Here is a 56159-nt window from a genome sequence, read left to right as displayed (position 1 = left end):
ACCAGCGGGGCATCGACATGGAGTTCAAGCGTGCCGAACAGGCGCGTGGCGATCTCGAATTCGTCGGCCTCGTCGTTCGAAAGGCAGATAAATTCCTCGACCACCGGAGCCTCGGACCCCGCATCGAAACGCAGGATCATCCAACTCCCGCAGGCGATGCGGTGGAACGGCCAGCGGATATCGTAACGAGCGTTCCTGCCTTCGCTGCTGGCATAGCCGGCATAGCTAATTCGATCGTAGCCGAACTCGAAATCGGCGACGACGAGTCGCAGCGACCGGTGCTGCTCACGTCCACTGCCTTTTGCCCGAGAGACAAACATAGCCGCATCACGCTCAAGCGCTGCTGCCAATGCGCCTTCGGCAGCGGTCGAAACCGGATCGGCAACCATGCCGATTACATTGTTGGTATCATTAAACTCGTTCACTTCTATTCTCCTTGAAATGCAGCAGGCCCGCCAATCTGGCGGGCCTGCTGAAGGTGTTGATGATGGGATTGGGGGGCTGGTCAGCGATGCCGCTCACGTGCGGTGACCGGCAATAGCCGCGGCGCCGGCAGCCCTTCTCGCTGGAACCAAGCCTGTTCGGCTTCAACCGCTTCGGGCGGCAGCTCCCGCCACCAGACCTTTCGCAGGAGGTGCGCGTCCCAGGAATAGCCTCGAGCCCTCAGCAGATCCTTCTTTGCAAATGGCGTGTTCGCGGCTTCGACCCTGACTGTTTCTCGGTCGCTGGCGGCAAGAAGCCGTTGGAGATGCGTGCGCTCGGCATCGCCATAATCTTCTTCGTCGCTGTCGGGATCCGGGCGCGACTGCTGCAGCAGGAAGAAAAGGGCCCAAACATCAGCCGGTGCGCGATGCGCCGTGGTGAAGGCACCATGCTGTAGAAGCAGGTGATGCTGGGCGCGGCCTTCAAACCCGAGCGACTGCCACGGAACTTCGCTGCACGAACACGCCCACGGCTTCTCCCAAAGTTCGGGCCAGCGCTGCAATATCCATGCGCGGTCAAACCGGGCATTATGTGCTGCGAGCAAATCCGCGCGATCCAGCAGGCGCCGGACTGCTTCGTCATCTATCGTCTTGCCAGCGAGATCCGCATCGGTGAGGCCTGTCAGCTGCGCGATGTTTGGATCGAGCGGATGGCCGGGATCTTGCAGCCAACTGAAAATCGGAAAATGGCCCAGCAGGTTGCCATACTCGCCAACCCACAGGAGCTTGATCGCTAGCTCGATGATGCTGCCATTTGCTGGATCGAGCCCGGTCGTTTCCACATCGAGCAATGCGATGCATCGCCCTGGTGGCGGCGAACCGTTTGCGGGCATTGATGCGAAGGGCGGCGGCAATGCGCGCAGGATCCGGTAGTCGGGGTATTCGGCGAGCTGGTCAGCGAGTGCTTCGCTGACCGGATCGAGGTGATGACGTACTGATATCATACTATGGTTTCTCCAATGGTGTTGGTGAAACCGGCGAGGCAAAGGCCGAGCCGTTACGCTCAAACCTTCTTTTCCTCTCCACCGCCGGTTTCACCCGGCAATTCCTTTTCAATATGATATCCGCGATTAGCCTGCCGGCAGGCATGGCCCGCTAGACCCTGGCGGGCGCACGGGCGCGCTGCCGTCTTTTCCTAATGTCGCGACAAAAAAGGGCGCTTTGGCGAGTGCATCCGTCTTGTATTGCTCGCTCAGCCTATCGAGCTGCGCACAGGCGCGGCTTTTCCTTCTACGGCGGCAAAAAAAGAGCCGCTGCCGAGCGCCTCGATCTGGCGAGGAATATTGTTCAATCGCCTCCCTTGCCGTCCGCGGCAGATGGTTGCTCCCAATCGTGACCGGGCAAAAGGTTGTCAGCCTGAGGCTTTGACGACGAACCCTTCGGCGGTGAGTTGGGATCCTTCCTTGGTCGACCGCGTCCCCGCTTCGGAGACGCGGTCGGAATGTCCGGCTCGGTTTGCGCGTGTTCGGCACCATTGGACGACGAAGACCCTTGACCAAGGTTGGCCAAAAGCCGGTTGTTGAATTCTCTGGCCTCATCGCGCGCAGCCTCCGCCTTGCCGAGCGCGCCCCGTGTCTGTGCAAGTTCCGCAACGAGCCGGGCGTTCTCTTCGGCCAAAGTCAGGCGGGCGCGTTCTGCATCGTCAAATTTGCCACGAAGTTCGTTGTAGCGTGCCTCAAGATCGTCGTAACGTTCAGACCACTTGCCTGCGTCCCGTTCATGGGCTTCGGCATCCTCGGCGCGGTACTTGCCGACCAGGCCTTTGGCGAGCCGGCGGAAAGTCTCGAATGTTACGTCGAGGACGGCATCCATTTCTGGCGGAGCCTTGGTCACGTAAGGCACACCTTCGGCGGTCCTGCGCTCTTTCCAGTCTGCTACCGCTTCGCCTAAGGCACCGTTGGCCTTGGACATTCCGATGCGGACGGCGACTTGATTGGCTATGACCTTGTCTATGTCATAGCCCTGCTCCTTGAGGAGCTGATCGGCAGTTGCATCAATGTCGGCTTGGGTAGTTTTGTCACGCACGCGATCATCTCCTTCCATCTTGTTGGCGAGAATTGCGACTTTCGCAGTTTTCGCTGAGTTCGCAGTCTTCGCAGGATCTAATGCGGCAGGCACTCACGGTGTGGTGCCTTAGCCCATAAAATCCTACTGGAAATCAGACCCCTACCTTCGGTATCGCCCACCCTGCCGCCCAAAGTTCCATTCATAGGCGCGGGTTCGCTTGCTCCAGTCTCGATCGGGTTCGCCAGGCTTGCGGTAAGCATGGCCTAGATAGGTGTCGGCATAACGCCCCTCGGTGCACCGCAAAGCCTCGGCGTCGTCATATCCCATCGCTTCGAACAGCTCGTGGCGATAGGACCACGCAACCTTGGTTGCTTCTGGCGGCGCGGCGACGTTGCGATCACGGGCGTCTTTCGCGACTTTGTTTCCATGCCGCACGGATGCGGCGAAGAATTCTTCGGCCATTGCACCGATGAGCCGCTTATCGCCGCGAGCCCGCACTGCCCTCCACGCTCGCACGTCTGGACGCTCGTCTAGGTTGAAAGCAAAGCGATCAGGACGAAGCTCGGATACCACCAGCAGGCGCTGAAAGCTGGGATCGTCCTTTTGTGCAGCCCAGAAAGCCTCCGCCCACTTGTCACCCTTCTGGATGGCGGTCAGGTTACCATTGTTCAACGTCACCCGCCCGTTCAGGATTGCGGCGGCGATCCAACGCCGCTGCTCGATCTGCACCGCTTCGATCGCCTCGAGGCGAGATTGAACGTCGGGCAGGATGATCCGGCGCTCGTGCCCTTTGAAGGCGCTTAGCAAAGCTGGATCGTCGAGAAACCGGGCACCGTCGACGTTGAAACGGGACCGGGCAAGTTGGAGCCGATTGCGGTCAATCCGGTCGAGCATTTGCAGCGCTTTAACGGCAATGTTCTTCGGCGGATTGGGGAAGGAGCCAACATCGGAATCCGCGTCATTCCACCTGCGGAAATCACGGATGGCTTCCTGATCGAATGACATGGCGGCTTGCGCCCGGCGCTGGCGGTCCTGGTGGGTTTCAGATCTCCACCACGCCAGTATGTCCCGGTGCTTGGGCCACTTTCGAGCACGCTCCACGATCCCAGAACCCGGCTGACTTGCGACCTTCGCCTTATGTTCGATCACTGCCTCGTTGAGACGCTGCGGCAAGAGTTCGACATCAAGCTCCGCGGCAATCCGCGCTAAAGATTCGCGCAGCTTCTGGCGGGCAACCAGGCGAAGCTTCTTGAAGCGGGCCTGCGCCAATTGGACAGCATGAATTCGTGCCTGTCGTGCAGCGATCAGGAGCTGGATGGTGCGCGCACGTTCGACAATGGCAAGCTGCCCGTCCAGATAGTAACGGATCTCATCTTTAGCTGGCACGACACGATAGTGGTCATCCAGATGTCCGCGCGAACGTTTGCCAACATCGATTGTCTCGCCCGCTTGCCGTGGCTCACCCCACAATAGTGCAGAAATCTCAGGCTTGGGCGGCGCACCGGGCTTCGGACCTCTGACGGCCGTGATCTTGGAGGGCGTGACGACATGGTGCCGCTGCGCTTTGACAGCAGCCAGTTCGGCCTGATGCGCTGCCTTACGCCGCGTGCGGGCCGCGTTGGCACCGGCGCCTTTCTCGGCAGCGAGCTTCTTGTTGTATGTGACCTTGTAGTCCGTCTCGAGCCCTTCGACGAGCGCCTTGTATTCGGAGAGCTCCTCACTCCGGGCAGCTTGGTCAGCCGCATCGGCCTTTTCGGGCGCATTGTAATGCGGCATGACGAAGGCGCGAACCTCAAGGTTGGGCGATGGCGGCACATAGTCCGCGCGAAGTCGGCTCGATAACTTGCCCAGGGCCGCATTGGCGTAGGCAGTGCCCGCTCCGCAGCGCGGGCCGTTGCATTGCGACCATCGGCCCGGACTGCTGACCGCTTCCAAAACGCCGGTATTGCCGACTTTGACGTAGCGCACACCGATGGCCGCGAGGTTGTTGTGTACTTCCGGCCAGGACATTGCTCTCTTGATAGCGGGGCCTGCGAGCTTCTCCATGGCGCGGTCGAGTGGCCAGGGTGATCCGGGTTCAACGCCGGTTGGCGGCTCGTTCTTGAGGACGGCTGCATCATGATCGCGCTGCATGGTGCGCATGGCCGTGCGATCAAGCAGCAGCTTGCCCTCCGCGTCGGCCACCTTCGTCTGGGTCAGGAGGTGATAGACTCCCGTGTCGTCAGCGACGTAGCGGCGGTTCGGCTCTGGCTCGAGGCCCAAGCGATACTCGCAGATCGCGATCGCGATCTGCGCCTTCTCTTTCCACCATCCCTCGCCGAAGGCGACCGGTTCGTTTGTATCCGCGAGAAAGGATACGGTGAGTCCATGGTCATGCAGGTGATCGGTGTCCTGGTGGGTGGCCCAGATCATGGGACACTCTTCGACGCCCAGCACTTTGGCAACAGTCCGCCGGATCGACTCGCTCTCCTCTTCGGTCAGTTCTTCTCCGGGCCTGTGACTCACTACCAGGTGCCAGAACCGATCAAGCCCGGCACTCGCCGCATGGCTGGCCAGCTCGTCGATCTGCGCCTCGGGTTCCTCTGCTGTGAGGTTATAGGCGTAGCGCCCAGCGACGCGATCCGGCGCGCGATTCAGGTCCGCAACATAGTCGCCAACGGGCCTGACCAGATCGCCTACCGGAACGTGTGCTTTGCCATCGTCCAACCCGAAGATGTAGCGACCGGTGGACAGCGAGGTGCCGAAGGCAAGGGTCTGCGCCGTAGCACCGCCACCGACATCCTTAGCCCGGGCCTCATAGCGCCAGATCTTGATCATCATGTCCGGGGTTTCCCCGGCTTTGTGGGCTGGATTACGCGATCGCTCTGCACTCTGGATGAGATCGTCTGCGCCGCTTCTTCGGCGAGCTTAACGATCTTGCCGATGATCCGAAAAGCCTCGTTTACGTCGTCCAGGAACTGTGGATCGACCTCGATATGGCGCACGTCAGGCCCGCCCAGAAGGACGTCCCACTTCTCCTCGTTCCACCGCTTCAGCACCTCCCGCAAGCGCTTCATTTGCGCAGCGCTGGCATTCATTTTCGCACAGACATCGAACAGCGGATCGCGGTAGTTCGCGCTGAACAGGATCCGCTCACGGCACATTTCGGAGAGGCTCCGGCCGCCCGCTTTACGCACAAGCTCCGCGTACTGTTCCTCCGTGAAATAAACGGGGATACGCGGCTTTTTTGTCACCTTTTTGCGGTCAGACAAGGACATACATATCCTCCATCTCCAGCATGCCGAAGGCAGCACTTATAACGCCGTCACGAAGCGCAAGCGACACGACGGCGCCAAGTGTGTGGCACACACACCCATCCTGCAAAATGGTTAGGCCCCTTTTCCGTGACGTGATCATGGGACTTCCCACCCGAGCTGGTTGAATATGCTCTCGACAAACCGCCTGTGAGCAGGCGAACGCTCACAGAATTCCCGGCACTCACCGATATTTGCCGCAAGCGCAGTCGCAGCGGCTCTCAGATCGTCTGCAGCACCCTGACCCTTGATGAACTTTAGCGCAGCTTCGGCGAACCGATTGGCAGTGAACTTCTTCGTCCCGAATGCCGGGTCAGGGAAGGCAGCAATCCTCTGCCGGTCGATCAGTTGGCTTGCGCCGCTACGAGAGAGCAGCGGGCTGTCGGTGACTAGATTTTCGGATAGCGCCGACGAGCCGCCTGCAGGCGCTGCCGGGTTCGAGCGACCTGCAGTTTCATCCCGAGCGAATAAGTCATGCGACATTCGCTCATCCGGGCCGTTGGCCAACTTTGGATCGGGATGCGCCGCACTTTCTTGCGACGGGATAGCGACAGCTGTTGCCGGACGGACTGCCGCGACAGTCGCTCCAGGCTGCTGCGCTGGGCTACTCGGCGCTCTATCGACTGCCTTTGTGGTACTCGGGCTCTCGAGCGCCGCACGCCACCACGTATCTAATTCGGCAGTCCATATTGCTGATTTGCTAAGGGAGGTATTGGCCCACGCAACGACGCTGGAGCGGCCCTCTTCTTGCACAACCCATCGACGCGGCTTGACCCATGTGAGCCACTGCAGGAGATGCTCTTTCTGTTCTCCTGGCAGCCCACAGATGCTGGCAACCTTATCGGCGATGGTCTTAGGATTGTACCCTCCCCGCTTACGGTAAGCCTGCCGTAACAGGGTGAAGGCACACTGGAGGGCAGCGGCGGTCAGCCCATGCAGTAACGGCTCGTCCGGATCGAGGCGGCTGTTGCCGTACTGATCGCGCAGACGCTTCTTCTGCCTCGCTTCCTTTTCGGCACTTGTCAGCGGGCGCCTGCTGCGCTTTACCTCTTTGCCGTTGGCAGGCGATCCTTTTGCATTACCCTCGGCATTATTTGCAGATGACATATCCATTCTCCTTTGCTTGGAGAATAGTTATAGAATAGGCAGCAGCCGCAGAAGAAATGTCAGACGCATTTTCTTGCATTTTTTCTTGCGCGGGGGCTTGATAGGGCGATCAAGGCCAGCGGCAGCTTTGAAGATGGTGCAGGCTGCAGCCCCGCACAAGGGGGTGTGAGAGCTATGGAAGACCTTAACTCATTGATCGGCTTCATGACCCCGAAGTGTGGGCTGGCTTTCAGTAGCAGCGGTCCTTGCGCAATCTCGTCGAGCCGCTCTTGCGCATATCGTGACATCTATGCACCCGACCCTATCCACATCAATGCAAGCGTGTGCCGGCGGGCGCATAGTTGAATGGCCCACCGCCGCCGTCTGCGTTCACGAGATCATTGGCTTGGCCGCACGCGCACAGTCGCTGCTATCGAGCAACCCGCCGTTGGGTGAACGCTGGATCACCACCCACTCGTCAGCAAGGATGGCTCGCAGCAAGGGAATAAGCCTGTGCAGAGAGCGTGGATATTCGAACGATTTCGTGGTCCGGTCTTGCGCATCCGGCGACGTCGAATCATAGTGCCCCAATCAAGGCCACAAAAGGGTACCACGACGGGGTACCACGGGGTTTTGACTCGAAGAGAAACCCGTTTCTTTTCAGTCGCTTGGACTTCAAGAAAAAGTTGGCAGGGGTGACAGGATTCGAACCCGTGGCCCTCGGTTTTGGAGACCGATGCTCTACCAGCTGAGCTACACCCCTGCACTGGCGGAAGCGGCCCCTTATCGGATGGGTCGGCGTTAGGCAATCCTCTTTGCCTCGCGGGCCCGCGCGATGTATTGTGCAGCGCAACGATGCATGCGCCCGTCCACCCTCCGATCCCGGTCGAAACCCTGCTGCTGGCCTATCGCAGCGGGATCTTCCCGATGGCCGACACGCGGGAAGATCATGAGGTGTTCTGGGTCGAACCGCGCGACCGGGCGATCATCCCGCTGGATGGCCTCCACCTGTCGAAATCCCTGCGCAAGGTGCTGAAGGCGGATCGTTTTTCGGTGACGGTCGATCGCGCCTTCGAACAGGTGATCCGCGCCTGCGCCCAGCCGCGCCCCGATCATCCCGAAACCTGGATCAGCGAGCGAATCGTGCAGTCCTATCTCGGCCTCCACCGTGCAGGCCATGCCCATTCGGTCGAATGCTGGCTGGCGGCAGAGGGCGGCGGCGCGCCGCAGCTGGTCGGCGGGCTTTACGGCGTGTCGTTTGACCGGGTGTTCTGCGGCGAGAGCATGTTCAGCCGTGTGCCCGATGCCAGCAAGGTCGCGCTGGCGTGGCTGGTGGCGCTGCTGCGGGCGGCAGGTTACGTGCTGCTCGATTGCCAGTTCATGACCGATCATCTGCGCAGCATGGGCGCGGTGGAGCTGGCGCAGGCCGATTACCGGCGGCTGGTCGAAGCTGCCCACGGCCAGCCGCAGGCGAGCCTCGGCATGGCGTGGCGCGGTTTTACCGGGGACCAGCCCTATGCGGCAGGGGCAGGCGCAGCGGTGGCCGAAGGCGCAGGCGCAGGTGCGGCCGAAGGCGAAGCCGCCGGAGCGGGCTTCTTGTCGGCAGGTGCCTTGTCGCCCGATGCCGGGCCTTCCTCGCCCGGGAAGCGCATCGTGCAATCCTTGACCCAGACATCATAGACCGGGTGTTCGACCACATTGAGGCTGGGCGATTCGCGGAACAGCCAGCCCGAAAACACACGGCGGTGCTGCTGAGCCCCGCGTTCGCGGATATCGACCTGCACGAAGGCACCCGTTTCCTGCGGCAGTTCCCACGGCGCGGTGCGCTCGCAGGCGGACAGGCGGATGATCACCGGTCCGATCTCGCGGCTTTCGCCCGGCTTGAGGCTGATTTCCTCGGAGAGATTGTTGCGCTTGTTGAGCAGGCCGAGCACCGCGACGCGTTCTTCCATCGGGGTCGCGCCGTAATCATTGGCAGGGGCCGCAGCCGTCGAGGCGGTGGCCGCAGGCGCCGCCTCGTCGAGCTTGACCTTCACCGTTTCCGGCTCTGACGCGCTGTCCCCGCAGGCGGCCAGCACCAGCGCGCCGGCCAGCGGTGCAGCAAGAAGCCGGGCGCGCACCTGCAAAGCCTCAGCTATCCGCGCTGCCGGGGGTCCACGCCTCGTAATCGCCCACGGCGCGGGCACGCTTGCCGCCGCGTTCGAGCGCGCCTTGCGGGACATAGGCCTGCACGGTGCCGGTGGCGTTGGGGGTGTAATCGGCTTCCCACACGCGCGGCGGGGGCAGATGGCTTTCGGGCACATCGTCATAGGTGCCGTGCAGCCAGCCGTGCCATTCGGCCGGCACGCGGCTGGCATCATTGGCGCCGTTATAGATCACCCAACGCTTTTCGCGGCTGGTGTAGGAGCCGTCATTCGCCGCCGCCGCTTTCGGGCGGGCGCGGTAATACTTGTTGCCCGCACCATCGGTGCCGACATGTTCGCCGCCGGCGCGGCTGGCCCAAAGGTGCGTGCCGAGCGTTGCGCCGTCCCACCAGGTGAAGATCTTTGCCAGGATTCCCATGAGGCGTGCGCCTAGCGGATTCGCAGCGGTGCGCCAAGAAGGGATGTGGGATTTGCAGAACCGGAACGGTCGCAACGCGACCGCAAGGCCGACTGGCCGCCCGCAGGTGCCCCGCAGCGAAGCGGAGGGAATAGCACCGAGGATGTGCCCGCGGAGGCGGGCACACAAACAAAGGTGCTCACCACACCACCTTGTCCCCCGGCTCGATCCCCAGCGCCGCCGAGCGGCCCGCCCGCAGTTCCAGCACCGCGATCGCCGCCCCCTGCGAGGACACCGAATCGAGCGAATAGGGCACCGTGTTCGCCGCGATATTGGCGATCCTTCCGTCCGGGCCGATGAAGATGATGTCGAGCGACAGCGGCGTGTTCTTCATCCAGAAGCTGCGCGGTTCGGGCACCTCGGAGGGGAACAGCATCCCTTCATTGTCGCCCAGTTCGGTGCGGAACATCAGCCCGCGGGTCTGGGCTTCGGGGCTGGCGGCCAGTTCGACCTTGAACGGCAGACGCTTGCCCCCGCTTTCGACCACCAGATCGATCACCTTGAGGCCCGATACAGGATGGCGCACATCCTGCGCCGCTGCCGCAGGCGCCTGCGCCCGCGCCGTCGCGCTTTCCCCCGGAGAACACGCCGCGAGCGCCCCCAGCACCATCACCCCTGCCGCCAGCATCCGCCTTACCATAAGCCTTCCTGCCCTTCCTGATCGGCTGCCTCGTCCAGCCATTGCTCCACATCCTGCGCGCTGGAGGCGGCGAGGACGAAGCGCACGTGATCATACTGGTGGCCTGCGCGCAGCATTGCTGCAACGGCTTTTTCATGCGCCTTGCGCGCGGCAAGCGGATCGTCCGCGCCCTCGCGCTCCCGCGCCCACGGGCCGAGCCGCTTTTTCTGCGCCATCAGTGCCGCAGCGCGGCGGCTGGCGGCCTCGCCCGGCGCATGGGCGGCGCGCACGCCCTGCCCGACACCGGCATGGCGCAAGCTTTCCTCGACCCGCCGCCCGCCATAGCCGCGTGTGGCAAGATCGCGTGCCCGCATCCGCGCAAAGGCATCATCATCGACATAGCCCAGCTCCACCAGCCGGGCGACCAGCGCGGGGATATCGGGCTGCACCGCCCGCCCGTCACCATCCTCGGCCAGCCCGCGCTCCCGGATCTTGCGCGCCAGATAGGCCTCGACCCGCGCCGCTGTGGTGGCAAAGCGGGCGGCGTAATGCAGCGCCAGATCGCGCAGATTCGCCTCGGTCAGCGGAGGCTTTGCCCGCTTGGCCGCCCGGCGTTCCTGCCCGGAATCCTCTCCGGCCCTGCGACCGGATGATGACGAATTCGCTTTACGTGACACCATTTCGCCTTATTCGTGCCACCTTCTCTATTAAATGCGAACATCGGGACAACGCCAGACTATGACTGGCGCTACGGGGTTACGCCAGAGCGCGAGCGGGGAAATGCCTTGGAACGCGCCGCAACTGACGGGTATCGTTGAAAAATATGACCGACGCCGTTTTGACGCCGACGCCGAATGATTGCGACCTGCCGCGCATCCGTGCGCAGTTCGCGACCTTCAACGAAGCGATCGACTATGCCGCGAAGAGCCGCAAGGGATTGAACTTCCACGACATGCGCGGCGAGCTGGCGCATGTCTATCCCTATTCCGAAATGCGCGATGATGCGCTGGTGATGGCGCGCCGCCTGATCGCGGCGGGGATCGGCAAGGAAGACCGCGTGGCGCTGATCGCCGAAACCGGCGCGGATTTCGCCGCGCTGTTCTGCGCCTGCGTTTATGCCGGGGCGTGGCCGGTGCCGCTGCCGCTGCCGACGACCTTCGGGGGCAAGGACAATTTCATCGACCAGCTGGCGATCCAGCTGATGAGCTCGGATCCCAAGATCCTGCTCTATCCCGAAGAGATCGGCGAAATGGCCGCCGCCGCCGCCGCCCGGCAGGGCTGTGCGGCCGAAAGCTGGCAGGATTTCAGCCAGCGTCCCGCGCCCGATTGCGACCTGCCCACCGCCAGCCCTGACGATATCTGCTATCTGCAATATTCCAGCGGATCGACCCGCTTCCCGACCGGTGTTGCGGTGACGCACCGCGCCCTGCTGCACAATCTCTACGGCCATGCCGCCACCATGAACCTCGGCGCGAATGATCGCTGCGTCAGCTGGCTGCCGTGGTATCACGATATGGGCCTTGTCGGCTGCCTGCTGTCGCTGATCGCCAACCAGGTTTCGGGCGATTACCTCAAGCCCGACGCCTTCGCCCGACGCCCGCTGGCGTGGCTCGACATGATCAGCCGCAACCCCGGCAACACGCTCTCCTATTCGCCGACCTTCGGTTACGACATCTGCGCGCGCCGCATTTCCAGCCAGAGCAATGTCGCCGAACGCTTCGACCTGTCGCGCTGGCGGATTGCAGGCAACGGCGCGGACATGATCCGCCCGGATGTGATGCAGAATTTCGTCAACGCCTTTGCCGAAGCGGGTTTCCGGGCATCGTCCTTCACCCCGTCATACGGCCTTGCCGAAGCGGTGCTGGCGGTGACGGTGATGCCGCCGGGCGAGGGCATCCGCGTCGAACTGGTCGAGGAAGAGCGCCTGTCGGGCGCGGCGCGCGACCTGTCGCGCCCCGCACGGTATCGCGCGATCGTCAATTGCGGCAAGCCGCTGCCGGACATGGAAGTGTCGATCCTCGGCGAGGACGGGAAAGAACGCGGCGATCACCAGATCGGAAAGGTCTGGTGCCGCGGGCCGAGCGTGATGCACTCCTATTTCCGCAACCCCGAAGCCACCAATGACTGTCTGGTCGATGGTTGGCTCGACACCGGCGACATGGGTTACACCGCCAATGGCTATCTGTTCATCGTCGGCCGGGCGAAGGACATGATCATCATCAACGGCAAGAACCACTGGCCGCAGGATATCGAATGGGCGGTGGAACAGCTGCCGGGCTTCAACCACGGCGACATCGCGGCCTTCGCGATCGAGATGGAAAACGGCGAGGAAGCGCCTGCGGTGCTGGTGCATTGCAAGGTGTCCGACCCCGAAGAGCGCGTGCGCCTGCGCGACCAGATCGCCGACAAGGTGCGATCGGTCACCGGCATGAGCTGCATCGTCGAACTCGTCCCCCCGCGCACCCTGCCGCGCACGTCCTCGGGCAAGCTGAGCCGTGCGAAGGCGAAGAAGCTCTATCTGGCGGGCGAGATCGTGCCGATCGATCTGGCGGCCTGAAGCCGCCTTCGTCATCCCGGCGGAAGCTGGGACCTAGGGCGGCAAGCACTGCCTTGTGAGGCCATAGGCCCCAGCTTTCGCTGGGGAGACGACAAAAGCAGGAACAGTCTCGCATCCCGAACGCCATGCCCATCCCGCTGCGACCAGGCGCGCCTGCGGCCCGCCAAGTCTCGCTCCCCTCCCGCTTGCGGGAGGGGCTGGGGGTGGGCCCGCACAGCGCGAAGGGAAGGCCTTCCTACTCCCCCTCGCTCGCCCAGGCCGCCCGCAGCGGGCCTGCGCCGGGGCGCAGGGCAACGGTTACCCCGGCATCGCGCAGGATTTGCGCGGCGACCTCGCCTTCGGCGGCCGTGCCGGTCAGCACGACGCCGCGATCCAGCCGCTGTGCTGCCCAGCCGATCACCGCCAGCGCCTGCGCACCGGCTTCGTCCGGCCCCTCTGCGCCGAACGGCACGACGGCGGGCAGCGGCGCAGGGGGCGGCACCAGCTCGATGCTCCAGTCCTGTTCGGTCGCGGCGATCCGCGCTTCCAGCGTGCGATAGACGCCCAGCCCCGCGCCATCGATCCGCCGTGCCCGCACCATCGCACGGCGGCGGTTGCGGTCGATCAGCACATCGCTTTCGGGCACGCCCGCCGCCAGCGACAGGCGCGTGGCGAGCGCCTGCATCCGCTGCTGGCTGGCGGCCTCCTCGGCAGCGCGGGTGGCGGACAGCTGCGCCCGCTGCGCCGCGCCCGCGCCGGTTTCGGTCTGCGACTGGGTCAGCGTCAGTTCCACCGGCTTGCCCAGCCGCCGCGCCAGAGAGCGGCTGATCTCGGCCTCGGCATCAGGCTTGATCACGGGGGTGAAGACAATCGCGCTTATGCCCACCGGATCGGCGGCGAAATCGATCTCCAGCGCATCGATCTGCGCCGGGCGGTCAAACTTGTCGCGGATTGCATCGCGGGTGATGCGCTGGGCGTTGGTCTCCCACGCGATCTGCTGGAGCGAAAAGCCCAGCGGCACCGCCAGCGCCACGAACACCGCCAGCACCGCGATGTTCTGGAACATGGTGTTGCGCGCGCTCAGCGAATTGCGGAAGCCATAGAGCTTGGCCATGGCAAAGGCGGTCAGCGCGATGGTGATGAAATTGGTCACGAACAGCAGCAGCGCGCCCGAAAACACCGTCCAGTTGACCGTCGCCAGCCCGAAACCGACCACCGCCAGCGGCGGCATCAGCGCGGTGGCGATGGCCACGCCCACAATCGCGCCCTCGCGCCCGCGGATCATCGCGTAAGCGCCCGCCAGCGCCGAAAACAGCGCCACGAACAGATCGAACAGATTGGGCCGCGTGCGCGCCGCGATTTCGCTGGTGATGGTCTGGATCGGGGAAAGGAACACAAGACACGCGCACAGCAGCACCGCCATCGCGCTGCCGATCAGCAGGGTGCGCAAGGACGCCTTCAGCCAGTCCCAGTCCCCGATCGCCAGCGCAAAGCCCAGACCCATGATCGGCCCCATCAGCGGCGACAGCAGCATCGCCCCGATCACCACCGCAGGCGAGGACAGCAACAGGCCGAGGATCGCGATGCCGCCGCTCATCGCGGTCATGAACAGATAATGTTCCGACATCTTGCCTTCCTCACGGCGGCGCTCGGTCACTTCGGCCTGATCGACCTGGCCGATGACATGTACCGTCCACCATTCGCGGATCGTGCCGATCACCGCCGAAAGCCCGGCGGCGCGCCCCTGCTGCGCGGCGGGTGCGGGGGTGGAAGCTGATGTCTCGTTCATTGCAAGGCCTTTGCCGTTGTCAGTCTGGCACCGGCGATAGCCGCCCCGATGCGGTGCTGCCAAGCCATGGCGCCGCAATGACTTATCGCGATGGACGCAAGGCGCCTTTCGGGCGTAGCATGCGCCGACGCTTGAAAGGCGTGTTTTAGATCACTAATACAGTGCATGACGCCCCCGCGCGCGGTGCGGCAGGATTGAGGGAGCACAAGACAGGCATGAGCACCGAGACGCAGACCGCAACCGCCACCGATTTCACTCTCACCCCGCCCGATCCGGTGCCGCAGGTCGCGCCCGAACAGGCGGCGGGGCTGGTGCCTGTCACCACCGAACAGAAGTCGAAGCTCGACACCAAGGTCGATGCCTTCGTCAACGAGCTGGTCAGCGTCGATGCCAATTCGCCCCAGTTCGGCGAGAAGGTCGACCAGATCACCCGCATGGGGCAGGAACAGATCCGCGCCGCCGCCGCGATGTCGAACCGCTTTCTCGACCGGCCGGTGCGGGCGATGGATGCCGATGGCAGCGTGGGCAAGGACCTCGCCGAGCTGCGCCGCACGGTCGAAGACCTCGATCCGGGCCGCAAGGGCAAGCTTTCGGGGCCGCGCAAGATTCTCGGCATCATCCCCTTCGGCAACAAGCTGAAGAACTATTTCGACAGCTACACCTCCGCGCAGGGGCACATCAGCGCGATCCTCCAGCGGCTCGAAAGCGGCAAGAAGGAACTCCACCTCGATAACGCCGCGATCGATACCGAGCGGCAGAAGCTGTGGGCGGCGATGGGCGAGCTGGAGCAGATGATCCACATCGCCAAGACGCTCGATGCGCGGCTGGAGGCCAAGGCGCTCGAACTCGACAGCTCCGATCCGGCCAAGGCCAAGGCGCTGCGGGAAAGCGCGCTGTTCTATGTCCGTCAGCGCACGCAGGATCTGCTCACCCAGATGGCGGTGAGCGTGCAGGGCTATCTCGCGCTCGATCTGGTCAAGAAGAACAACGTCGAACTGGTGAAGGGCGTCGACCGCGCCAGCACCACCACTGTGGGCGCGCTGCGCACTGCGGTGACGGTGGCGCAGGCGATGACCAACCAGCGGCTGGTGCTGGGCCAGATCACCGCGCTGAACAAGACCACCAGCGACATCATCGATTCGACCAGCACGCTGCTGCGCGAACAGACCGCGCAGATCCACGAACAGGCTGCCTCCAGCACGATCCCGCTGGAAACGCTGCAACGCGCCTTCCAGAACATCTACGACACGATGGACGAGGTCGACAATTTCAAGGTGCGCGCGCTCGATTCGATGAAGCAGACCGTCACCGTGCTGACCGCCGAGGTCGAGAAGTCCAAGGGCTACATCGCCCGCGCCGAAGGTCAGGCGCAGGCACAGGCCAAGGTCGCCTCGCAAACCCCGTCGCTGCTGGCGCTGGATAAATAATGCCCGATACGACCCGCGAATCCGACCGCATCCTGCGCGAGGCGAAGCAAAGCCTCGCGGTGCAGCGCGATGGCGGGACGCATCGTCCTGCACCGCGTGGGAGCAGCATCGGCAGGGCATCGGCCGAGGTAAAGACCAAGGCGCTGCTCAAGAAGGTGCGCAACATCGCGCTCGCGGTTTTCGCGATCTGGGTCGGCGCGGGGATTTTCAGCGCGGTCGTCGGCCCGTTGCTGTTCTGGGGCTTCATGGCGACGCTGGTTGCTACGGTGGTCGCAGTCGGTGTGTTCGCGATGACGGGCAAGGTGAAGGTGCCCAAGCGCGCCGAGTTGAAGCTGGGCAATCCGGCGCAGATGGTCGCCCGCACCGAGCTGTGGCTCGAAGCCCAGCGCCCCGCCCTGCCTCCGCCTGCGCAGACGCTGGTCGATCAGCTGGGCGTGCAGCTGGATGCGCTTGGCCTTCAACTGAGGGGCCTTGGCGATAACGAGCCCGCGATGGCCGAAGTGCGCGAGCTGGTGGGCGAATACATCCCCGAAACCATCGACAACTACCGCAAGATCCCCGTGCACCTGCGCGGGGAGGAACACGCAGGCAAGACCGCCGACGAACGCCTGACCGAAAGCCTGACCAAGCTTTCGGGCGAGGTTGACCGCGTCACCCGCAGGCTGGCCGAAGGCGCGCTCGATGATCTGGCGATCAAAAGCCGCTATCTCGAATACCGCTATGGCGGAGCCGAGGCGCTGGAGGATATGCGCGAGACGCCCGACACCGGCGTGCCGCTGCCCGATTTCTCGGCGATCCCGACCGGAAAGGAACGCTAGGCCATGCGCGTCACACTGCCCCATGATCTCACCCGCGAAGAGGTGCGCCGCCGGATGCACAAGCATGCGGACGAGATCGGCGGTTTCTTCCCCGCCGGCCTCGCCAGGGTCTCCACCGCCTGGCCGGGCGAAGACCGCATGACCATCACCGCCGAAGTGATGGGCCAGACCATCCCCGGCGAGGTCGAGGTGCGCGATGCAGAGGTGGTGATCTCCATGGACCTGCCGCTGCTGTTTTCGGTGATGAAAGGCCCGCTCGAAGCGGCGGTGAAGAAGGAAGGCGGGCGGCTGCTCGCACCCTGATTCTTGCATCCCGGCACCGGCTGGCGATTGCCAATCGCTGCTGGTCGTGTCATATTATTTTGACACAATTTATTGCCTCATTTGCCTTACACTCGGGATCGTGCGGTAGATCGGTGCAATTGCCAGTCAGGCAGGCCGATTCGGGCGGGAAGGACGGGTGGCATGGCGCCAGCCAGTGACAATTCAGTGCCCTCCGGCAATCTCCGCGCGACCCTGCGCGCCGCCACCATGGCCGCGCATGACCTGCTCGATCACGCCATGCAGGCCGCCAGCGGGTGGCAGACCCGCAACGATTACGCCCGCTTCCTCGCGCTGCAATACGCCGCGCGCCTGCCGGTGGAACAATGGCTGGCCGCGCACGCCGCACGCGGTTGCGCCCCGCCGCCGCAAACCCCGCTGATCGCCGCCGATCTGGCGCTGCTGGGGCAGCCGCTGCCCGCACCCGCCCGCCTGTTCACGCTTGGCCGCACCGGCCCCGGCCACGTGACCGGCACGGCCTGGGTGCTGGCCGGATCGGCGCTCGGCAACCGGGCGATTGTGCGGCAGGTTGCCCGTGTCGGCGCGGGCGCATGGCCGGTCACCTTCCTTGATGACGGCGCGATGATGGACTTCTGGCAGGGCCTGCGCGCCCGCATCGAAAGCGCCGCCCTGCCCGCCGATGCCACCGGGGCGACCGAAGCCGCCGAAGCCGTGTTCGCGCATTTCCTTGCCGTGGCGCAGCAGGGCGAGAATGCCGCCAGCGCGTTCGAGGGGCTTGGCGCATGAACCTCCACCAGCGCAGCGACACCCTGACCGAATGCGACCGCGAGGCGATCCACCACATTGCCGCCGTGCAGGATTTCGGCGGATTGCTGGCCGCCGACGCTGACGGAACCGTGGTGCAGGCCTCGGCCAATGTCGCGCAGCTGCTCGGCCTTGCCGAGATGCCCGCCCCCGGCACGCCGCTGCACGCGATCATCGCTGCGCCCGCGCTCGGGGTGCTGCAACAGGCGCTGGGACTGCTGACCGGCGCCGATGCGACCGAACGCCGCTTCGGGCTCGATCTGGCGGGCACCGGCGCGCTGTTCGATTGCGCGGTGCATGTCAGCGGCGGCACTTCCGTGATCGAGTTCGAGCGCCACGCCCGCAACGATTTTGCCGACCATGTCAGCATGATCGTGCCGGTGATCGCCCAGCTGGAACAGGCCGCCAGCGTCGATGCCCTGTGCACCGTCGCGGCGCGGCTGGTGCGCCAGATGACGGGGTATGACCGCGTGATGGTCTATCGCTTCCACCCCGACGACAGCGGCGAGGTGATCGCCGAGGACAGGGACGCGGCGCTCGAACCCTTTCTGGGGCTGCGCTATCCCGCAACCGATATCCCGCAGCAGGCGCGCGCGCTGTTCCGCCGCAACCGCTTCCGCATCATCGCCGACATGAACTCCGAAGCCGTGCCGCTGGAGCCTGCGACAGCGGCGGACGGCACCCCGCTCGACCTGTCGATGTCGATGCTGCGGTCCCATTCCAAGATGCACCTCGCCTATATGCGCAACATGGGGGTGGGCGCGTCGCTGGCGATTGCGATTGTCCGGCATGACCGGCTGTGGGGCATGATCTCGTGCCACCACCGCGAGGCGCGCCTGCCGCCCTATTCGCTGCGCACCGTGGCCGAACTGCTGAGCCAGACCTTCTCGCTGATGCTCGACCGGATTCTGGTGGCGCAGGCCGAAGCCTTGCGCGAACGCGCCCGCCAGCTCAACGACCGGCTGCTGCTGCGGCTGGCGGGCGGCGTGACGCTGGCCGACAGCCTGCCGATGATCGAGGAACTGCTGCGCGAAACCATCCCGCATGACGGCATCTCGCTGTTTGCCGATGGCGAATACCGCGCCAGCGGCGAGGCGCCGGACGAGGGGGAATTCCGCGCCATCGCGCCCTTGCTCGCCAGCACGCTGGGCGGGGCGACCCATGCGACCACGCGGCTGGCCGACCAGATCCCCGAAGCCGCCGCCTTTGCCGCCCGCGCATCGGGCGCGCTGGTGCTGCCGCTGTCACGCGGCACGCGGGATTCGCTGGTGTTGTGGCGCCGCCCGCTCGAACGGGTGGTGACCTGGGCGGGCGATCCGGCCAAGGCTTCGGCCGGGCCCGGCGAACTGCTTCAGCCCCGCGCCAGCTTTGCCGCGTGGCAGGAGACCGTGCGCGGCCACTCGGCCGATTGGGGCGCGGAGGAATGCGAGATCGCCGCCCGCCTGCGCCGCACCCTGATCGAGGTGATCCTGCGCATGAGCGAGGATCTCACCCGCGAGCGCGCCCGCGCCGCCGAACAGCAGAACCTGCTGATTGCCGAACTCAACCACCGCGTGCGCAACATCCTCGGGCTGATCCGCGCGCTGGTGTCGCAATCGCAGGCCGAGGCGCTGTCGGTATCGGGCTTTGCCGCGATCCTCGGCGGGCGGATTGCCGCGCTGGCGAGCGCGCATGACAATGTCACCGCGCAGAACTGGGGCCCCGCCTCGCTGGCCGCGCTGCTGCGGGCAGAGCTGGCGCCCTATGCCGGCGACAGTGCGGCGCGCTTCCGGCTGGAGGGCGATGATGTGTTGGTCAGCCCCGAAGCCTACACCATCCTCGCGCTGGTGTTCCACGAGTTGGCGACCAATTCGGCCAAATATGGCGCCCTGTCGGCCCGCGCCGGAATGGTGCAGGTGCGGCTGGCGCGCACCGCTTTCGGCGATCTGGCGATCGGGTGGCGCGAGGCGGGCGGGCCGCCTGTAACCGCGCCGACCCGCCACGGCTTCGGATCGACCATCATCACCCGCTCGATCCCGCATGACCTTCAGGGCGAGGCCGATGTGCGTTACCGCCTCGCGGGGCTGGAGGCGGATTTCCTTGTCCCGGCGCGCTATCTCGCGACCCCGGAGGACAGCGCGGCCGCGCTGCCCCGCCCGCTCGCCCGCCAGACCGCCCTGCCCCGCGAAACCGCGGCTGAGCGCATGGCCGATCACCCCGCCCGCGTGCTGGTGGTCGAGGATTCGATCATCATCGCGCTCGATACCGAGGAAAACCTCAGGCGGCTGGGCGTGCCGGAGGTGCGGCTGGAAAGCAGCGTCACCGGGGCGCTGGAAGCGATTGCCGCCAGCCCGCCCGATTTCGCGATCATCGACTTCAACCTCGGCGGGGAATCCTCCGAACCCATCGCCGCGGCCTTGCGTGATGCCGGTGTGCGCTTCGTGCTGGCGACCGGCTATGCCGAAAGCGCGGGCGGGCTGGAACGGCTGGGCGCGCAGGCGGTGCTGCGCAAGCCCTATGGCATGACCGAGATCGAGCGGTTGCTGGCGGGAAGCTGAAAGTCAGGCAGCGCGGGTCAGCAGCGTCACGCCTGCCGCGCCGAAATCGAGGCTGGCGATGCTGTCTGCCACCAGACATTCGCCTGCCCCCGCACGGGCGGCGCCGTCCTTCGCGATAACCTCTCCCGCCAGCGGCAGCACCAGCAGCGCGCCGGGATAGGCGGCACAGGTGGCGGCATCGGGCGCGCCTTCGATCCGGTCGAGCCGGAAATGCGGACCGTCAACCAGCACGGTCCCGTCGGCAATGCTGCGGCGATGCTGCGCGGCGTAGGGCCCGCCCTCGGCCACGGCGAGCGCGCGGTCCAAATGCAATTCGCGCGGGCGGCCATAGTCATAAAGGCGGAAGGTGGTGTCGCTGGCCTGCTGCACCTCGACCAGCGCGAGGCCGGGGCCAATCGCGTGGACGGTGCCCGCAGGCAGATAGAACAGATCGCCGGGCCGCGCCGGATGCCATTCGAGCAGCTGTTCAATCGTGCCGTCAAGCGCTGCTGCCCGGATTTCATCGGGCGTTACCTCGCGCACGAACCCGATAGCCAGGCGCGCATCGGGTTCGGCATCCAGCACCAGCCAGCATTCCTCCTTGCCCGCCTCGCCCGGCAGGGCATCGGCATCGCAAGGGTGCACCTGCACCGAGAGCTTTTCCGAGGTGAACAGGTATTTGACCAGCACCTGCGGCACTTCGGCAGGGGGTTCGAACCAGATTTCGCCGATCCGCTCCCCCGCAGGCGGGACGAAGGGCGCGGGCAGGTGGTCGCGGCCCCAGACCTTGGCGACCATGCGGGTGGGAAGCTGGCGCACGCCGCTCACTGGTTAGCCGCTCCCGGCAGCTTGCCGACCGCCTGCGCCCCGTCACGGGTGGTGACCAGCACTTCCGTGCCCGATACGATGATGCACACATCCTCAAGCCCGACCGCCGAAATGCGCGGGCCATCGGTGAGCGCGAAGACGCCGCGGCAATCCATCAGGTCAGCCGCGCCGCCGCGCACAACATTGCCGTTCGCGTCCGCACCGTCCGCCAGCGCATCGGCGAGCGCGGCCCAGTTGCCGATGTCCGACCAGCCCATGCTGGCGGGCACCATCGCGGCGCGGGCGGTGTTTTCCATAACCGCGTAATCGATCGAATCCCCCGCAATCGCCGCAAAGGGCGCGGCGGCAGGGTGGAAGGTCGCGCGATCGCTGTGTCCGCCCGCCACGGCTTCGGCCACCAGCCGCGCCATGTGGGGCCGGTGCGCGGCCAGCTCTGCCAGCAGGTGCCCGGCGCGGAAGGCAAAGATGCCGCCGTTCCAGCTGTAGTCCCCGCTGGCGAGATATTCCTGCGCCCGCGCCAGATCGGGCTTTTCGACGAAGCGCCGGATCGCAAAGCCGCCCGCCAGCGGCTCGCCGCGCTGGAGATAGCCATAGCCGGTTTCGGGCCGTTCGGGGGCGATGCCGAAGGAGACGAGGTAATCCTCCCGCGCCAGCGCCGCCGCCGCCAGCGCCGCCGCACGGAAGGCGGCACTATCGGCGATGTGATGATCGCTCGGGCAGACCAGCATCACCGCGTCTTCGGGCAGCAGCGCCGCGGCGAGCGCGATGGCGGGCGCGGTGTTCTTTGCCGCAGGCTCGATCACCAGCCGCGCACCGGGCGCATCGCCCAGTTGCGCCATGATCAGATCGGCATGGGCCGCGCCCGCCACCACCATCGGCGCGGCAAAGCGATCGTCGCCCGCCACCCGGCGCACCGCCTGCTGGAACAGGGTTTCGTCCCCCACCAGCGGCAGGAACGGCTTGGGCACGGCCTTGCGGCTGACAGGCCACAACCGCGTGCCGCTGCCGCCGCACAGGATGACCGGATGGATCGGTGTCACGCGTAAAGTCCTCGTTTGATCGCGGGTATAGCAGCAAGTTCGGCACAGGCGACCCGAAACCCGGGATTATTCCATCCGATCATGAACATCCGCTTGTGTCAGAACCATTTCTGCCGCCAGTAGAACGGCGCAGCCACCGGATTTCCTGCACCATCCATCGCCGGACGGAAGCCGAGCCGGTTTTCGACCAGCTGGCAGGTGATCCGGTCGGCCTCAGGATCGGGGCTGGCGCGGTAGACCGAACAATTGCGCGCCCGCCCATCCGTGCCGACGATCACCCGCACGATCACCTCGGTCCCGCGCCGCGCCTCGCGCCCGCCTGCGGGCACCGGAAAGTCGCGGGCATTGTCGATACTGCCGGAGATGTGGACGGGCTTCGACACCGCCACCCCGCCGCGCCCGCTGCCGCTGTTGCCGCTGCCGGTGCCAAGCCCGCTGCCCGCCGCGCCGGTGCCATCGCCCGCACTGGCCGCGCCCGATTGGCTGGCGGTGCCGGTCGACGAGGCGCGCGGCATCGCCTGATCCTGCTTCACCTTCACTCTGGGCGGCTGGGCCGAGACGGGCTTGGCCACCGCATCGCGCCCCGGATCGCCCTGCGCGCCTTCATCGGGTTCGGGCTGATTCTCAGGCGGCGGCGGAGCAGGCGGCGCGGTGATGGTCACGGTAAAGGCCGACACCACCTCGCGTTCCACCACCGCGGTGAAATCGGGCGCGAAGGCGCGGGCGAGGCCGTAGAGCGCGGCGATATGCAGCAGCACAAGACCCGCCAGCAGCGGCAGGCTGATCCGGCGACGGCGGGCGCGAAAGCCCTTCTCTTGCGGCGCTGACGTCATTCCGTCCCCTTGCGATACCACCATTACGGACCCGATTTTGCCTGATTATGCAGTGGTTACCCTATACCACGGCAAGCGCAATTTGCGATGGAGCGCAGCGATCGAGCGCGCAATGGATCAGGGCAGGGCTGCGGATGGCGCGGTTCCGGACAGCGAGGATGATTCCGGCCTGTGGGGCGCGGAAGGTTCCGGTGCGCCTCCAACCCCGCTTTCTGACGCAAGCAGCCCCCGCGCCCGGCCCGCCTCGCCGCGCGGCTGGATCGCCACCGGCTGGATCGACCGGCCCAGCGTGCTCGCGGCGGTCGGCGGCGGTATCGCCTATCTCGCGCTCGCCTGCCTCAGCCTGCTGGTATCGCGCGCGGGCGATACGGTCAGCCCGGTGTGGCTGCCCAATGCCTGCGCCGTGGCGCTGCTGCTGCGGGCACGGCTTGGCAACGAGGTGCCGTTCCTGATCGCCTGCTGTGCCGCCAGCCTTGCGGCGAACGGCGTTGTGGGCCTGCCCGATCACATCGCGCTGGTCTTCTCGCTCGCCAACATCGTCGAGATTGCGGTTGTGGCCGGACTGGCCCGCACCGCGCTGCGCCCGCAGCCCGATATGAACCGCCTGTCCGATCTGGCGCGCTTTGTGTGGGCGGGCGGGCTGGCGGGGCCGCTGGCATCGGCGGTGCTGACCGCGCCGGTGATGGGCTCCACCCTGCCCGAAGTGCAGGCGGGCATGATGACCTGGTTCCTCACTGACAGCATGGCGATGATCCTGATCGTGCCGGTGGCGCTGCTGCTGGCCGACCGGATAGCGGGCAGGCTTCCCCCCGGCGCGGCGCGTCCGGCAGAGGCGGCGGCGCTGCTGGCGGGCGGGATGGTGATCGCATTCCTGGTGTTCGACCAGACGCTATATCCGCTGGTGTTCCTGATCCAGCCGGTGACCCTGCTGCACGCCTTCCGGCTCGGCAGCCTCGGCAGCGCGCTGCATGTCGGCGGGGTGGCGGTGGTGGCGGGCGCGATGACGATGGCCGGACAGGGGCCGATCGCGGCTGCCAGCGGCGGCGCGCTCACCGAACTGCACCTGCTGCAGGCCTTCATCGCCGCCAATTTCCTCACCGGCCTGCCGGTCGCCGCGATCCTCGCCGGGCGCGACCGGATGCTGGCCGCGCTGGAGGCGGGCAAGCGCCAGCTCGATCTGCTGGCCGACAACATCACCGATGCGGTTCTGCGCTATGATCTGGGCGGGGTGTGCACCTATGCCTCGCCCTCGGTGCGCGAGGTCATGGGGGTGCCACCGGAAACCTATATCGGCAAGCCGCTGGCCGCGCGGCTGCATCCGGAATCGGCGGACCGGACGATGCAGGCGCTCGAACGGTTGCTCGATGGCACCAGCGACAAGGAACGCGTCACCTATCGCCGGTTTCAGGACAATCCCGATGGATCGCCGGTGTTTCTCGAAGCCGATTGCGCCGTGGTCCACAATCCCGAAACGGGCGAGCGCGAGGGCGTGGTGGTCGCCGCGCGCGACGTGACCGAGCGGGTGGAGCTGGAACTGCTGCTGACCCGCGCCCGCCGCAACGCCGAAAACGCGGCGCGGGCCAAGTCCGAATTCCTCGCCAATATGAGCCACGAGATCCGCACGCCCATGAACGGGGTGCTGGGCTTTGCCGAACTGATGCTGCAGGGCAATCTGGCGCTGGACCAGCGCCGCTTTGCCGAGCTGATCGTCGAATCCGGGCGGTCGATGATGATGCTGCTCAACGATGTGCTCGATCTCAGCAAGATCGAAAGCGGGCAGTTCGCGATCGACCGGGCGCCGGTGGATCTGCACGCCAGCCTGGCCGAATGCGCCGCGCTGCACCGCTTTGCAGCCGAGGCGAAGGGGCTCAGCTTCGAATTCCTGCCCGATCACGCAGACAGCGCCGCCGCCCAGCGGCCGTGGCTGCTGACCGACGGGCTGCGCCTGCGCCAGATCGTGCTCAACCTGATGGCCAATGCGGTAAAGTTCACCGAGGCGGGGCATATCCGCGTGTCCTATCAGGTGACGGGGCGCGAGGTGCGGGTGACCATCGCCGATACCGGCATCGGCATCAGCCCCGCCCGGCTGGAGACGATCTTCCAGCCCTTCACGCAGGGCGAGGCGGATACGGCACGGCGGTTCGGCGGCACGGGCCTCGGCCTGTCCATCAGCCGCCAGCTTGCCGCATTGCTGGGCGGGCGGATCGAGGTGGAGAGCACGCCCGGTGAAGGATCGCGCTTCACGCTGGTGCTGCCCGCCACGCTGGTGCCGCCGCCGCCCGCGCTCGCGCCGCTGCCGCCGGTCGCTGCCGACGATCTGCCGCTGGCCTCGCGCATCCTGCTGGTCGAGGATCACGACATCAACCGCCTGCTCGTCACCGAGATGCTCGAACGCTGCGGACAGGATGTCGCGGTCGCGCATGATGGCAACGAAGCGCTGGCGATGGTGATCGACAGCATCATGCGCGGGCGGCCCTATGATCTGGTGCTGATGGATGTGCAGATGCCCGGCTGCGACGGGTACGAGGCCACCCGCGCCATCCGTGCCGAAGGGATCGGGCCGGGGCTGCTGCCGATCGTCGCGCTGACCGCCAATGCCTTCCCCGAAGATATCGCCGCCGCACGCGCTGCGGGGATGCAGGGGCATCTCGCCAAGCCGGTGGTGTTCGCGCAACTGGCGCGGATGCTGCAACGCTGGCTGCCGACCCGCATCGTCGAGGAGGCACGGGCGGGCGGCGGCCCGCAGGAGCGTGCCTCGCAGCTGGCACGCTCGCCGCGGCTGGTGGCGCGCTGGCAGGCCCGCCGCGCCGAGGCGGTGGCGGCATTGCGCCGTGCGCTGGGCGAAGGCGGGGCGCTGGCCGATGAGGACAGGGCCTCGCCCGCTGACGACAGGGCCGCCGCGCGCGAGGAACTGCTGCGGCTGGCGCACAAGCTGGCAGGCACGGCCGCGATGTTCGGCGAGCCCGAACTCGGCACCTGCGCCGCCGCGCTCGAACGGGCGCTGGCGCGGGGCGAGGCTCTCGCTGCCAGCCGGACGCTGGCGCGCGAATTGCTGGCGCTGGCCGATGCCGGGTCCGGCGCCGCCGATCGCAGAGCCGGCACCACCGGGCACTGATGCCAGCGCGCTGAGATGCCGACGCATCACGCGCTGGAAATGCTCAGGCGCCGCACGGCACCAAAGCAAAAGGGCGACCCGTTGCCGGGCCGCCCTTTCGTGTTTCAGACTGTCGCGAGGGCGATCAGAAGGCCACGCGGACCCCGAAGCGCACGCCCCACAGCGAACCGTTGATGTTGGTCCCTTCCACCGGCGGGCGGAAGCTGGAGTAGCTGTACTGGCTGCACGCCGCGTTGGTGCATGCCACGTTCACGACCGGCGCGGAGTAGGGGAAGCCGACCTGACGGATCGTGCCCCAGTCCTTGTCGAGCATGTTCAGCACGTTTTCGACATCCGCCAGCAGTTCGATCTTGCCACCGAACACGAACGGCACTTCCTGACGGACCGACAGGTCGAGCTTGTGCACCCACGGGGTCTTGCCGATGTTCTTCGGCGCGATCTGGCCCTGGTATTCGTTGAGTTCCGAGTTCTGGATGAAGCTCTGGAACGCCGCGAAGTCGAAGCCGGCGGCATAGACCACGTTCGGATCGGCGGTCGCGCTGCTCACGTTCGGCACATACATCAGACCGCGGTTGTTGCGGCCGGTGGTGCCGAACACAGCCGAACGGTTGTTGCCCGACGCCTGGTCCACGAAGCTGAAGCTGTAGCGCTGGCCCGAACGGACGTTGTAGAACAGCTCGACGCGGGTGTTGTTGTCGCCGAACAGTTCGGCGTCATAACCGGCCACCAGACGGAACTGGTGATCGCGCTGGTAGTTCGAGATGCCCTGCGCCGACAGGTTCGGGTTATCGCCGAACACCGTGTTCTGGTAGTTCGAGAACGCCACCGACGACGTGCCCGGGTTCTGATCCTGCACATCCTGATAGGTGTAGGAACCGTTCAGGAAGAAGCCCGACGACCAGCGCTTGTTGAAGCGCGCCACCGCGTTCCAGCTTTCGCCGAAGCTGGTGTTGGTCAGCAGGATATCGGTGTTGGTGCCGGTGAAGCCGGGCAGGATGCCGTAACGGTCACGACCGTCGGGCAGGTTGGTGCCGGTGTCGACCGAGCGCAGATCGGTCCATTCCAGACCGTTCTTCACGTTCGAGTAGATCACGTCGACGCCGAGGTTCCAGCCATCGCCGAGGAAGCCGAGGTTGGCTTCATAATCGACCGAGCCCGAGAAACGCCACTGCGAGGGCGGCTCGAAGTTCGGGTCGAGCGCGTTGGTCGGCGCGGTGGCGGTGCCGGCGGTGCGGATCGCATCCACCAGCGACTGCGGGATGCCGGTGCCGCCCGAGACGTTGTTGAGCGTGGCGGCGCCGATGGCCTGCACCTGGGCCGAAGTCAGGCCCGAGATACCGGCGATCGAGAAGGTGCCGTCGGCATTGCGACGCACCTGCGCACGGCCCAGCGTCGGGCCGGGGTTCGAATAGCTGTTCGAAATCCACACGTTGGGGCTGCCGCCACCGAACAGACCGGCCGAACCGCGCACCTGCAGACGGTCGCTCGCCTGCCAGTTCAGGCCGAAGCGCGGCTGGAACAGGTCACGCCCGTTGAGCGTGGCGGTGTTCGAGAAACCGAAACGCTCGAGGAAGTTGATGTTGGCAAACGGACGATCCGGCGTGTCGAACAGGTCGTAACGCATGCCCGCCACAACCGTCAGGTTGTCGGTCAGGTCGATGGTGTCCATGATGCCGAAGGTCCAGCTGTTGTTCTGGAAATCGGCGGTGACGGTGTCGATGCCGCCACGCAGCGGCACGGCGATGTCGACTTCCGCAGCGCGGCGCTGCTGGAACTGGTCGATCCCGTCGAACAGCCATGCACCCGACACGCGCTGGGCGAACAGGTTGCGGATGTCCTGCTGGCGACGCTCGGCAATCACCTTCACGGTGTGGTTGTTGAGCTTCAGGGTCGCCTGGAATTCGACCGCCAGCGACTGGCTGTCGAGTTCGTTCGCCTGACGGCTGATGTCCGGACCGAAGGTCAGACGACGCACGCCGGTGGGGCACTGCAGCGGGTTGCCGGCAGCGATCGGATCAAGACAGACCTGGAACTGGCCGAAATCGCGGTTGCCGCCGACCGGAACCTGCAGGCGCACGTAATCGGCATAGGACACGCGCAGCTGGGTCGAGAAGCTGTCCGACCACTGGTTGTTCGACTGGATGATCCCGAAGTGGTTCTTCGCACCCTGCGTGTAGGTGTTCGACAGCAGGCTGAAGGTCGGGTTGGCGGCGTTGATCGCGCCGACGCCGGTCTGGCCCGCCAGCTGCGCGCTTTCGTTCCAGATGTAGGTGGCGGTCAGGCGGTGACCGTCGGCCACGTTCCAGTCCAGCTTGGTGACCAGCTTGTCGTCGCTTTCGACGATGTCATCGGCAACGCCGAGCGTGTCGAAGCTGTAGACGTTCTGGGCGATGTCGCCGATCTGGGTGATCTGCTGGTCGGTGATGCCGAGCTGCGAGGGTGCAACGTCAGCCGGGACGGTGTCACGGGTGCGCTCGTAAGTCACCGCGAAGAACAGCTTGTCCTTGATAATCGGGCCGGTGACCTGCGCCACATAGACTTCCGAATTGAAGTCGCCGGTGCGGGTCAGTTCGCGGGCGCGGGTGCCGCGCAGATCGTCGTTCTGGTAGTAGAGCGAGCCGAGGAAGGTGAAGCGGTTGCCGCCCGACTTGAGCTGGGTGTTGATCGCGCCGCCCTGGAAGAAGCCCTGCTGGATGTCCACCGGCGCGGTTTCGACCGAGAATTCGCCGATCGCGTCAAGCGGCACCGGACCGCGCGACGACACGAGGCCGCCCGATTCGAGACCGAAGGGGTCACCGAAGGCCACACCGTCGACGGTGAAGCGGTTGAAGCGGTTGTTCTGTCCGGCAATGCTGATCGCGCCGTTGTTGGTGGCGTCAAGCGTCACCAGCGGATCGCGCGCGGCAAGGTTGCGGATGTCGCGGTTGATGTTGGCGACGCCAGCGATGTCGCGGGCGGTCAGCACGGTGGCCGCGCCGGTGCCGAGCGTGATCGCCGACTTCTGGCGGGCGCCCGAAACCACGATGGTCTTGCCGGCATCGGCCAGAGCAACGCTGATACGCTGCGCCTGACCGGCGGCGAGGAAGCCGATTTCCTGCTCGGCCGTTTCGAAGCCGTCAGCGGTCACGGTGACGGTGAACGGGCCGCCGAGACGCAGACCGGCAGCGTTGAAGCCGCCCGCCGCATCGGTCGTCTGGGTCGAGCGGGTGCCCGAGGGGACGTGGGTGACAGTCACGGTCGCACCCGGGATCGGGTTGCCGTTCTGGTCGACGACGTCACCGCGCACCGACGAGGTGGTTTCCTGCGCGAAGGCCGGCGTGGCGATGGTGGTGGTGGCGGCAAGGCTGACGATGCTTGCGGCGAGAAGATACTTAAGCTTCATGGATACTAGCCCCTGATAGCGGTAGAGAGGAACACAAACCGATGTGATGCGGCCTGCCCTAGGCCTGAACGCTTGCGGCAAAGCGACTGTTCTGTGACAGTTTGATGAAATGCCCTGCCCCTGCGCGGCGATTCCTTAGTGCGAGTCTTCCGGAACGCCAGAAAAGTCTCGGAATTGCGCGAGTTCCGCCCACGGGTGTTGCATCGCAGCAACGCCCGCAGGGAATTTCCCGAAACAGATCAACGGGGCGGAAAAACGCCGTCCGGATTGCGATCAGGCGAGATTGATCTCGCGCAGGCGCTGCATCAGGAAATCATGCGCGGTGATCGGGGGAAGCGGCGGATTCGCCGCGTCGGGATCGACGCATTCGGGCAGCGCCTCGATCAGGAAATCGGGGCGGAAATGCAGGAAGAACGGCATCGAATAGCGCGCCCGCTTCGCCGCTTCGCCGCGCGGGTTCACCACGCGGTGCGTGGTCGAAGGCAGGCGCCCGTTGGTCTGGCGTTCCAGCATGTCGCCGACATTGATCACCAGCGCGCCCTTTTCCGCCGGGATCGGCAGCCATTCGCCCTGTTTGGTCAGCAGTTCGAGCCCTGCTTCCTCGGCCCCCAGCAACAGGGTGATGGTGTTGATGTCGCCATGCGCGGCGGCGCGAATCGCCCCTTCGGGCGCGCCCTCGCCCAGCGGCGGGTAATGCAGCAGGCGCATCACCGAATTGCCATCCTCGACGCTGGCCGCAAAGAAATCGCGCGGGCGGCCAAGGTGCAGCGCAATCGCTTCGAGCACGCGCGCGCCGGCGGTCTCGAAGGCGGAGAACAGCGCGCTCAGCGTTTCGCGGAAGCCTTCGATCTCGGTCGGCCAGATGTTGGGAGCCATGAACTCGGCCAGCGGGTGGCCTTCGGGCAGATCGCGGCCGACGTGCCAGAACTCCTTGAGATCGAAGACCTCGGCATCCTTGGCCTTTTCGGTCCCGAACGGGGTGTAGCCCCGCGCCCCGCCGCCGCCAGCGATCTTGTAGGCGCGCTTGACCTCGTCGGGCAGCGCGAAGAACGCCTTGGAGACAGCCTCGGCCTCGTCGATCAACTCCTGCGGGATGCCGTGATCGCGCACCACGGCAAAGCCGTACTCGGCGAAGCTGCGTCCCAGTTCGTCGGCAATGGTTTCAAGCGGCTGGGCGAGCGATACGGAGGCAATGTTCATCATGGCACGCGCCTTACACCCGCGCCGCCGCGCCTGCCAAGCGTCACAATGGCAAAAACAGGCTCGCCAGCGCGGCGCTCATCAGGTTGGCGAGGCTGCCTGCGGCCAGCGCCTTCAGCCCCAGCCGCGCAATCACCGGGCGCTGGTTCGGGGCAAGGCCGCCGGTCACCGCCATCTGGATCGCGATCGAGGAGAAATTGGCAAAGCCGCACAGCGCGAAGGTGACGATCGCCCGGCTGCGTGCCGTCAGCTGGCCATCGGTCATCGCGCCCAGATCGATGAAGGCGACAAATTCGTTGAGGACGATCTTGGTGCCGAACAACCCGCCCGCAATCTGCGCCTGATCCCAATCGGAAATGCCGATCAGGAACATCACCGGCGCGAAGATATAGCCGAGCAACTGCTGGAAGCTGATGTTCGCCAGCCATTCGGCGGTTGCCGGTGCCAGCGGCGCGCCCATGCCATCGGCAAGGTTCACGATCCCGCCGCCGATCCCGGCCAGCATCCCGTTGGCGAGCGCGACCAGCGCGACGAACACCATCACCATCGCGCCCACTGCCACCGCCAGCTTCACGCCGGTCTGGGTGCCTTGCGCTGCGGCTTCGATGATATTGGCGGGGCGCTGGCCTTCCTCGAAGGTTTCGGCCGCGCTCACCTCGTCCGCCTTGCCGCCGCCTTCGACCAGCGATGCCGGGCCGACCGCGCTGATGCGCGCCTGCGGGAGTTCGACCTCCTGCCCGTTTTCGTCATACATCACCACGCGGGTCGCCTCGGTCAGCGAATTGGCCTTGCCCCGCGCCCGCGCCACGGCGGCCAGGCCAACGGTATCGTCGCGCCCCGGCGCAAGGGTGGCATCATCGGGCATCATGATCTTGGCCATCAGGATCCCCCCGGGTGCCGACATGAACGCCGCTGCGAGCAGGAAGGGCACCGCCTCTTCCCCGATGAAGCTGGCATAGGCGGCCAGAATCGTGCCCGCCACGCCCGCCATCCCGACACTCATCAGCGTGAACAGCCCCGCCGGCGAAAGCGCCGCGAGATAGGGTCGCACCACCAGCGGGCTTTCCGACTGGCCGACGAAGATATTCGCCGCCGCGCCCAGCGCCTCGACCTTGCTGATCCCGGTCACGAAGCCGATCGCCCCGCCCACCCAGCGCACCAGCCGCTGCATGATGCCGAGGTGATAGAGGATCGAAACAATCGCGGCGAAGAACACGATCACCGGCAGGGCGGCGATCACGAAGGTGTTGGCAAAGGGATTGCTCTCCATCGGACCGAACACCGATGTGATCCCGATCTTGGAGAAATCGAGCAGCGCGATCACCCCGCTCGAAAGCCCGCCGATCACCGCCACGCCGACATCGGTGCGCAGCACCACCAGCGCGGTCAGGGCTTGCAGCGCAAAGGCCGATCCCACCACGCGCAGGTTGATCTTCCGCCGCGCCGAAGACAGCGCAAAGGCGATTCCCAGAATGGCGACGATCCCTGCCAGGCTCAGCAGGATAGGCGTGATACTCTCGTTCACGGCAGCGACGATGCCCTTTGCTTGAAGGAAAGATGGTGACCCCTGTGTGGCTGCGGGGTGGCAGTTTGTCGCCCGCGTTGCAAGCGCGATGAAATTCCCGCCAACAGCTGCGGTGCGAAGCGACGGGTGAAAGGCGCCTGACGGCGGCTTTTCTTTTGCTTCCACGCTGGCTAGCAATCGGGCGATGGATCAGACCGCACCCGCAGCCGCAGTAGACACTCAAGAAACGCGTGTCTCCATGCCGATGTCATTATTCGTGTTTTGCCTCCTATACGGTGGCATGACAGTTTTGGCGGGATTCTTGGCCGTTAAGCAGGTTCAGCTTTGGCCGACAAATTTGGGTGTCGAGTCAGGGATTTTCGCATTCCTGATACTCGTAGTGATAACAAGTTCGGTCGCGCAGGTTCATGGCGCTGGAGTTGCAAAACGGATCGTACGGTGGGGTTTCCTGCCTCTTGCCTCATCAATCGCTCTTATTTTTCTGGTTCTGTCGCTGCCTGCAGATCCGAACATGTGGCCGGAGGGTCTTGAAGCCTTTCAACTGATTAACGCCACTACACCCAGGATCATGGCGGCCGGGCCTGCTGCCTATTTTGTCTCGTTACTTCTAAATGTCTGGATTTTCGATAAACTTAGAGGGGCTGGGGAAACCACTACGCTGACATTGATGGTGCGCGGCGCGGTCGCCTCTGCACTGTCGCAGGCGGTCGATTCGGTGATCTTCGTTACGTTGGCCTTCTACGGCGAAAGAGAGATTGGCACGCTGATCGTTGGACAGGTCACAGCCAAGGTGGTGCTGTCGCTGGTTCTGGTGCCTTTTCTGATCACTTTCGGGGTGCGGGCGGCAAACTGGCTCGACGCAAAGCAGACGAATTAACAACCCAACAACAAAGCACCCGAACGGCCCGGAGGGCCGCAAGGGCGACCGCCCGCCCGCAGCGACGCGGCGTTCAGGCCGTGAGAGCGAGGATTTCGCGCGCCGGAGGGCGCGCGGACAAAAATGGTGAGCCCGACAGGATTCGAACCTGTGACCCGCTGATTAAAAGTCAGCTGCTCTACCTACTGAGCTACGGGCCCACACATGTGCCGCGCGAGGGCGGCAGGCGCGCTCACCTAGGCAGGGGGCGCGGGCGGGTCAAGCGGGCTTGGGCCTGTGCGATGCTGAATCCGCTCGCCGGGTCGCGCCAGCCGGGGGCGATGGTGCGGGCGGGATCGAGCACGAAGCGGCGCTGCGCATAGGCGGCGTGGGGGATGGCGAGGCCGGGCGAGCGCCAGATTCCGCCGCTCCACAGGATGATGTCGCAGTCGAGCACGCGGTCGCCCCAGCGCTGCCCGCGCCGGCGCCCGAAGGCGCGTTCGGTGTGCTTCAGCGCGGCGAGCAGCGCGGTGGGCGCAAGTTCGCTCTCCAGCACCAGCGCGGCGTTGGCAAAGCGGCGGCGCGCCGCACCCATCGGCGGGGTGGCGATCACCGGCGAGCGCGCTGTGACCGTGCCGAACGCCGCGCATTCCTCCATGGCGGCGCGCACCACCGCGTCCGGCATCCCGTAGAGATGGTGCCGGCGGTTGCTGCCGAGCGCGATCAGATAGGTGCCGGACACCCTGATGCTTCCCGGCTCAGATATCCTGCGCGATCCGCCCGTAAAGCTGCGGGCGGCGGTCGCGGAAGAAGCCCATGCCCGCCCGGTGCGTCGCCGCACGCGCCAGATCGAGCCGGGCGACCAGCACGCCGCTTTCGCCCGCGCCATATTCGGCGACCAGATCGCCCCATTCGTCGGAAATGAAGGAGTGGCCGTAGAACCGCTGCTCGGCCCCCGCAGGCCCTTCCGCGCCGATGCGGTTGGCGGCGATCACCGGCATGCAGTTCGATACCGCATGGCCGATCATGGCGCGGCGCCACATCCGGCTGGTGTCGAGTTCGGTGTCGTAAGGCTCCGATCCGATCGCGGTGGGATACATCAGCAGTTCCGCGCCCATCAGCGCCATTGCGCGCGCGCATTCGGGATACCACTGGTCCCAGCAGATGCCGACGCCGACCTTCACGACAGCCCCGCCCTCGCCCGGCACATCCCACACCTTGAAGCCGGTGTTGCCGGGGCGGAAATAGTATTTTTCCTCGTAGCCCGGCCCGTCAGGGATGTGGCTCTTGCGGTAGGTGCCCATGATCGCGCCGTCAGGGCCGATCATGGCGAGGGTGTTGTAATAGTGGTGCCCGTCGCGTTCGAAGAAGCTGGTGGGGATTGTCACCTTCAGCTTCGCGGCGAGCGCCTGCATTGCAATCACCGAGGGGTGTTCCAGCGTAGGCCGGGCGAGCGCGAACAGCGCTTCGTCTTCCTCGCGGCAGAAATAGGGGCCGGAGAACAGCTCGGGCGGCAGGATCAGCTGCGCGCCGGCAGAAGCGGCCTCCTCGACCAGTGCCGCAACGGCGGCGATATTGGCGGCTTCGTCAGACGAGCCGAGCGGAAGCTGAAGGGCGGCGACAGTGATAGCGGTCATGCCGCCGCCCCTACTCGATTACTTCGACTTCTTGAAGAGCAGCGTCATGCGGTCGCTTTCGCCCTTGCCTTGCAGGTCGGCACGCTTGGTGGCGAGCGTCGGGGGCATTTCCCACACGCCTTCGGGGTGGTCGGCAGTGTCCATCGGGTTGGCGTTGATCTCGCTCGCGGCGACGAGTTCGAAACCGTGGAGACGCATGAAATCGATCACGTCCTGCTGCTTCAGATAGCCCTTGGTGCCGTTGGCATAGGACCACGGCGCATCCGCCTTGGCACGGTGCTGGACGATGCCGATCAACCCGTCATCCTTCAGCAGTTCGCGCATCGCCCGGATTTCGGTATCGGCGGTGCCGCCGCGGGTGATGCCGTGCAGCGCGCGGATCACGAGGATCCGGTCGAAGGTGCCCTTGTGCTCGGCCGCCTTGTCGAGCGTCATGCCCGAAAACTTCTCCGCCGGCAGCCCGGTATAGCCTGCCACTTCCGCGCCAAAGCCTGCCGCCTGGTCGCGGATGCGCTGCTGGCGGGCGGGATCGGGCGTGGCGGTCAGCGGATTGGCATAGATGCCGACCAGCTGGCCCTCGCCGCCCAGATAATGCCCCAGCAGGCGCGAATACCAGCCGCCGCCGGGCGAATATTCGCCAACCTTCATGTGCGGGCCGACATGGAAGAAGGCCAGCACCTCGGCGGGGTGGCGATGCACGTCGCGCACGGCATCGTCCTTGCGCGAGGGGTGGTTGATCGCCGCCGACACAGCCGCGCCATGCATTGTGTTGAAGGTGGCGGTGTCCTTCACGTGGTCATCGCCCATGGCGGCGTGCCCGGCATGGTCACCGTGGCCCATGTGCTGCTGCGCCATCAGCGGTGCGGCAAGGGCGAGGCCGCTGGCGGCGGCGGCAAGGATCAGTCTGTTCACGAAGCTCTCTCCTGAAACGCGGATGGATTGTCTGTCCGTCTGGCAAAAACGGCTGATGCCCCTATCTGTGCCAGAAACCAACGGAGATTTCGATGAGCAACCATGAAACGGCGATCATTGCAGGCGGATGCTTCTGGTGCACCGAGGCGGTGTTCCGCGATGTGGTGGGCGTGAGCGGCGTGGAAAGCGGCTATATCGGCGGCACCAAACCGCACCCGACCTACAAGGAAGTCTGCACCGGCGAGACCGGCCACGCCGAGGCGATCCGCGTCACCTTCGATCCCCACGCCATCAGCCTCGCCCAGATTTACGACGTGTTCCTCGGCACGCATGATCCGACGCAGCTGAACCGGCAGGGCGGCGACATCGGCACGCAGTATCGCAGCGCGATCTTCCCGCTGTCGGACGAACAGGGCGCCGAGGCCGAGGCGGCGATCGCGCGCTGGAATGCCGAGAACGGCAAGCAGGCAGTCACCACCATCGAAGGCCTGTCGGGCGGCGTGCAGACCGCCGAATGGTATCCGGCCGAGGACTACCATCAGGAATACTGGGACGGCGAAGGCCAGAGAAACCCCTATTGCCTCGCGGTGATCCCGCCCAAGCTGATGAAGCTGCGGAAGTCGTTTCAGAAGTATGTGAAGTGATCACTCCCCCGTCCCGGGCTTGACCCGGGACCCAGCTTTCTATTGCGCAAGAAAAGCAGCGGGGCCCCGGATCGGGTCCGGGGCGGCGAAGTTATCTGACCCACCGCGCCACGAAAAACCCGTCAAGCCCGCCCTGATCGGCCAGCATCCCCGGGTGCGTACGCAGCCAGCCTTCTGGCGTCGGGGTAAGGCCTGCCGGCAGTTCCTCTGCCGTGATCGGCTGCCGGGTCAGGCCGAGGTTGGCGTCGATCCATGCGGCCTGTTGCTCGCCCTCCTCCGCCTCCAGCGAGCACACAGCGTAAACCAGCACCCCGCCGGGGTTGAGCCAATCGGCTGCCCGCGCCGCCAGCGCCCTTTGCAGTTCCACCATCTCGGCCACCTGCCCCTTGCCGATGCGGTGCAGCACATCGGGGTGGCGGCGGCAGGTGCCGGTCGCGGTGCAGGGCGCGTCGATCAGGATCGCGTCGAAACGGTGCTTCGGCTCCCAGACAAGCGCGTCGGCGCGCACGGGCGAGGCCTTCAATCCGGTGCGCTTGAGGTTGTCCTTCAGCAGCTCCAGCCGCCGCTTCGACAGATCGAGCGCGGTGACATTCCAGCCTGCCGCCGCCAGCTGCATGGTCTTGCCGCCGGGTGCGGCGCACAGATCGAGCACGTTTTTGCCTGCTCCTGCACCCAGCAACCGCGCCGGAATCTGCGCGGCGAGATCCTGCACCCACCAGTCGCCCGCCTTGAAATCGGCAAGGCTCTCCACCGCAGCGCCACGCGGCAGGCGCACATGGCCCGGCGCAAGGCTGATCCCGCCCATCGCCACGGCGCGGGTCTGGGTTTCGGCGGCGTCCTTCAGCGCCAGATCGAGTTCGGGCGGATAGGCGAGGCCGGGGGCAATCGCGGCGGCCTTGTCCGCGCCCCAGCGGGCGGTGACGCGTTCGGGCAGGGTGGGGGCTTCGGGCAAGGCCGCGCCCTGTTTTATCAACGCCGAAAACACCCCGTGCGCCAGCCTGCGCGGGCCACCTTCGAGCAGCGCAAGGCCGGTGGCGATCACCGCGTGCGGCGGCGTGTCGAGCCGCAGGGCCTGCGCCAGCATCAGCCGCAGCACCATGCGCGCCTTGGCATCATCGGGCAGGCGCTGTTTCGTCGCGGAATCGATCAGCGCGTCGCAATCGGTCAGCCAGCGCAGGGTTTCGCCCGCAATCGCCTTGGCCAGCGCGCGGTCGGGCGCCTTGCGGATGTCGGCGAGCGCTGCGCCTTCGGCCTGTTCGAGCGTCTCGCCGCGCCGGAACACGGCATCGAGCAGGCGAAGCGCAGCGCGGCGCACGGGGAGTCCGGGGGGTAATGCCATCCACGCGCCCCTAGAGCATCGCGCGAAAAAGTGGGAACCGGTTTTTCGCATCAAGCGATGCGACCACGAAGGCGCCTTCCTTGAAACAAAGCGCCAGCATGGGCATTTGAACAGGCATGACCAAGGAAAAATCCGAAGCCGCGAAGAACTTCAAAAAGCCCGCCCACTGGACCAACGATCCGGTGCCCGCGCCGAAGAAGGTGACGAACGACGAAAAGCTCTCTCCCACCCGCTATGGCGACTGGGAACGGGGTGACGGGATCGCAGTGGATTTCTAGCACAACTCGTCATTGCGAGGAGCCGGAGGCGACGAAGCAATCCATTTACCGAGGCCGCGGAAAACGCGAAGGCGGGCCATGGATTGCCGCGCCTTCGGCTCGCAATGACGAGAGTTAGACCCCGTCTAGGTCGCTCCAGACCCCCTCTAGACCCCTTTTAGGCCCGTTTTTGCCCCTCTCCGGCCAATGTTTCACGTGAAACATTCAAGGTTCCCGGCGGCAAAGCCGCCGCAAGGCCGACCGGCCGCCCGCAGCGATGCGATCGTCAGATCGCGTGAGCGAGGATTTCGCAGCGCGGATGCGCTGCGGAACATCAAAGACTCACAAACGTCACTTTCAGCCCGTCCTTGGGTTGCGGGATCGGCCAGTCCTGCCATTCGGGATTGTAGCCCGCCGGCGCCTCGATCCGGTACCGCTGGAGCAATTGGGCGAGCAGGATCTTCACCTGCATATAGGCAAAGTGCAGGCCAAGGCACATGTGCGCGCCGCCGCCGAACGGCACCCACGCATATTTGTGGCGCGCCTTCACCTTGTCGGGCGTGAAGCGCAGCGGATCGAAGGTGAAGGGATTGTCCCAGTATTCCTCGGAATGGTGGGTCCAGTAGATGTTGATCCCCACCATCGCGCCCGCCGGAATGCGGTAGCCGCCATATTCGAACGCGCGCAGCGCCCGGCGCGGCATCGAGGGCACCGGCGGGATCATCCGCAGCGATTCCTTGAAAGCCATTTCGGTGAGGTCGAGCTTCGCCAGATCGTCGTAATCGAGCGGGCGCGGGTTGCCCTCCCCGTCCGGCCCGCCGGTGACCGCGAAAATCTCCTCGCGCAGCTTCTCCTGCCATTCCGGATTGGTCGCGAGATGGAAGATCAGCGAGGTGGCTGACGAGGTGATGGTGTCATGCGCCGCCATCATCAGGAAGTTCATGTGGTCAACCACCTCGTCGACCGGCAGCAGCGAGCCATCCTCGCGGGTGGCGGTGGCGAATTGGCTGAACATGTCCTGCCCGCCGCCTTCCGCACGGCGGCGCAGGGTTTCGCGGGTGAAGTATTCGACCAGGAACGCCCTGCCATCCACGCCCTTCTTCATCTTGGTGAAGGGCAGCGGCTTCCTCACCGGCGCGACCGAGGCCTGCACCATGTCCACGAAGGCCACGTTGATCTTGTCCGCCTCAGGCCCCCACGGCAGGCCGATGAAGCTGTCCGCCGCCAGATCGAGGGTGAGCTTCTTGATCGCCGGATAAAACTCTTTCGGCCCGGCCCAGGTGGCGACCTCGCGGGCGATGCCGCGATTGAGCGCGCCCGAATAATGCCGCATCGGTTCGGGCTTGAAGGCGATCGACAGCGCGCGGCGGTCGATCCGGTGATGGTCGAAATCCATCAGCATCAGCCCGCGCGGGAAGAGCTGGTCGAGGATCGGCCCCCAACCCTGCTCGCTGGAGAAGATCTTGTCCTTGTTGAACAAAAGCAGCTCGTTCGCCTCGGCCCCGATCAGCGCCACCTGCCAGCCGCCGAAAGCGCGGTTCTTGTAAACCTTGCCGTGCTTCGCAATCATCCGATCGGCAAAAGCGTGCGGATCAGCGAGCATGGTGAAGGTGTTGCCGACCAGCGGCCAGCCCGCCTCGCCCGGAATATGCGCAAGGTCAGCCTCGGTCAGACGACCTTCGCCCCAGTGACGGGGTGCGCCAGCGGGCGCTTCGGCAGTGCGGGGGGCTTCGGCAAGGGTGGCCATGAGAGGTCGGCTCCGTATCAGGTTCGGATTCGAAACCTACATTAGTGCAAGTTTCCGAAGCGTCAAACCCATCCGGAAAGTTCGCGGCGCAGCATCGTGTCGATCATCGCCAGCCCTGCGTCAGAGGTGTTGAGGCAATCGAGCACCGCGTATTCCTCGCCCCCGTGCTCGAGGAATTCCTCGCGCCCTTCGATCGCCAGCTCCTCCAGCGTCTCGACACAATCGGCCGCAAAGCCGGGCGCGGCGACCACCAGCCGCTTTGTGCCCTTGTCCCCTTCCGCCATCAGCGTGGCATCGGTCGAAGGCTCAAGCCAGCGGGCCGGGCCGAAGCGCGACTGGAAGGTGGTTTCGAACCGCACGCCTTCGAAGGCTGCCCGCGTGGCCAGTTCCTCGCGCAGCAGGCGGGCGGTTTTCATGCAGTGGCAGTAATAGGGATCGCCCTTTTCCAGCGTCTGCTGGGGCATCCCGTGGAAACTGAGCAGCATCACTTCGGGCCTGAAGGTCAGCGCCTCGACCTGCCGGGTCAGATCGTCAGCCAGCGCGGCGATGAAGGCGGGATCATCGTGATAGGGCGGCACAAACCGCAGCGCGGGCTGCCAGCGCATCTTGCCGAGCACGCGGGCGATCTCGTCGAACACGGTCGCGGTCGTCGCGGCGCAATATTGCGGATACATCGGCGAAATCAGGATACGATCGCAGCCGTCCGCCATCAGCGCCGTCAGCCGGCTTTCGATCGAGGGATTGCCGTAACGCATGGCCCAATCGACCTGCACCTTCTCGCCGAACCTGCCCATCATCGCCTCGGCCTGGCGCGCGGTGATATCGGCCAGCGGCGAGCCCCGGTCGGTCCAGATTTTCGCGTAGGCTTTCGCGCTTTTCTGCGGGCGGGTGTTGAGGATGATGCCGCGCAGGATCGGCTGCCAGGCAATCGGCGGAATCTCCACCACCCGCGTGTCCGACAGGAACTGCTTGAGATAACGGCGCACCGAATCCGGATCGGGCCCGTCGGGCGTGCCGAGGTTGACCAGCAACACGCCGATCTTGCCGCTGTTGACGGGGGGGTGATCGCCCGGAAGGCGCTGGGTCTGCCAGGTCATAGCCCGCCTAACGTCTGGCGCGCGTTTCGTTTCCGGGCGTGGCCGATTGCCCGGAGCGATTGTGGCAAAAATATCCGGGTCATATGCCGTCCGAAAGTAGGGGCAACCGTCTCAGGCGCAAGCCTGTAGCCGAAAACAGCGCATTGGCAATCGCGGGCGGAGCGACCACCGCGCCCAGCTCGCCGGGATCGGCAGGCGGGGCTTCGCTGGCGATAAACTCGATCCGCATTTCCGGGCAATCGCCCAGCGTCGGCAGGCCCAGCGCGGCATATTGCGCCGTTTCGGGCAGACCGCCGCGCAGCTTGACCGGATTGCCGAGCGCGATGCCGATGCCGAACACCAGCCCGCCCTCGATCTGCTGCAAGGCAATGTCGTGGTTGATGATCCGCCCGATATCGACCGCAGCCGACAGGCGCATGACGCGCACCCCGCCCTCGCCCTGCCTTGCGGTGGCGACGCAGGCGATGCGGGCGGCCTCGGGCCCTTCGCCGATACGGGCGCAGGCGATGCCCTGCCCGCTCTGGTCGGCCCCGCCATCCCATCCGGCCAGCTGCGCGGCGCGTTGCAGGCAGGCCGCCAGCCGCACATCGCTGCCCAGCATCGCCATGCGGAAGGACAGCGGCTCGCGTTCGGATTTGGCGGCGATCTCGTCGATGAAGCTTTCGATCGCGAAGATCATCGCCCCGTGGGCATTGCCGCGCACCCGGCCCACCGGCAGGCCGGTTTCGGCCGGCAGGTGCTCCACCAGCACGGCAGGCAGCTGATAGGGCGGCACCGCGCCTTCCACCGCCAGCGGATCGGGTTGCCCTGCCGTCTCGCGCATTGCCGCAGTGGTGGTGAGATTGCCGAACAGCCGCTTGCCAAACTCCTTGGCGGCGGGCGGCGTGGCGATCCGCAGGCGCAGCGCGTCGATCGCACCGGGGGTGGTCTTCGACAGCTGCGCCCCTGCCAGCACCCACGCCGGTGCACGCGGGCGGGCACGGATGATCTCGTCGCGGCGCGGCCAGGTCAGTTGCACGGGCCGGTCAAGCTCCTTGGCGATCAGCGCGATTTCGATCGCGTGATCATGCTCCAGCCGGGCATCGAAGCTGCCGCCTGCGGGCATGGGATAAAGCGCCACATCCTCGACCGAAATGCCGATGGCGCGGGCGGCAGCGATGCGCGCCTTTTCGGGCGCCTGACTCGCCATCCACAGATCGAGCCGCCCGTCGGCATAGCGCGCCGCAGCCGTCGCGGTTTCGACCGGCGCGGCATAGGCCGGTTCGATCTCGTAACGGCGGCCGATATCGACCCGCTGCAAAGCCTCCCCACCGAAGCCGGTTTCGGCCATGGTGAAAGCCTCGCCGCCGGCCAGCGTGGTGTCGAGCCTTGCGGCGATTTCGTTGCTGCTCACCGGCGCTGCGGTGCTGAAGCGCGGTTTCATCGCAGCCAGCGCCTCGTCGGCGCTCCACCAGGTGGTGGCCGCGACCGCGAGCCAGCGCTTGCTCTCGATGATCCCGACCAGCCCCTTGATCCCCGCCGCCGCATCGCGGTTGAAGCCGGTCAGTTCGGAATCGTCGGCAGGCCCGTGGCGGATCGAGGCATAGACCATGCCCGGCAGGCGCACATCGCCGGCAAAGCGGAAGGCGCCATCGACCTTGGACGGCAGATCGAGCCGGGGATAGGCCGGCGCGGCGTCCGCCTCCGCCGGAAGCGGGGCTTCGCGCAGGGGTTCGGTGCGCAGCGGCGGGGGATCGGGCGGGGTCCATCCGGCGGCAGCCTCGGCCAGTTCGCCGAAGGTCGCACGCTTGGTGCCATGGGTCACGAAACCGGCGGCAACCTCGCATTCCTCCCATGCCACGCCCCAGCGCGATGCGGCCTCCTGCGCCAGCATGGCACGCGCCGCCGCCGCCGCCTCTCGGCACGGCATTTCATAGGCGGCAAGCGCGGTGCCATCGGCGGTGGCATTGAAGCGCTGCGTTTCGGCAAAGCGTTCGGCCATCATCGCATCGGTCGCGGCCGAAAGGCCCGCAAAGCTCGGGTCCCACAGCGCCATCCACTTCATCGCCAGCGGCACATTGGGATAGGCGCCCGAAACCGGCGCAGGCTCGACCGCGATCTGCCGCCAGTCCGCGCCCAGTTCGTAAGCCACGATCTGCGGCAGCAGCGTGGTGATGCCCTGCCCCATCTCTAGCTGCGGCACCGCGACGGTGACAACCCCGTCCACCGCAATCTTGAGCCACGCCCCGAACACATGCTCGCCGCCCGCCGCGACCAGCGGGGTGCGATAGCTGCGCGGCATCAGCCACCAGGCGACCAGCAGGCCGCCGCCCGCCGCCGCGCCGGTCAGCAATCCGCGCCGTGTCACCTGCATCGCCTAGATTTTCCCGGTATCGAGCCAGCGGGCGAGCCGTTCGGCAATCGCCCGGAACGGCGCGGCGGCTTCATCGTCGCCCGCGGCTGGCGGATCGCCCCGGTCGCCCGCGATCCGGGTTTGCAGGGTCAGCGGCACCCGGCCAAGGAAGGGAATCTCGAGCGCGGCGGCAAATTTCTCGACGCCGCCCTGCCCGAACGGATCGCTCACCTCGCCGCAATGGGGGCAGGCATAGCCCGCCATGTTCTCGACCAGCCCGATGATCGGCACATCGCCCTGTTCGAACAATTGCCCGGCCCGCGCCGCGTCGATCAGCGCGAGATCCTGCGGGGTGGAAACCAGCACCGCGCCATCGGGCCGGTGGGCCGAGAGCATCGAAAGCTGCACGTCGCCGGTGCCCGGCGGCAGGTCGATCAGCAGCAGATCGGCATCCCCCCAGTCGGCATCGACCAGCTGGGTCAGCGCCTTGCCCGTCATCGGCCCGCGCCATGCCAGCGCCTTGCCCGGAGCGACGATGTGCCCCATCGACAGCACCTTGACCCCGTGGCGGCTGTCGATCGCCACCAGCTTGTCGCCTTCGGGGGTGGCGGCGGGCTTGATCCCCTCGGTCGCCAGCAGCTTGGGCTGCGAGGGGCCGTAGATGTCGCCATCGATGACGCCGACCTTGCGGCCCATGCGGGCCAGCGCGACCGCGAGATTGGTGGTCAGCGTCGATTTGCCGACCCCGCCCTTGCCGCTTCCCACCGCGATCAGCCGACGACGGCGGCGTTCGCCGGTCAGGGCGATGCGCACCTCGTCGATGTCAGGCAGTGGCGAGAGCGCAGCGGTGATGGCGGCTTCCAGCTCTGCCCGCGCAGAATCGGACAGATCGCCTGCTTCGGCAACAATCACCGCCCGGCGCGAGACGATCCGGGCCGAGCGCAGGCGATGGTTGATTTCAGGCGAAAGCGCGGCGCGGATCAGCGCCTCTTCGGCATCGGGTTGGCGGGGTGGATCGGGCAGGTTGTTCATTTCGGCACGCCTCTAACACCAAAATCACGCAGCGAACCCCTGTTTTTCGCCGGAACCCGTGCCTATACATGGGCTATGCAGAGAATGGACGGCTGGAGAGAGCGTCTTGGCGCGGGCCTGATAGGCCTTGCCATGGCAGGCAAGAACCCCTGGGGCGGGAGCGGGTCGGGCGACGATGGCGCTTCAGGCGACGACGGCGCGAGCGGCGACAAATCCGGTGGCGACAGCGGCAGTGGTCCGCGCAATCCGTGGCTGCCGGGCGGCAATGAACCCGGCAAGAGGCGCTCGGCCAGCATCGAGGACATCTTCAAGAACCGCGGCCCCGAAGGACCGCGCCGCGCCGGTGGCGGCGGTGGCACGGGCGGGCCGGGTTTCCGCCTGCCCGAACGCCGCAACGGCAAGAGCTGGGTGCCGGTGATCCTTGGCGGCGTGGCGGCCGTGTGGGTGATCGTGACCTCTTTCCACTTCATCCAGCCGGGCGAACAGGCGGTGGTGACATGGCTAGGCGGGAAATATTCGCACACACTCGGCTCAGGCACCCAGATCACTGCGCCCTGGCCGATCCAGATGGTCGAAAAGGAAAACGTCACGCAGGTGCGGCTGGAGGAGGTGCCCGGCACCAACACCGAAAAGCTGATCCTGACCGGTGACCAGAACCTTGTCGATCTGACCTATCTGATCCGCTGGAACATCTCCGATCTGGCGCTCTACAAGTATCAGCTCAACGATCCGCGCAACGCTCTGCTGGAAATCGGCGAGGCGGCGATGCGCGCTGCGGTCGCCCGGCAGGATCTCGATACGGTGCTGACCGGCGAAGGCCGCGCGGAAATCGAGCAGGACGTGCGCAGCGCGATGCAGGCGCGGCTGGATGCCTACCGTTCCGGAATCGCGGTGCAGGGGATCGAAATCAACAAGGTCGACCCGCCGAGCCGTGTGGAAGAGGCCTTCAAGGATGTCTCGTCCGCCCAGCAGGATGCCGACGCGGCGATCAACCGCGCCCGCGCGGTCGCCCAGCAGCTGCTCGCCCGTGCACAGGGCGATGCATCCGAGTTCAACGACATCTACGAGGAATACAAGCTCGCGCCCGAAGTGACGCGCCGCCGCCTCTATTACGAGACCATGGAAGCCGTGCTGTCGAAGACCGACAAGACCATCGTCGAATCCGGCAATGTCATGCCGTACCTGCCGCTGCCTGAATTGAAGCGCCGTGCCGCTGCGCCCGCGCAGCCGCAGGGGGAGTAAGCCCATGAACGCACTGTTCCAGAACACCAAGGCGATGGTCGTTGCCGCAGCCGTGATCGTGGTGGCGCTGCTGTCCAGCGTGGTGATCGTCCCCGAAACGCATCAGGGCGTGGTCATCTTCACCGGCAAGCCGGTGCGGGTGTTCAACAAGTTCAAGCCCGACGTGCCCTATGGCCAGACCGGCGCAGGCATCCAGTTCCGGATCCCGTTTGTCGAACAGGTGCGGATGATCGATCGCCGGGTGCTCGATCTCGACATGGAACGCACGCAGGTGCTGTCCAATGACCAGCAGCGCCTGCAGGTCGATGCCTATGCGCGTTACCGCATCATCGATCCGGTCAAGCTGGTCGAAAAGGCCGGCGATGAACGCCAGCTCGAAGCGCAGCTGCTGCCGATCCTCACCTCGGTGTTGCGGCAGGAACTGGGCCGGCGGCCGTTTTCGGCACTGATCAATGCCGAACGCGGCACGGCGATGGCCAACATCACCCGCACGCTCGATGCGCAGGCCCGCAATTACGGCGCGCAGGTGCTCGACGTGCGGATCAAGGCGGCCGATCTGCCCGAAGGCCGCCCGCTCGATGCCGCCTTCACCCGCATGGAAACCGACCGGCAGGAAGAAGCCGCCACGATCCGTGCCGCAGGCCAGCGCGATGCCCAGATCATCCAGGCCGAAGCCAGCGCGCAGGCCGCCAAGATCTACGCCGATGCCTATGGCAAGGACCCGAAGTTCTACGATTTCTACCGCGCCATGCAGTCCTATCGCCAGACCTTCCTGGCAGGCGAGGGGCAGAGCACCATGGTCCTGTCGGAAGACAGCGAATATTTCCGCCAGTTCCGGGGCGATCGCTGACCGGTTCGACCAGCGGCAGATTATGTCCGGCGAACGGGGGTTGGTGTTCAATCGCCGTTCAGGCCCGGACAGCGCATTTGGGGCACTGAAACCAGCCGCCCGGCTGGCCCCGTCAAGGTTTGAGGAACGCCGCAGCGACCCTGCGCATTCCTCCAGAGGATAAGGACCAAAAGGACGTGAGAGACGTGCGCTACGTTTATGGACTCTCGAGCGCGCTGCTGGTGGGCGGCGCTGCCATTTCGCTGATCACCGGCGCCCCCGTGGGCGCGCAGGTGGCGCAAAACGATGAGGCGGTGATGGACCGCGTGGTGCCGGTTGCCGGTGCACCCGCGAGCTTCGCCGATCTGACCGCACAGCTCCAGCCGGCGGTGGTCAACATCGCCACGCGGCAACGGATCGAAGTGCCGAACAATCCCTTTGCCGGCACGCCCTTTGCCGAACTGTTCAACCGCCGTCAGGGCGGTGGCGGCGGCCAGCCCCAGACCCGCGAGGCGCAATCGCTGGGGTCGGGCTTCATCATCTCGGCCGATGGCTATGTCGTGACCAACAACCACGTGGTCTCGCCCGACAGCCGCGCCAAGCTGGAATCGATCACTGTCACCCTGCCCGACGGCAGCGAATACGAGGCCGAACTGGTCGGCGCGGATGCGGCATCGGATCTGGCGGTGCTGAAGATCAAGTCGAACAAGACCTTCCCCTTCGTCACCTTCGGCGATTCGAGCGCGGCACGGGTGGGTGACTGGGTGGTGGCGATCGGCAACCCCTTCGGCCTTGGCGGCACGGTGACCAGCGGGATCATCTCGGCGGTGTATCGCAACACCGGTCAGGGCGGGGCCTATGACCGCTATCTCCAGACCGATGCCAGCATCAACCGCGGCAATTCGGGCGGCCCGCTGTTCGACATGCGCGGCAATGTGATCGGCATCAACAACGCGATCTTCTCGCCTTCGGGTGGCAGCGTCGGGATCGGGTTCGCCATCCCCGCCGAAATCGCCGCACCGATCGTGGAAAAGCTGCGCGCGGGGCAGGAAATCCAGCGCGGTTACCTCGGGGTCGGCCTCCAGCCGATCGACGAGGATTTCGCCGCCTCGCTCGGCCTGCCCAAGCGCCGCGGCGAACTGGTGCAGACCGTGCAGGACGATAGCCCTGCCGCCCGCGCCGGGCTTAAGCCGGGCGACATCCTGACCAAGGTCAACGGCAAGGATGTGACCTCCGACCAGACCGTGTCGTTCCTCGTCGCCAATCTCACCCCCGGCGCGCAGGTGCCGGTGGAGCTGCTGCGCGATGGCAAGCGGCTGGCGCTCAACGTCACGCTCGGCAAGCGCCCGACCGAGGCAGAGCTTCAGGCCCAGACCCAGACCTTCGATCCCGATGCCGAAGAGCCGATGGCGCCCGGCACGTCCGACACGACGATCGAACAGAAGCTCGGGATGCAGGTGATGGCGCTGACCCCGCAGATCGCCCGTTCGCTGGGCGTTCCGGCCGAAACCAAGGGCGTGGTCGTGGCTGCGGTCGATCCCAATTCGGATGCCGCCCGCAAGGGGCTGCGCCGTGCCGACATCATCCTGTCAGCCAACTATCAGGACGTGGCCACGGTCGAGGCGCTGCTGGCGCAGGTCAATGCCGCTGTGGCTGAAAAGCGCGAGGCCATCCTGCTGCGCGTCCAGCGTCGCACCGCCCCGCCGCAGTTCCTGCCGGTTCGCATCCGCTAATCCGGACTGGGCAAAAAGAAAGGGCGCCGGGAGCTGATCCCGGCGCCCTTTGCGTTTCTGCCCGCCTGCCTATTCGGGGGGCGGCGCTGGTGGCTGTTGCACGACTTGCTGCGAATTGCGGCGCTGGACGCGGGGTATCTCGCCCCCGGTCGCCTGTTCGAGGAAATCCTCGCTCGCCGCAGGCGGCGCATTCGGCCCGCGCTCCCCATCGACACTGAACGGGCTTTGCGACGGATCGCGGCGCCCGGGTTCGACCAGATTGCCCTGCTCGTCGATGTAGTAATAGTCGTCCGGATCGCCGAACATCGCTTCCTCGTCGGGCTCAAGCTGCCATTCGGGCAGTTCGAGCGTCACGTCGAATTCCTCGACCGGGCGGTTCTTGACGGCATAGCGCATATAGGCGGCGAAGGCCTGCGCCGGAGCGCGTCCGCCCTGAAGGCCGGGCACCGCCTTGGCATCGTCACGCCCCATCCACACGCCGGTCGTGACGCCTGACGAGAAGCCGATGAACCACCCGTCCTTGTTCGAACTGGTCGTGCCGGTCTTGCCCGCCACCGGCCGCCCGATCTGCGCCGCACGGCCCGTTCCGGTCTGTACCGCTGCCTGCAACAGGTCGGTCGCCCCGGCGACGACGTAATCCGGCACCAGCGCCGCCTTGCGGGTAGGCTCGTGGCTGTAAAGCAGCTCTCCGCTTGCCGAGGTGACCTTGGTGATGCCGTAAGGCTCGACCGCCTGCCCCTTGGCCGAGATCGCCGCAAAGGCCTGCGTCATCTCGATCACCCGCACTTCCGAGGAACCGAGCACCATCGAGGGGAAGGTCGCCACTTCCGACGTCACCCCGAACCGCCGCGCCATCGAGGCGACGGTGCCGAACCCGACTTCGTTGCCGAGCTGTGCTGCCACCGTGTTGATCGAGAAAGCAAAGGCGGTGCGCAGATCGGTTTCGCCGACATTGCGGCCATTGGCGTTGCGCGGGCTCCAGCCGTCGATTGTAACCGGCGTATCGACCACGGTGTCTTCGGGCGTGTAACCGGCCTCCAGCGCGGCGAGATAGACAAACAGCTTCCACGCCGAACCCGGCTGGCGCATCGCTGCCGTGGCACGGTTGTAATTGCTCTCGACGTAATCGGTGCCGCCAACCATCGCGAGGATCGCCCCGTCGCGGTCAAGGCTGACCAGCGCGCCCTGCGCCCCTCCCGGCGTGTTCGCCTCGATCGCGGCGGTGGCGGCGCGCTGCATCCCGATGTCGAGCGTCGTCCACACCTCGATCGGCTCATAGGTTTCGGGCAGGATGATATCGAGCTGCGGCAGCACCCAGTCGGTGAAATAGCGCACTGAATTCTGCCCGGCATCCTGCTTCAGCTGCACGGTGCTGACATCGACCTGCGCCTGATCGGCGGTGATGTAGCCCTGTTCGCGCATCAGCCGCAGCACCACCTTGGCACGGTCGACCGCAGCCTGCACATCGGCGGTGGGCGAATAGGAACTGGGCGCCTTGACGAGACCGGCGATGATCGCGGCTTCCTCGACGCTGAGCTCGGTCGCCGGGTGGCTGAAGAATTTGCGGCTGGCGCTGTCGATGCCGTAAGCGCCGCCGCCGAAATAGACCTTGTTGAGATAGAGCTCGAGGATCTCCTCCTTGGAGAATTTCCATTCAAGCGCCATCGCCAGCACCGCCTCGCGCGCCTTGCGGTCGGGCGTGCGGTTGTTGTTGAGGAACAGGTTGCGCGCCAGCTGCTGGGTGATGGTCGAGGTGCCGCCGATACGGGCGCGCGAACCGGTCAGCCATTCGATCACCGCGCCGCCGAGGCGCACCGGATCGACGCCGTAATGCGAACGGAAGCGCTTGTCCTCCACCGCGACCATGGCGTTGGTCATGTTGACCGGGATATCTTCGTAATCGAGCCATTCGCCGAAGCTCGGCCCGATTTCGACCAGCTCGCGCCCGTCCCTGGCTCGCACCACGATGGTCTGGCCCGGCTGGGTGGCTTTCAGGGCCGAATAGCTCGGCAGGGATTGCGCCGCAAAACCGACCGCAAAGGCGAGGAACACCACGCCGAGCAGCGCCAATGCGCCGCCCCACAGGACCAGGCGCTTCAGCCAGACCTTCAGGCGCGACGGCGGGGTATCATCCGGCCCGCCTGTGGCAGCCGCCGCAGCCGAACGCTCCGTCGCTGCCCGGCGCGTGCCGCGTGCGCCCTTGTTCTGCAACCGCTCACCCCTTTTCGACATGCCTTGTGCCTATCCGATCCCCACCGGTCAAAGGTGGCGCTGCGTGCCCTGCATAGGGAAGTTGTAACCAGTGGTGAACCGGTAAAGCCCGCTACGGATCACCCTTTGGCGGGGGTGAACACCAGTGCGGCGGAGTTGATGCAATAGCGCAGGCCGCCCTGTTCGGGCGGGCCATCGGGGAAAACATGGCCGAGGTGCCCGCCGCACTTGCCGCAGCGCACTTCGGTGCGGACCATCCCGTAGGAGGTATCGCGGTGCTCCTCGATGACCTCGTCGGTCGACGGGCGGGTAAAGGCGGGCCAGCCGCAGCCGCTGTTATACTTGGCGGTCGAATAGAACAGCTGGGTGCCGCAGGCGGCGCAGTGATATTCGCCCTCGTCGTAGAATTTGTCGTATTCGCCGGTGAAGGCCCGTTCGGTCCCCGCCTCGCGCAGGATGTGATACTGCATCGGGGTGAGCTTCTCGCGCCATTCGGCGTCGGTGATGGTGCGGGGGTCGGGATTGTCCATGAATTGTCCTCTCTAACGAGAACTATATCGGTTCATCGCAGATGAACCGCAAGCGCGCCCAAGATTTCTGGCGCGCGCCCGCAGCGATGCGGCCTTCAGGCCTCAAGCAGCGAAGCGATAGGCCAGCAAGAACGCCCCGTGAGCGAGGATATCAGCTATCAAGCAACCCGTAATGCGCAGGCGGCTTGATCACGTCCATCCGCTCCGTGAGAAGCGGGCGGAAGCTCGGGCGGCTCTTGAACACGGCATACCAGCCGCGTGACTGTTCGTGCCCCGCCCAGTCGATCCCGCCGAGGTAATCCGCCACGGAAATCTGCGCGGCGGCGGCCAGATCAGCCAGGCTCATGGTCGATCCGGCCACCCACGGTCGGTTGTCGATCAGCCAGTCGAGATAATCGAGATGTCCGTGTGCCATCTTCATCGCATTGCGCAGCGCGCCGCTGTCGGGCGGCTGGCGCAGGATGCGCTTCTTCATCCGTTCGGACAGCAGCGGCGCGGTCACATCGGCGTAGAAATTCTCGTCGAACAGTGCCACCAGCCGGCGGATTTCGGCCCGCTGGGTGGCGGTGCCGTTGATCATCGGATTGCGATCGACCGTTTCCTCGAAATACTCCGCGATCGCCCGGCTGTCGGGGATCACGATCTGCTTTTCCGAATTGACGATCACCGGCGTGCGCCCGGCGGGGTTCAGGTTGAAGAACATGTCGGACGCGGCCCAGGGGTCTTCGCGCACCAGATCGAAGGGGATGTTCTTCTCGCTCAGCAGCAGCCGGATCTTGCGGCTGAACGGACAGAGCGGGAATTGGAAAAGTTGCCACATAGGGCTGTCAGCAGTGCCTCAAATCCGGCGGCAAATCCAGCGCCACGCGGGGACAATCGGGGGAGGAATCAGACGCCCGATCCTTCGAGGATCAGAAGGCAGGACGGCATGACCTTCGCAAGCTCGTCCTTGTCCTGCAAGGCGCGGGCCTCCGACGCCGCCAATGCGGCGATGCCTTCGCGGTCAAGCGCGGTCTCGTCCATCAGTTGCGCCAGCGCCCGCACGAAGAACTCGCGCCCGCGGGTGGCCAGCGGCGGCCATTGCTTGGCGCCGGCATCGCCCGTGGCCTGCCCGTTGGCGACCAGCGCAAAGGCCGCCGAACAGCGCAGCAGCGCACGCTGTTCCTGGGTGATCGGTGCAGGGGCGGCGGGTGCTGCCTGAAGCGCGAGGGCGGCGGCGAGTGATGTCAGAAGCATGGTGCCTCCTATGCCCCGCCAGATGAACCTGTGGCTACCGGAATCGCCATTGCGGGGGGCGGAAATCCGTCCTAATCCGCAACCTGTCTTACGAGAGGAGATGAATCCCAATGTTCAGTCACATCATGATCGGAACGAGCGATTTCGATCGCGCCAAGGCGTTCTATGACACGGTGCTCGCGACACTCGGCGCGGGTCCGGGGATGATCAACGTTGCCGCCACCGGCCACAAGCGCGCCTTCTGGATGCACAATGGCGGGATGTTCTCGATCAGCGAGCCGATCAATGATCAGCCTGCGACCTGCGCCAACGGATCGACCATCGGCTTTGCCTGCGATTCACTTGAACAGGTGAAGGCGTTCCACGATGCGGCTGTCGCTGCGGGCGGCAAGTCGATCGAAGACCCGCCGGGGCCGCGGGTGGGGCCGATGGGCACGTTGAACCTTGGCTACGTGCTCGATCTCGACGGCCACAAGCTGTGCATGCTGCACCGCGCAGGCTGAGCTTACCTACTTAATTCAAACACCGCGAATTCGGCGCGCCAGTTAGCTCCTGTCGCGCCGATTTCCGTTTCATCGGCAAAGAACCACGCCCGCTCGATGGTCGCGCCCTTGGCCTTCGCCAGATCGCGGAAATCCTCGACAGTGACGTGGTGGATGTTCTGCGTCTCGTACCAGCTTACCGGCAAAGCCCGCGTCACCGGCATCCGCCCGCCGAACATCAGCGCCGCGCGGGTGCGCCAGTGGGCGAAGTTGGGGAACGAGACAAACGCCCGCCGTCCCACCCGCAGCAACTCGTCGAGCATCAGGTCGGGCCGCGTTGCGGTCTGCAAGGTCTGGCTCAGGATCGCGTAGTCGAACGCCTTGTCGGGGTAATTCGCCAGATCGAGATTGGCATCGCCCTGCACCACGGAAAGGCCACGCGACACGCAGCGTTCGACCAGATCGCCGTCCAGCTCCATGCCCCGCGCATCGCAGCCGCTGACGCCTTCAAGCTCCGCCATCAGCGCGCCGTCACCACAGCCGATGTCGAGCACCCGGCTGCCCGGCGCGACATGGGCGGCAATGGCGGCAAGGTCTGGCCGCAAGCTCATTCGACAAACCCCTTCACCACCCGGTCAAGCTGGTCGTGTTCGAGCAGGAAGGAATCGTGGCCGTGCGGCGCGGAAAGTTCCACGAAACTCACCTTGGCTCCTGCCGCGTTCAGGGCATGGACGATGTGGCGGCTTTCGCTGGTCGGATAGAGCCAGTCGGTATCGAAGCTGACGATGCAGAACCGCGCATTCGTGCCGGCAAAGGCATCGGCGAGTTTACCGCCGTGCTCCTCGGCGATATCGAAATAGTCCATCGCTCGGGTGATGTAGAGATAGGAGTTGGCATCGAACCGCCGGGTGAAACCGCTGCCCTGATACCTGAGGTAGCTTTCAACCTGGAAATCGGCATCGAAGCCGAAGCTCTTGGCGTCACGATCCTGCAGGCGGCGGCCGAATTTTTCGGTCAGCCCCGCTTCGGACAGGTAGGTGATATGCGCCGCCATGCGCGCCACGGCGAGGCCGTTGTCGGGCCGGGCTTCGCTGGCGTAATAATCGCCTTCGTTCCACGCCGGATCGGCCATGATCGCCTGCCGTCCGACCTCGTGGAAGGCGATATTCTGCGCCGAGTGCCTTGCGGTGGAGGCGATCACCAGCACCCGCGCCGCACGCTCCGGCCAGTTGGCGGCGAGGCTTAGCGCCTGCATTCCGCCCATCGACCCGCCGACCACGGCGTGCAGACGTTCGACCCCGAGCCCGTCAAGCAGCGCCACCAGTCCCCTCACCATGTCGCGGATGGTGATGACGGGGAAGCGCATGGCATAGGGCTGGCCATCGGGCGCGAGGCTGGCGGGCCCGCTCGATCCCATGCAGCTGCCGATGACATTGGCGCAAATGACGAAATGCCGGTCAGTGTCGATCGGCTTGCCCGGCCCGACCATCCGCTCCCACCACCCCGGCTTTCCGGTGATCGGGTGCGGGCTGGCGAGATACTGGTCGCCGGTCAGCGCATGGCAAACGAGCACCGCGTTCGAGGCATCGGGCGCAAGGGCGCCATAGGTCTCGTAGGCGATCTCGCACGCCTCCAGTGCCTGGCCGCTATCGAGCGGCAGGGGATGGGGGACCTGATAGACCTTGGAAACCGGCGCAACGTTCATTGGCCGTGCGACTTGGGGAAGCCCCCCGCCCATGTCAATCGGCACGGCGGGCGGCTGCGCGTTTTCGCGCTGTATTCGCGGGCGCAAACTGGTTATCGCGCCACTCGCATGACCAAGCCCGAACCCAAACCATGGATCAGCCAGATCCACGCCTATGTTCCCGGCAAGTCCAAGTCGGCGAGCGGCACGCCGCTGACCAAGCTTTCGGCCAACGAAAACCCGTTGGGCGCCAGCCCGGCGGCGCTGGCGGCGCTGGCGGAAAGCCATAATCCGGCCGACTACCCCGATCCCGATGCCCGCGCCCTGCGCGACAGGATCGCGGCAGTGCACGGGCTCGATCCGGACCGGATCGTGTGCGGCACCGGATCGGGCGAGCTGCTGCACTGCGCGGTGCAGGCGCTGTGCGGGCCGGGGGACGAGGTGCTCTGCTCGCGCTACTCCTTCTCGCTCTATCCGCTGCTCGCTCACAAGGTCGGGGCGACAGCGGTCTTTGCCGAGGATGACAGTTACGCCGCCAGCGTCGACAATCTGCTGGCCGCGGTCACCGAACGCACCCGCGTGGTGCTGCTCGACAACCCGAACAATCCCGTGGGCACCTTCCTGCCACCTGCCGAAGTCGCCCGTCTGCACGCAGGGCTCCCCGCCAATGTGCTGCTGGTGATCGACGAGGCTTACGGCGAATATGTCGATCCCTCGTTTCAGAGCGATGCCTTTGCCTTGGCTGCCGCGCACGAGAACGTGCTGGTCAGCCGCACCTTCTCCAAGGCCTACGGCCTTGCTGCCGAGAGGGTCGGCTGGGTCACCGGTTCGGCCCACCTGATCGACCTCGTCAACCGCCTGAGGGGGGCGTTCAACGTCTCGGTCAGCGGGCAGAAGGCCGCGCTGGCTGCCCTCGACGATCAGGCCTTCGTCACCGCAAGCCGCGAGCACAACACCCGTGAACGCGCCCGTCTTGCGGAAGCCATCGCGGGCCTCGGCAATCACGGCATTTCGGCTTCTCCGAGCGAAGCCAACTTCCTCCTCGTCCACTTCGATGGCGCGGTGAGCGCCGCCGCCGCGCTCGAAGCGCTGTCGGACGCGGGCTATGCCGTGCGCCACCTGCCCCCGCAGGGCCTGCCGAACAGCCTTCGCATCACCATCGGCACCACCAAGGCCGTCAGCGACGTCATCGCCACCCTGCGCCGGTTGTGCGGGGAAGCGGCATGACGATCAAGCGCGTCGCAATCATCGGCCTCGGCCTGCTCGGCGGCTCGATCGGGCTTGCGGTCAAGGCCCGTGGCCTCGGCATCGCCACCACCGGCTGGGACCGCGACCCGGCCGTGCGTGCGCGGGCGGCAGAGCGCGGGCTGGTCGGCACTGTCCACGACACGCCCGAGGCCGCCGTGGCGGACGCCGACCTCGTGATCCTGTGCGTCCCCGTCGGCGCGATGGGCGATGCGGCGCGGGCAATCGCCCCGGGCCTCAAGCCTGATGCCATCATCAGCGATGTCGGCTCCTCCAAGGAAGCGGTCGCCGCCGCGCTGGCCGCTGCCCTGCCCGGGGCCTGCATCATACCCGCCCACCCTGTCGCGGGGACCGAGCAGAGCGGGCCGGATGCAGGCTTTGCCACCCTGTTTGCGGGCCGCTGGTGCATCATCACCCCGCCCGAAGGCTGCGATCCGGCCCGGCTCGAAGCCCTGTCGGACTTCTGGACGAGCCTCGGCTCCAGGGTCGAGCTGATGGACGCCGCCCACCACGATCTGGTGCTCGCCGTGACGAGCCACATCCCGCACCTCATTGCCTACACCATCGTCGGCACCGCGAGCGATCTGGAGGATGTGACCCAGAGCGAGGTGATCAAGTATTCCGCGGGCGGCTTCCGCGATTTCACCCGCATCGCCGCCTCCGATCCGGTGATGTGGCGCGACGTGTTCCTGACCAACAAGGGGGCCGTGCTGGAGATGCTCGGCCGCTTCACCGAAGACCTCACCGCGCTCCAGCGGGCGATCCGGTCAGGCGACGGCGATACGCTGTTCGATCTGTTCACCCGCACCCGCGCCATCCGACGTCAGGTGATCGAACAGGGCCAGGACGACGAACGCCCCGATTTCGGGCGCGAACACGGCGCCTGACAAAGGGCGCCAGGCACGCAGCAGGTCAGAATGACAACTTCGGG

47 protein-coding genes, 2 tRNA genes and 1 pseudogene (1 of these 50 running past the window's edge) are annotated in these 56159 nt (G+C 65.8%); 17 read left to right on the top strand and 33 right to left on the bottom strand.

From position 1 onward, the window contains the following. The 7 genes from ACU0AG_RS14870 to ACU0AG_RS14840 all read right to left on the bottom strand — a co-directional run. Positions 1-389, bottom strand: the beginning of a protein-coding gene (locus ACU0AG_RS14870) for a hypothetical protein (protein WP_482783062.1). Its footprint begins 478 nt before the window's first position; the window shows 389 of its 867 coding nt (coding positions 1-389); the start codon lies at positions 387-389; its stop codon lies off the left edge, out of view. A 116-nt stretch (positions 390-505) separates the two neighbouring features. Beyond that, entirely contained in the window at positions 506-1426 is a 921-nt protein-coding gene (locus ACU0AG_RS14865; RefSeq protein WP_482783061.1) for a 3'-5' exonuclease, read from the bottom strand. 343 nt (positions 1427-1769) lie between these two features. Beyond that, positions 1770-2507, bottom strand: a complete 738-nt coding sequence (locus ACU0AG_RS14860; protein WP_482783060.1) for a hypothetical protein — start codon at positions 2505-2507, stop codon at positions 1770-1772. Positions 2508-2648: 141 nt separating this feature from the next. Beyond that, entirely contained in the window at positions 2649-5309 is a 2661-nt protein-coding gene (locus tag ACU0AG_RS14855) for a relaxase/mobilization nuclease domain-containing protein (protein WP_482783059.1), read from the bottom strand. Then, entirely contained in the window at positions 5306-5746 is a 441-nt protein-coding gene (locus ACU0AG_RS14850; RefSeq protein WP_482783058.1) for a hypothetical protein, read from the bottom strand. The genes ACU0AG_RS14855 and ACU0AG_RS14850 overlap by 4 nt, the downstream gene beginning before the upstream one ends. A 135-nt stretch (positions 5747-5881) precedes the next feature. Next, entirely contained in the window at positions 5882-6895 is a 1014-nt protein-coding gene (locus tag ACU0AG_RS14845) for a hypothetical protein (RefSeq protein ID WP_482783057.1), read from the bottom strand. A 660-nt stretch (positions 6896-7555) separates the two neighbouring features. Then, positions 7556-7631, bottom strand: a tRNA-Trp gene (locus ACU0AG_RS14840). Positions 7632-7723: 92 nt separating this feature from the next. Between ACU0AG_RS14840 and aat the strand changes: the two genes are divergently transcribed. Next, positions 7724-8548, top strand: coding sequence for a leucyl/phenylalanyl-tRNA--protein transferase (gene aat / locus ACU0AG_RS14835; RefSeq protein WP_482783056.1), 825 nt, complete (start codon positions 7724-7726; stop codon positions 8546-8548). A 35-nt stretch (positions 8549-8583) separates the two neighbouring features. Here aat and ACU0AG_RS14830 read toward each other — a convergent pair. The 4 genes and pseudogenes from ACU0AG_RS14830 to ACU0AG_RS14815 form a co-directional block, all read right to left on the bottom strand. Then, a pseudogene (locus ACU0AG_RS14830) lies at positions 8584-8820 on the bottom strand (DUF2155 domain-containing protein); the annotation flags it as partial. A 178-nt stretch (positions 8821-8998) separates the two neighbouring features. After that, positions 8999-9430: an NADH:ubiquinone oxidoreductase subunit NDUFA12 gene (locus ACU0AG_RS14825; protein WP_482783055.1), complete on the bottom strand. Its 432-nt coding sequence runs from the start codon at positions 9428-9430 to the stop codon at positions 8999-9001. A gap of 178 nt (positions 9431-9608) precedes the next feature. After that, on the bottom strand, positions 9609-10109 hold the full coding sequence (locus tag ACU0AG_RS14820; RefSeq protein WP_482783054.1) for a DUF192 domain-containing protein: 501 nt from the start codon (positions 10107-10109) through the stop codon (positions 9609-9611). Further along, entirely contained in the window at positions 10103-10768 is a 666-nt protein-coding gene (locus ACU0AG_RS14815; RefSeq protein ID WP_482783053.1) for a regulatory protein RecX, read from the bottom strand. The genes ACU0AG_RS14820 and ACU0AG_RS14815 overlap by 7 nt, the downstream gene beginning before the upstream one ends. Before the next feature lie 143 nt (positions 10769-10911). Between ACU0AG_RS14815 and ACU0AG_RS14810 the strand changes: the two genes are divergently transcribed. After that, complete coding sequence (locus ACU0AG_RS14810) at positions 10912-12645, top strand: fatty acyl-AMP ligase (protein WP_482783052.1); 1734 nt, start codon at positions 10912-10914, stop codon at positions 12643-12645. Between the two features lie 235 nt (positions 12646-12880). Here the strand turns inward: ACU0AG_RS14810 and ACU0AG_RS14805 are convergent, their stop codons facing one another. Then, complete coding sequence (locus tag ACU0AG_RS14805; protein ID WP_482783051.1) at positions 12881-14413, bottom strand: TIGR00341 family protein; 1533 nt, start codon at positions 14411-14413, stop codon at positions 12881-12883. A 215-nt stretch (positions 14414-14628) separates the two neighbouring features. Here ACU0AG_RS14805 and ACU0AG_RS14800 point away from each other — a divergent pair, with 215 nt between their 5' ends. The 5 genes from ACU0AG_RS14800 to ACU0AG_RS14780 all read left to right on the top strand — a co-directional run bounded on the left by ACU0AG_RS14800 (position 14629) and on the right by ACU0AG_RS14780 (position 20281). Then, entirely contained in the window at positions 14629-15840 is a 1212-nt protein-coding gene (locus tag ACU0AG_RS14800) for a toxic anion resistance protein (RefSeq protein ID WP_482783050.1), read from the top strand. Beyond that, positions 15840-16658: a hypothetical protein gene (locus tag ACU0AG_RS14795; RefSeq protein ID WP_482783049.1), complete on the top strand. Its 819-nt coding sequence runs from the start codon at positions 15840-15842 to the stop codon at positions 16656-16658. The genes ACU0AG_RS14800 and ACU0AG_RS14795 overlap by 1 nt, the downstream gene beginning before the upstream one ends. A gap of 3 nt (positions 16659-16661) precedes the next feature. Further along, a complete protein-coding gene (locus ACU0AG_RS14790) occupies positions 16662-16961 on the top strand; it encodes a polyhydroxyalkanoic acid system family protein (RefSeq protein ID WP_482783048.1) in 300 nt (99 codons plus the stop codon). Between the two features lie 162 nt (positions 16962-17123). Next, positions 17124-17726: a biliverdin-producing heme oxygenase gene (locus ACU0AG_RS14785; protein WP_482783047.1), complete on the top strand. Its 603-nt coding sequence runs from the start codon at positions 17124-17126 to the stop codon at positions 17724-17726. After that, positions 17723-20281, top strand: a complete 2559-nt coding sequence (locus ACU0AG_RS14780; RefSeq protein WP_482783046.1) for an HWE histidine kinase domain-containing protein — start codon at positions 17723-17725, stop codon at positions 20279-20281. Before ACU0AG_RS14785 ends, ACU0AG_RS14780 begins: the two co-directional genes overlap by 4 nt. Before the next feature lie 3 nt (positions 20282-20284). Here the strand turns inward: ACU0AG_RS14780 and ACU0AG_RS14775 are convergent, their stop codons facing one another. The 3 genes from ACU0AG_RS14775 to ACU0AG_RS14765 form a co-directional block, all read right to left on the bottom strand. Beyond that, entirely contained in the window at positions 20285-21058 is a 774-nt protein-coding gene (locus ACU0AG_RS14775) for a class I mannose-6-phosphate isomerase (RefSeq protein WP_482783081.1), read from the bottom strand. A gap of 26 nt (positions 21059-21084) precedes the next feature. Then, entirely contained in the window at positions 21085-22128 is a 1044-nt protein-coding gene (locus tag ACU0AG_RS14770) for a mannose-1-phosphate guanylyltransferase (protein ID WP_482783045.1), read from the bottom strand. A gap of 98 nt (positions 22129-22226) precedes the next feature. Continuing rightward, positions 22227-22961, bottom strand: coding sequence for an energy transducer TonB (locus ACU0AG_RS14765; RefSeq protein ID WP_482783044.1), 735 nt, complete (start codon positions 22959-22961; stop codon positions 22227-22229). A 112-nt stretch (positions 22962-23073) separates the two neighbouring features. On the opposite strand from ACU0AG_RS14765, the gene ACU0AG_RS14760 reads away from it, so the two are divergent. Further along, on the top strand, positions 23074-26076 hold the full coding sequence (locus tag ACU0AG_RS14760; RefSeq protein WP_482783043.1) for an ATP-binding protein: 3003 nt from the start codon (positions 23074-23076) through the stop codon (positions 26074-26076). Between the two features lie 124 nt (positions 26077-26200). On the opposite strand, the gene ACU0AG_RS14755 is transcribed toward ACU0AG_RS14760, so the two are convergent. The 3 genes from ACU0AG_RS14755 to ACU0AG_RS14745 form a co-directional block, all read right to left on the bottom strand. Then, positions 26201-29458 carry a TonB-dependent receptor gene (locus tag ACU0AG_RS14755; protein ID WP_482783042.1) on the bottom strand — a complete coding sequence of 1086 codons (3258 nt, stop codon included), beginning with the start codon at positions 29456-29458 and terminating at the stop codon, positions 26201-26203. Between the two features lie 273 nt (positions 29459-29731). Beyond that, positions 29732-30661, bottom strand: a complete 930-nt coding sequence (locus ACU0AG_RS14750; RefSeq protein ID WP_482783041.1) for an isopenicillin N synthase family dioxygenase — start codon at positions 30659-30661, stop codon at positions 29732-29734. A gap of 40 nt (positions 30662-30701) precedes the next feature. Beyond that, positions 30702-32183 carry a NupC/NupG family nucleoside CNT transporter gene (locus tag ACU0AG_RS14745; RefSeq protein ID WP_482783040.1) on the bottom strand — a complete coding sequence of 494 codons (1482 nt, stop codon included), beginning with the start codon at positions 32181-32183 and terminating at the stop codon, positions 30702-30704. 184 nt (positions 32184-32367) lie between these two features. On the opposite strand from ACU0AG_RS14745, the gene ACU0AG_RS14740 reads away from it, so the two are divergent. Next, the gene (locus tag ACU0AG_RS14740) at positions 32368-33060 is read left to right on the top strand and encodes a queuosine precursor transporter (RefSeq protein ID WP_482783039.1); all 693 of its coding nucleotides are present in this window, start codon (positions 32368-32370) and stop codon (positions 33058-33060) included. A gap of 124 nt (positions 33061-33184) precedes the next feature. Here ACU0AG_RS14740 and ACU0AG_RS14735 read toward each other — a convergent pair. The 4 genes from ACU0AG_RS14735 to ACU0AG_RS14720 form a co-directional block, all read right to left on the bottom strand. Then, a tRNA-Lys gene (locus tag ACU0AG_RS14735) sits at positions 33185-33260 on the bottom strand. A gap of 32 nt (positions 33261-33292) precedes the next feature. Then, entirely contained in the window at positions 33293-33781 is a 489-nt protein-coding gene (gene folK / locus ACU0AG_RS14730; protein ID WP_482783038.1) for a 2-amino-4-hydroxy-6-hydroxymethyldihydropteridine diphosphokinase, read from the bottom strand. A 16-nt stretch (positions 33782-33797) separates the two neighbouring features. Further along, the gene (gene aguB / locus ACU0AG_RS14725) at positions 33798-34676 is read right to left on the bottom strand and encodes an N-carbamoylputrescine amidase (RefSeq protein WP_482783037.1); all 879 of its coding nucleotides are present in this window, start codon (positions 34674-34676) and stop codon (positions 33798-33800) included. 18 nt (positions 34677-34694) lie between these two features. Continuing rightward, positions 34695-35588: a class I SAM-dependent methyltransferase gene (locus tag ACU0AG_RS14720; RefSeq protein ID WP_482783036.1), complete on the bottom strand. Its 894-nt coding sequence runs from the start codon at positions 35586-35588 to the stop codon at positions 34695-34697. A gap of 92 nt (positions 35589-35680) precedes the next feature. Between ACU0AG_RS14720 and msrA the strand changes: the two genes are divergently transcribed. Next, positions 35681-36232 carry a peptide-methionine (S)-S-oxide reductase MsrA gene (gene msrA, locus ACU0AG_RS14715; RefSeq protein WP_482783035.1) on the top strand — a complete coding sequence of 184 codons (552 nt, stop codon included), beginning with the start codon at positions 35681-35683 and terminating at the stop codon, positions 36230-36232. Positions 36233-36323: 91 nt separating this feature from the next. Here the strand turns inward: msrA and ACU0AG_RS14710 are convergent, their stop codons facing one another. Beyond that, positions 36324-37571, bottom strand: coding sequence for an RsmB/NOP family class I SAM-dependent RNA methyltransferase (locus ACU0AG_RS14710; RefSeq protein WP_482783034.1), 1248 nt, complete (start codon positions 37569-37571; stop codon positions 36324-36326). 116 nt (positions 37572-37687) lie between these two features. Here ACU0AG_RS14710 and ACU0AG_RS14705 point away from each other — a divergent pair, with 116 nt between their 5' ends. Continuing rightward, positions 37688-37849, top strand: a complete 162-nt coding sequence (locus ACU0AG_RS14705; protein ID WP_482783033.1) for a DUF1674 domain-containing protein — start codon at positions 37688-37690, stop codon at positions 37847-37849. A 313-nt stretch (positions 37850-38162) separates the two neighbouring features. On the opposite strand, the gene ACU0AG_RS14700 is transcribed toward ACU0AG_RS14705, so the two are convergent. The 4 genes from ACU0AG_RS14700 to ACU0AG_RS14685 form a co-directional block, all read right to left on the bottom strand. Next, on the bottom strand, positions 38163-39575 hold the full coding sequence (locus tag ACU0AG_RS14700; RefSeq protein WP_482783032.1) for a cytochrome P450: 1413 nt from the start codon (positions 39573-39575) through the stop codon (positions 38163-38165). 62 nt (positions 39576-39637) lie between these two features. Next, on the bottom strand, positions 39638-40672 hold the full coding sequence (gene hemH, locus ACU0AG_RS14695) for a ferrochelatase (protein WP_482783031.1): 1035 nt from the start codon (positions 40670-40672) through the stop codon (positions 39638-39640). A gap of 79 nt (positions 40673-40751) precedes the next feature. Then, the gene (locus ACU0AG_RS14690) at positions 40752-43025 is read right to left on the bottom strand and encodes a molybdopterin cofactor-binding domain-containing protein (protein ID WP_482783030.1); all 2274 of its coding nucleotides are present in this window, start codon (positions 43023-43025) and stop codon (positions 40752-40754) included. 3 nt (positions 43026-43028) lie between these two features. Then, positions 43029-44036, bottom strand: coding sequence for an Mrp/NBP35 family ATP-binding protein (locus ACU0AG_RS14685; RefSeq protein WP_482783029.1), 1008 nt, complete (start codon positions 44034-44036; stop codon positions 43029-43031). Positions 44037-44168: 132 nt separating this feature from the next. Here ACU0AG_RS14685 and hflK point away from each other — a divergent pair, with 132 nt between their 5' ends. The 3 genes from hflK to ACU0AG_RS14670 all read left to right on the top strand — a co-directional run bounded on the left by hflK (position 44169) and on the right by ACU0AG_RS14670 (position 47840). Beyond that, the gene (hflK, locus tag ACU0AG_RS14680; RefSeq protein ID WP_482783080.1) at positions 44169-45278 is read left to right on the top strand and encodes a protease modulator HflK; all 1110 of its coding nucleotides are present in this window, start codon (positions 44169-44171) and stop codon (positions 45276-45278) included. A 4-nt stretch (positions 45279-45282) separates the two neighbouring features. Then, on the top strand, positions 45283-46128 hold the full coding sequence (gene hflC / locus ACU0AG_RS14675) for a protease modulator HflC (RefSeq protein WP_482783028.1): 846 nt from the start codon (positions 45283-45285) through the stop codon (positions 46126-46128). A 176-nt stretch (positions 46129-46304) separates the two neighbouring features. Then, positions 46305-47840, top strand: coding sequence for a Do family serine endopeptidase (locus ACU0AG_RS14670; protein WP_482783027.1), 1536 nt, complete (start codon positions 46305-46307; stop codon positions 47838-47840). A gap of 69 nt (positions 47841-47909) precedes the next feature. Here ACU0AG_RS14670 and ACU0AG_RS14665 read toward each other — a convergent pair whose 3' ends face one another. The 4 genes from ACU0AG_RS14665 to ACU0AG_RS14650 form a co-directional block, all read right to left on the bottom strand. Continuing rightward, positions 47910-50072 (bottom strand): transglycosylase domain-containing protein, encoded by a 2163-nt coding sequence (locus tag ACU0AG_RS14665; protein WP_482783026.1) that lies wholly within the window; start codon positions 50070-50072, stop codon positions 47910-47912. A gap of 98 nt (positions 50073-50170) precedes the next feature. Next, the gene (gene msrB / locus ACU0AG_RS14660; RefSeq protein ID WP_482783025.1) at positions 50171-50581 is read right to left on the bottom strand and encodes a peptide-methionine (R)-S-oxide reductase MsrB; all 411 of its coding nucleotides are present in this window, start codon (positions 50579-50581) and stop codon (positions 50171-50173) included. A gap of 151 nt (positions 50582-50732) precedes the next feature. Continuing rightward, on the bottom strand, positions 50733-51401 hold the full coding sequence (locus tag ACU0AG_RS14655) for a glutathione S-transferase family protein (protein ID WP_482783024.1): 669 nt from the start codon (positions 51399-51401) through the stop codon (positions 50733-50735). A gap of 68 nt (positions 51402-51469) precedes the next feature. Next, entirely contained in the window at positions 51470-51817 is a 348-nt protein-coding gene (locus tag ACU0AG_RS14650) for a hypothetical protein (protein ID WP_482783023.1), read from the bottom strand. 110 nt (positions 51818-51927) lie between these two features. On the opposite strand from ACU0AG_RS14650, the gene ACU0AG_RS14645 reads away from it, so the two are divergent. Continuing rightward, positions 51928-52320, top strand: a complete 393-nt coding sequence (locus ACU0AG_RS14645) for a VOC family protein (protein WP_482783022.1) — start codon at positions 51928-51930, stop codon at positions 52318-52320. Between the two features lie 2 nt (positions 52321-52322). Here the strand turns inward: ACU0AG_RS14645 and metW are convergent, their stop codons facing one another. Together metW and metX are read right to left on the bottom strand one after the other, a co-directional pair. Further along, positions 52323-52910, bottom strand: coding sequence for a methionine biosynthesis protein MetW (metW, locus tag ACU0AG_RS14640; RefSeq protein WP_482783021.1), 588 nt, complete (start codon positions 52908-52910; stop codon positions 52323-52325). Next, positions 52907-54004 (bottom strand): homoserine O-acetyltransferase MetX, encoded by a 1098-nt coding sequence (gene metX, locus ACU0AG_RS14635; RefSeq protein ID WP_482783020.1) that lies wholly within the window; start codon positions 54002-54004, stop codon positions 52907-52909. The genes metW and metX overlap by 4 nt, the downstream gene beginning before the upstream one ends. Before the next feature lie 108 nt (positions 54005-54112). On the opposite strand from metX, the gene ACU0AG_RS14630 reads away from it, so the two are divergent. Together ACU0AG_RS14630 and ACU0AG_RS14625 are read left to right on the top strand one after the other, a co-directional pair. Further along, the gene (locus tag ACU0AG_RS14630; protein WP_482783019.1) at positions 54113-55210 is read left to right on the top strand and encodes a pyridoxal phosphate-dependent aminotransferase; all 1098 of its coding nucleotides are present in this window, start codon (positions 54113-54115) and stop codon (positions 55208-55210) included. Continuing rightward, the gene (locus ACU0AG_RS14625; protein ID WP_482783018.1) at positions 55207-56115 is read left to right on the top strand and encodes a prephenate/arogenate dehydrogenase family protein; all 909 of its coding nucleotides are present in this window, start codon (positions 55207-55209) and stop codon (positions 56113-56115) included. The genes ACU0AG_RS14630 and ACU0AG_RS14625 overlap by 4 nt, the downstream gene beginning before the upstream one ends. Positions 56116-56159 lie beyond the last annotated feature (44 nt).

Source organism: Erythrobacter sp. RANMB8, from assembly GCF_056848235.1.
Note: the sequence above shows the minus strand (reverse complement) of the source record. Positions and strands in the feature narration are given on the sequence as shown.

What these genes read in the sequence shown, in the direction of transcription:
- ACU0AG_RS14865 (WP_482783061.1), bottom strand. Translation starts at nt 1,426, where the DNA reads ATGATATCAGTACGTCATCACCTCGATCCGGTCAGCGAAGCACTCGCT.
- ACU0AG_RS14855 (WP_482783059.1), bottom strand. Translation starts at nt 5,309, where the DNA reads ATGATGATCAAGATCTGGCGCTATGAGGCCCGGGCTAAGGATGTCGGT.
- metW (WP_482783021.1), bottom strand. Translation starts at nt 52,910, where the DNA reads ATGAGCTTGCGGCCAGACCTTGCCGCCATTGCCGCCCATGTCGCGCCG.
- ACU0AG_RS14765 (WP_482783044.1), bottom strand. Translation starts at nt 22,961, where the DNA reads ATGACGTCAGCGCCGCAAGAGAAGGGCTTTCGCGCCCGCCGTCGCCGG.
- ACU0AG_RS14750 (WP_482783041.1), bottom strand. Translation starts at nt 30,661, where the DNA reads ATGATGAACATTGCCTCCGTATCGCTCGCCCAGCCGCTTGAAACCATT.
- hflC (WP_482783028.1), top strand. Translation starts at nt 45,283, where the DNA reads ATGAACGCACTGTTCCAGAACACCAAGGCGATGGTCGTTGCCGCAGCC.
- msrB (WP_482783025.1), bottom strand. Translation starts at nt 50,581, where the DNA reads ATGGACAATCCCGACCCCCGCACCATCACCGACGCCGAATGGCGCGAG.
- ACU0AG_RS14740 (WP_482783039.1), top strand. Translation starts at nt 32,368, where the DNA reads ATGGATCAGACCGCACCCGCAGCCGCAGTAGACACTCAAGAAACGCGT.
- hemH (WP_482783031.1), bottom strand. Translation starts at nt 40,672, where the DNA reads ATGACCTGGCAGACCCAGCGCCTTCCGGGCGATCACCCCCCCGTCAAC.
- ACU0AG_RS14845 (WP_482783057.1), bottom strand. Translation starts at nt 6,895, where the DNA reads ATGGATATGTCATCTGCAAATAATGCCGAGGGTAATGCAAAAGGATCG.
- ACU0AG_RS14795 (WP_482783049.1), top strand. Translation starts at nt 15,840, where the DNA reads ATGCCCGATACGACCCGCGAATCCGACCGCATCCTGCGCGAGGCGAAG.
- ACU0AG_RS14800 (WP_482783050.1), top strand. Translation starts at nt 14,629, where the DNA reads ATGAGCACCGAGACGCAGACCGCAACCGCCACCGATTTCACTCTCACC.
- ACU0AG_RS14810 (WP_482783052.1), top strand. Translation starts at nt 10,912, where the DNA reads ATGACCGACGCCGTTTTGACGCCGACGCCGAATGATTGCGACCTGCCG.
- aat (WP_482783056.1), top strand. Translation starts at nt 7,724, where the DNA reads ATGCATGCGCCCGTCCACCCTCCGATCCCGGTCGAAACCCTGCTGCTG.
- ACU0AG_RS14780 (WP_482783046.1), top strand. Translation starts at nt 17,723, where the DNA reads ATGAACCTCCACCAGCGCAGCGACACCCTGACCGAATGCGACCGCGAG.
- ACU0AG_RS14645 (WP_482783022.1), top strand. Translation starts at nt 51,928, where the DNA reads ATGTTCAGTCACATCATGATCGGAACGAGCGATTTCGATCGCGCCAAG.
- metX (WP_482783020.1), bottom strand. Translation starts at nt 54,004, where the DNA reads ATGAACGTTGCGCCGGTTTCCAAGGTCTATCAGGTCCCCCATCCCCTG.
- hflK (WP_482783080.1), top strand. Translation starts at nt 44,169, where the DNA reads ATGGCAGGCAAGAACCCCTGGGGCGGGAGCGGGTCGGGCGACGATGGC.
- ACU0AG_RS14820 (WP_482783054.1), bottom strand. Translation starts at nt 10,109, where the DNA reads ATGGTAAGGCGGATGCTGGCGGCAGGGGTGATGGTGCTGGGGGCGCTC.
- ACU0AG_RS14850 (WP_482783058.1), bottom strand. Translation starts at nt 5,746, where the DNA reads ATGTCCTTGTCTGACCGCAAAAAGGTGACAAAAAAGCCGCGTATCCCC.
- ACU0AG_RS14700 (WP_482783032.1), bottom strand. Translation starts at nt 39,575, where the DNA reads ATGGCCACCCTTGCCGAAGCCCCCCGCACTGCCGAAGCGCCCGCTGGC.
- ACU0AG_RS14655 (WP_482783024.1), bottom strand. Translation starts at nt 51,401, where the DNA reads ATGTGGCAACTTTTCCAATTCCCGCTCTGTCCGTTCAGCCGCAAGATC.
- ACU0AG_RS14760 (WP_482783043.1), top strand. Translation starts at nt 23,074, where the DNA reads ATGGATCAGGGCAGGGCTGCGGATGGCGCGGTTCCGGACAGCGAGGAT.
- ACU0AG_RS14775 (WP_482783081.1), bottom strand. Translation starts at nt 21,058, where the DNA reads ATGGTCGCCAAGGTCTGGGGCCGCGACCACCTGCCCGCGCCCTTCGTC.
- ACU0AG_RS14825 (WP_482783055.1), bottom strand. Translation starts at nt 9,430, where the DNA reads ATGGGAATCCTGGCAAAGATCTTCACCTGGTGGGACGGCGCAACGCTC.
- ACU0AG_RS14625 (WP_482783018.1), top strand. Translation starts at nt 55,207, where the DNA reads ATGACGATCAAGCGCGTCGCAATCATCGGCCTCGGCCTGCTCGGCGGC.
- ACU0AG_RS14705 (WP_482783033.1), top strand. Translation starts at nt 37,688, where the DNA reads ATGACCAAGGAAAAATCCGAAGCCGCGAAGAACTTCAAAAAGCCCGCC.
- msrA (WP_482783035.1), top strand. Translation starts at nt 35,681, where the DNA reads ATGAGCAACCATGAAACGGCGATCATTGCAGGCGGATGCTTCTGGTGC.
- ACU0AG_RS14815 (WP_482783053.1), bottom strand. Translation starts at nt 10,768, where the DNA reads ATGGTGTCACGTAAAGCGAATTCGTCATCATCCGGTCGCAGGGCCGGA.
- aguB (WP_482783037.1), bottom strand. Translation starts at nt 34,676, where the DNA reads ATGACCGCTATCACTGTCGCCGCCCTTCAGCTTCCGCTCGGCTCGTCT.
- ACU0AG_RS14690 (WP_482783030.1), bottom strand. Translation starts at nt 43,025, where the DNA reads ATGCAGGTGACACGGCGCGGATTGCTGACCGGCGCGGCGGCGGGCGGC.
- ACU0AG_RS14755 (WP_482783042.1), bottom strand. Translation starts at nt 29,458, where the DNA reads ATGAAGCTTAAGTATCTTCTCGCCGCAAGCATCGTCAGCCTTGCCGCC.
- ACU0AG_RS14665 (WP_482783026.1), bottom strand. Translation starts at nt 50,072, where the DNA reads ATGTCGAAAAGGGGTGAGCGGTTGCAGAACAAGGGCGCACGCGGCACG.
- ACU0AG_RS14790 (WP_482783048.1), top strand. Translation starts at nt 16,662, where the DNA reads ATGCGCGTCACACTGCCCCATGATCTCACCCGCGAAGAGGTGCGCCGC.
- ACU0AG_RS14805 (WP_482783051.1), bottom strand. Translation starts at nt 14,413, where the DNA reads ATGAACGAGACATCAGCTTCCACCCCCGCACCCGCCGCGCAGCAGGGG.
- ACU0AG_RS14710 (WP_482783034.1), bottom strand. Translation starts at nt 37,571, where the DNA reads ATGGCATTACCCCCCGGACTCCCCGTGCGCCGCGCTGCGCTTCGCCTG.
- ACU0AG_RS14630 (WP_482783019.1), top strand. Translation starts at nt 54,113, where the DNA reads ATGACCAAGCCCGAACCCAAACCATGGATCAGCCAGATCCACGCCTAT.
- ACU0AG_RS14685 (WP_482783029.1), bottom strand. Translation starts at nt 44,036, where the DNA reads ATGAACAACCTGCCCGATCCACCCCGCCAACCCGATGCCGAAGAGGCG.
- ACU0AG_RS14650 (WP_482783023.1), bottom strand. Translation starts at nt 51,817, where the DNA reads ATGCTTCTGACATCACTCGCCGCCGCCCTCGCGCTTCAGGCAGCACCC.
- ACU0AG_RS14785 (WP_482783047.1), top strand. Translation starts at nt 17,124, where the DNA reads ATGGCGCCAGCCAGTGACAATTCAGTGCCCTCCGGCAATCTCCGCGCG.